This is a genomic window from Pseudomonas sp. GL-R-19 (genome assembly GCF_019956375.1).
Taxonomy (GTDB): Bacteria; Pseudomonadota; Gammaproteobacteria; order Pseudomonadales; family Pseudomonadaceae; genus Aquipseudomonas.
In genome coordinates this window covers 1-57,671 of record NZ_JAHBDJ010000021.1, presented here as the reverse complement: position 1 = coordinate 57,671, position 57,671 = coordinate 1, and the positions used below count along the sequence as shown (strand labels likewise).

Genomic DNA, 57,671 nt, shown 5'->3' with positions numbered 1-57,671 from the left:
TCGGTTTGCAGAATCACATCGAGAAAGCCTTTTTGCAGCTGATCGCAGAGGTTGAGCGAGGTATCGGCCACCAGCTCGATTTCCACCAGCGGGTAGTGATCAGTCATCTGCGCCACCAACGGGCTGAGCCAGGTGTGGATCACCGTATCCATCACGCCGATGCGCACCCGTCCGGCCTTGCTCGATCGGGTCTCGATCGACTGCTTGAGTGCCTGCATGGTGTCCATCATCTGCTCGGCGTAATCGAGCACTTTGAGGCCTTCGGGCGTCAGGCTCACGCCGCGCGAATCCCGCAGAAACAGCTTTACCCCGAGCTCGCCTTCAAGCACCGCAATTCGGCTGGAGATCGAGGCCTGGGTGGTGAAGAGCTTGTCGGCGGTCAGGCGAAAACTCTTGAGTCGGGCGACCCAGACGAAAGTCTCGAGAAACTTCAGGTTCATGGGATAAAGATTTCTTATGTCTAAGGCGGGTTTTTATTAGTTGGACGCAGCAGGGACGCGCGTCCAAGAATCGACGCATCCGGTTCCCCACGATAGGCGTCGTCGGGGCTCAGAACAATACCAATAAAATCAGCGCGGAGATTTGCCATGAGTGCGCCCGACACCCCCTTCATCCCGAAAGTCTCGGCCCGTCCGGGACCTTTCGACTGGTATCGCAACATCAATCAGCAGGAACGCCGCACCTTCTGGAGCTGCAAGATCGGCTATGGCCTGGACGGTATGGACACCCAGATGCTCAGCTTCGTGGTGCCGACCCTGATTGCCATGTGGGGCATCACCACCGGCCAGGCCGGGCTGATTCATACCAGCACCCTGATCGCTTCGGCCATCGGTGGCTGGGTGGCGGGGATTCTCTCCGACCGCATTGGTCGTGTGCGCACCTTGCAACTGACGGTGCTGTGGTTTGCCTTCTTCACCTTCCTCTGCGGCTTTGCCCAGAGCTACGAGCAACTGCTGATTGCACGGACCTTGATGGGCTTCGGTTTCGGCGGTGAGTGGACGGCCGGCGCGGTGCTGATCGGCGAAGTGATCCGTGCTCAGGACCGCGGCAAGGCAGTGGGCATGGTGCAGTCCGGCTGGGCGCTGGGTTGGGGGCTGACGGCGATTCTGTATGCGCTGCTGTTCTCGGTGTTGCCACCGGAAGACGCCTGGCGTGCGCTGTTCATCCTCGGCATCGTGCCGGCGATCTTCGTGATTTTCGTCCGCCGTCTGGTCAAGGACCCGGAAATCTATCGTGAAGCCAAAGCGAAACAGGAGCCGGGCAACCCGTCGAAGTTCTACGAGATCTTCGCCCCCGGCATGCTCTTCACCACGATTCGCGCTTCGTTGCTGACCACCGGTGCGCTGGGCGGTTACTACGCGATCACGTCCTGGCTACCGACTTTTCTGAAGAACGAACGCGGTTTGAGCGTACTCAATACCAGCGGTTATCTGGCAATGGTGATCATCGGTTCCTACGTGGGTTATGTCATCAGCGCCTATTTGACCGACATCCTGGGGCGTAAAAAGAACTTCATCCTGTTCGCCGTGGGCTCGTTCACCATTGTGTTGCTGTACACCCAACTGCCGGTCAGCAACGGCGTGATGCTGTGGCTGGGCTTCCCGCTGGGTTTCTTCGCCTCGGGGATCTTCAGCGGCATGGGCGCATTCCTGACCGAGTTGTTCCCTACACGCATTCGCGGTTCGGGCCAGGGTTTTTGCTACAACATCGGCCGGGCGCTGGCGGCGTTGTTCCCGCTGCTGATCGGCCTGCTCAGCCAGACCGTGCCGCTGAGTGTGGGCATTGGTGCCTTTGCGGCGGTTTCCTACGGAGTGGTGATCCTCGCGGCCCTGAGCCTGCCGGAAACCCGTGGCAAGCAACTCGACGCCCGGTAACTGATAACCTGCGGGCTTGTCTTACAGATATGTCCCGCAGCTAAAAAGATTAATGCCTACAGGAGTGTTCAGCGTGAGCCGCCTGCTATTGAACTGCGACATCGGCGAGAGTTTCGGCAACTGGACCATGGGTCTGGACGCAGAAATCATGCCCTTTATCGATTGCGCCAACATTGCCTGCGGTTTTCACGCCGGCGACCCGAGCGTCATGCGCAAGACCGTCAGCCTGGCCCTCAGCCACGGTGTGCAAGTTGGCGCGCATCCGGCCTATCAGGACCTGGTGGGGTTCGGCCGTCGCTCCATGGCGTATGCCACCCAGGAGCTTCAAGACATTCTGCATTACCAGATCGGCGCCCTCGACGGTATCTGCCAGGCCCAGGGTGGTCGGGTCAGTTACGTCAAACCCCATGGCGCGATGTACAACGACATGATGGCCAACCCGGCGCAGTTGCGCGCCGTGCTGCAAGCGGTGGCGTCCTATGACCGCAACCTGCCGCTGATGTTGATGGCAACCCGCGACAACAGCGCCGCCCAACAACTGGGTGATGAATACGGCGTGACGCTGTGGTTCGAGGCCTTCGCCGACCGCGTCTACGACAGCGCCGGCAGGCTGGTGTCGCGACAACTGCCGGGAGCGGTGCATCACGACCCGCAAACAATTATCGAGCAAGCGCTGACCATTGCCCGTGGTGACAACCTGACCGCCAGCGACGGCAGCGCCCTGTATTTGCGGGCCGACACCCTCTGCGTGCACGGCGACAACGCCAGTTCGGTCGCTGCCGTGCAACGCATCCGTGAAGCCTTGAACCGGCAGAGCGCGTCATGAAACTGCGGGTGGAAGTGGTGGCGCTGGATTGCCTGATGGTGCGCCTGTTCGATGAAATTGCCGAAACCAACATGCCGTGGATGCTGGCGGCCAGTGAAAGTCTGCGGGCGGCGTTCGCCGGGCATCTGATTGATCTGGTGCCGTCCTACACCACCTTGATGGTGCATTACGACTTGACCGCGCTGAATCCCGCCCGGGCCCGGGAGTTGATTGCCCAGGCGCTGATCGATCTGTCGCCCAACGCTCATGCCAGCGGTAAATGTCATGTGTTGCCGGTGTGGTACGACTTGAGCGTCGGACCGGAGCTGAACCTGTTGTCGCAACGCAGCGGGTTGGCGGTGGAGGAGGTGATCCGTCGTCACAGCGAGCGTGAATATCAGGTGTTCGCCCTGGGCTTTGCGCCGGGCTTCGCCTTCATGGGGCTGGTGGAAGAGATACTTGCCACGCCGCGTCTGAACACGCCACGCAAGAAAGTCGCGGCCGGCAGTGTCGGCATCGCCGAACGGCAGACGGCGGCTTACCCGGTGGTGTCGCCGGGCGGCTGGAACCTGATTGGCCGCACGCCGGCCAAACTGTTCGATCGCCACCGTGACGGCTACAGCCTGATGCAACCCGGTGACACCGTACGGTTCGAAGCGATCGGCCATGCCGAGTTCATTAACCTGGGCGGTGACGACACGCCACTGGAGGCCCGGGCATGAGTCGTCTGGCGATTGAAGCGAGTACGCCGCTGTGCCTGTTGCAGGATGCCGGTCGATTCGGCGTGCGGCATCTGGGCGTGACCCAGGGCGGAGCGGCCGATTGGCGTTCGATGTCCTGGGCCAACTGGCTGCTGGGCAACGGGCTGGATGCGACGGTGATTGAAATCACCCTCGGCGGATTCACCGTGGTGGCCGAGGAAGACTGCGTGCTGGCCTTGGCCGGAGCGGATCTGGGCGCGCTGGTGGACGGCGAGGCACTGGCACCGTGGCGCAGTTTCAGGCTGCACAAAGGTCAGCGTTTGCAATTCACTCGGCCGTTGCTCGGCGCCCGGGCCTATCTGGCGGCGCCGGGTGGGTTTGATGCACCGAAAGTGCTGGGCAGCAGCGCGACGGTGGTCCGTGAGGAACTCGGCGGCCTGGACGGTATGGGCCATGCGCTGGGTAAGGGCGCGTCATTGAGCTATTCCGGCAACTCGGTGATGTTGCTGCGCGAAATGACCGCAGACCAGCGGCCGGACTTGAACCTTGATGCCCCGTTGGACCTGGTCCTCGGTGCACAGATCGGTGAGTTCAGCGGGCAGAGCCTGTTCGACGCGTTCAATAGCGTGTGGAGCCTCGACAGCCGGGCCGACCGCATGGGCATTCGCCTGTTGGGTACGGCGCTGCAGTACCAGGGCAAACCGATGATTTCCGAAGGCATTCCGTTGGGGGCCGTGCAGGTACCGCCCGACGGGCAGCCGATCGTGTTACTCAATGATCGGCAGACCATTGGTGGTTACCCGCGTCTGGGAGCGTTGACGCCGTTGACGCTGGCGCGATTGGCGCAGTGTTTGCCAGGGGCGCGGGTGCGGTTGCGGCCGGTGGTGCAGGAGGTTGCGCACCGGGAGCATGTCGAATATTTGCTCCGTTTTACAGTTTGAAGATCAAAAGATCGCAGCCTGCGGCAGCTCCTACACCGATCTCTGTAGGAGCTGCCGCAGGCTGCGATCTTTCAGGGCCGTCACGCGGTCATTTGGACAAAAACCGCATCCCTTCCTCCAACCCGCGAAGGGTCAACGGATACATCTGGTCCTCGATCAAATCGCGCACGATGTTGGTCGAGGAGGTATAGCCCCAGGTGTCCTTCGGGTACGGGTTGATCCAGATGAGCTTCTTGTACTTCTCCTTGAACCGCTGCATCCACACGTAACCGGCTTCTTCGTTCCAATGCTCGACGCTGCCGCCCGGCTGGGTGATTTCGTAGGGCGCCATGGCGGCGTCGCCGATGAAGATCACTTTGTAGTCGGCGCCGTACTTGTGCAGCAGGTCCATGGTCGAGGTGCGCTCGGAGGTGCGGCGCATGTTGTTCTTCCACACCGATTCATAAATGAAGTTGTGGAAGTAGAAGTACTCCAGGTGCTTGAACTCGGTCTTGCAGGCCGAGAACAGCTCCTCGCAAATCTTCACGTGGGCGTCCATCGAGCCGCCGATGTCAAACAGCAGCAACAGCTTGACGGTGTTGCGCCGCTCCGGCCGCATCTGGATGTTCAGCAACCCGGCATCCCTGGCGGTGTGGTCGATGGTGCCATCGATGTCCAGTTCTTCCGCCGCGCCCTGACGGGCGAATTTGCGCAAGCGGCGCAGGGCGACCTTGATGTTGCGCGTACCCAGCTCGACCGAGTCGTCGAGGTTCTTGTATTCGCGCTGGTCCCAGACCTTGGCCGCCTTGCCCTGGCGCTTGCCGGCATCGCCGACCCGAATGCCTTCCGGGTTGAAACCGCCGGAACCGAACGGGCTGGTGCCCCCGGTGCCGATCCACTTGTTGCCGCCGGCGTGGCGTTCCTTCTGTTCTTCGAGGCGTTTCTTGAACTCTTCGATCAGCTTGTCGAGGCCACCGAGGGACTGGATCGCCGCCCGCTCTTCATCGGTCAGCGAGCGTTCGAACTCCTTGCGCAGCCAGTCTTCGGGGATCAATGCCTGAAGATGATCGTCGAGCTTTTCCAGGCCATTGAAGTAGGCACCGAACGCCCGGTCGAATTTGTCGAAATGCTTTTCATCCTTTACCAGGATCGTCCTCGACAGGTAATAGAACTCGTCCATGTCGGCGAAGGTCACGCGCTGTTTCAGCGCGTTGATCAGGTCCAGCAGTTCACGCACCGAGACCGGCACCTTGGCTGCGCGCATTTCATTGAACAGGTTGAGCAACATGGCATCAGCCTCTTAGCGGGTGCCGCGACGGCTCATGAACGCCAGACGCTCCAGCAATTGCACGTCCTGTTCGTTTTTCACCAAAGCACCGGCCAGCGGCGGGATGGCCTTGGTCGGATCGCGCTCGCGCAGCACCGCTTCGCCGATGTTGTCGGCCATCAGCAGCTTCAACCAGTCCACCAGCTCGGAGGTCGAAGGCTTCTTCTTCAGGCCCGGCACTTTGCGCACGTCGAAGAACACGTCCAGCGCTTCGCTGACCAGGTCTTTCTTGATGTCCGGGTAGTGCACGTCGACGATCCGCTGCATGGTCACGCGGTCGGGGAAGGCGATGTAGTGGAAGAAGCAGCGACGCAGGAAGGCGTCCGGCAGCTCTTTCTCGTTGTTGGAGGTAATGATGATGATCGGGCGCTTCTTGGCCTTGATGGTCTCGTCGATCTCGTAAACGTAGAACTCCATCTTGTCGAGTTCTTGCAGCAGGTCGTTGGGGAATTCGATGTCGGCCTTGTCGATTTCATCGATCAGCAGGATGACCCGCTCTTCGGATTCGAAGGCTTCCCAGAGCTTGCCCTTTTTCAGGTAGTTGCGAACGTCGTGGACCTTTTCCGTGCCGAGCTGCGAATCGCGCAGGCGGCTGACCGCGTCGTACTCATAGAGGCCCTGGTGAGCCTTGGTGGTGGATTTGATGTGCCAGGTGATCAGCTTGGCGCCAAAGGATTCGGCCAGTTGCTCGGCGAGCATGGTCTTGCCGGTGCCCGGTTCGCCCTTGACCAGCAACGGCCGTTCCAGGGTGATGGCGGCGTTGATCGCCAGCTTCAGGTCATCGGTGGCGACGTAGGCCTGGGTGCCTTCGAACTTCATCTGCTAATCCTCGAACGGTAACGCCGACCTGTACGAGGCAGGGCGGGGGCGCAATAAAAGAGTCAGCCCCGACTATAACGCGGTGCCCGGTCGACTGTGAACGCAGACGGCTTATTCAGTCTCTGAATGGAGCGTCACATCTTGACTCGGTCTCGGTTGCTGGCCAGTATGGAGATATCGCCATTTTGGCGATAGCATGTCGGTCATGTCTACTAAATACCGATTTCGAGATACGTATCGCATTCAGTTGCGCGAAAAGGATCATCCACCGCCACACGTTCATCTGACGGGTGGCGGGCTGGACGTCATGCTGAGCCTGGAAACTGTCGAAGTGATGGTGGGCAAGGCGCCGCCGCTGATCATCAAGGAGGCGCTGGAGTGGGTCAGGGCTCATCAGGCGTAATTGCTGGAGGATTGGAAACGATGCTACCCATGAAACGACCACGGCTATCGGCAGTGCAAGCGTTGCCGGATTATCGTTTGGCACTGACGTTTATCGATGGGCAGCAACTGATGCTCGATTTGAGCCGCGACCTGCATGCCTATCCAGGCCTGCAACCTTTGCAGGGAGTCGCTTTTGAATATGCAGCGTTGGGTGATGATGGCTGGAGTGTCGAATGGCCTGAACTCGATATCCAGATGGGTGCAGATACCCTCTACCTGGATGCCCTGGCGCAAAATGCAGCCGACGAAAACACCCGGATCTTTATCGATTGGCGTGCTCGCACCGGGTTACCGCTCAATAAGGCCGCTGAAGCGCTGGGGGTCAGTACCCGCAGCATCACCCGATACAGCAGTGGCCGAGAAGCGGTGCCGCGATCGTTAGCCTTGGCCTGCCTGGGTTGGGATTTCCTGCAACAGCAATCGAATTCGTCCCGTGCGGCGCAGGATACTGGCCGGTACATCGTCACGCGCAAAAGTTAGCCTGCATACAGCTTGAGCCGTTCATATCGCGCATTGAACGCAGGGATGAAACCGTTGCGTAAAATCTGCAAAAAAGCCTGGAGCGCGGTTGTGTTCATGTTCGCTGGTGGTTTGGAATCGAGTGATAAATCTCTGGCAATCCAAAGCCACTGGCTGCACTGATAAGCGGGCGTTCAGCCCGACTGGACGCCTGCGGGCAAGAGGCTTACCTTGATGCCCTATTTCAATGCTGTCGTTAAGGACCCAGCCATGAGCCGCATTTTCGTTGACAACGCCCACTCCATCGGCAACACGCCGCTGGTGCAGATCAATCGCATTGCGCCACGTGGTGTGACCATCCTGGCCAAGATCGAAGGGCGCAACCCGGGTTACTCGGTCAAGTGCCGGATCGGCGCGAACATGATCTGGGATGCCGAGAGCAGCGGAAAACTCAAGCCGGGCATGACCATCGTCGAACCCACCTCCGGCAATACCGGCATCGGCCTGGCCTTTGTGGCCGCCGCCCGTGGCTACAAGCTGATGCTGACCATGCCGTCGTCCATGAGTATCGAACGCCGCAAGGTGCTCAAGGCACTGGGTGCCGAACTGGTGTTGACCGAGCCGGCCAAAGGCATGAAGGGCGCCATCGAGAAAGCCGGTGAAATTGTTGCCAGCGACCCGTCGAAGTACTTCATGCCAGCGCAATTCGACAACCCGGCCAACCCGGCCATCCACGAAAAAACCACGGGTCCGGAAATCTGGAACGATACCGACGGCGCGGTCGATGTGCTGGTGGCAGGCGTCGGAACCGGTGGAACCATCACCGGAGTTTCACGATATATCAAGAATACCCAGGGCAAGCCGATACTCTCGGTGGCGGTGGAGCCGGCGGTGTCACCGGTGATCACTCAGGCCCTGGCTGGTGAAGAGATCAAGCCGAGCCCGCACAAGATCCAGGGCATCGGTGCCGGTTTTGTGCCGAAGAACCTCGATTTGTCGATCGTCGATCGAGTGGAGTTGGTCAGTGACGAAGAGTCCAAGGCCATGGCCTTGCGTTTGATGCAGGAAGAGGGAATCTTGTGCGGGATTTCCTGCGGTGCCGCCATGGCGGTGGCCGTTCGGCTGGCCGAGACCCCGGAAATGCAGGGTAAGACCATCGTCGTCATCTTGCCGGATTCCGGTGAACGTTATCTGTCGAGCATGCTGTTCAGTGATCTGTTTACCGAACAGGAGAATCAGCAGTAAGCGCTAAGCATTCGCGGAGCGTGGCTGGTGGTGATGATTGAGGCGTTATCACGGGCTGCGATCTATTGATCGGGTCCGGTTGATGATGGATTTGCATCAGCCAATGTTCAGGCATCTCATGCTAAGAAATGCTTTGTTGCACATTCATTAATAATGAATGTTGAAAAGTGCAGGTTTTTCGCCGGATCGGTAGTGTTTATCATGCCAGCAGCCACGTCGGGCAATGGACGTGGCGCAGTGTCGCTTATCTTCAAAGGAGTTGTTGATGACCTTATCGTTTGCCGCGAAGGCCTCGTTGTTGTTGCTGTTTCTCGGCAGCACCCTCTATGTGCATTTGCGTGGCAAGGCACGTCTGCCGGTGTTGCGCCAGTTCGTTAACCATTCGGCACTGTTCGCACCCTATAACGCCTTGATGTACCTGTTTTCCAGTGTGCCCTCGAAACCGTATCTGGATCGCAGCAAGTTCCCGGAACTGGATGTGCTCAGGGACAACTGGGAAGTGATTCGCGATGAAGCGATGCACTTGTTCGACGAGGGCTATATCCGTGCGGCGGCAAAGAACAACGACGCCGGTTTTGGCTCGTTCTTCAAGAAGGGCTGGAAGCGTTTCTACCTCAAGTGGTATGACAAACCGCTGCCGTCTGCCGAAACCTTGTGTCCGAGAACCGTGGAACTGGTCAGCAGCATTCCCAATGTCAAGGGCGCCATGTTTGCGCTGCTGCCGGGCGGCAGCCACCTCAACCCGCATCGCGATCCGTTTGCCGGTTCCCTGCGTTATCACCTGGGGCTGTCGACACCGAACTCCGACGATTGCCGCATCTTTGTCGACGGTCAGGTTTACGCCTGGCGCGATGGGGAAGACGTGATGTTCGACGAAACCTACGTGCACTGGGTCAAGAATGAAACGCAAAAGACCCGCGTCATCCTGTTCTGCGATATCGAGCGTCCACTGAGCAACCGCCTCATGACCCGCATCAATCGCAGTATCAGCGCATGGCTGGGGCGCGCCACCGCCCCTCAGAATCTGGACGACGAACGTGTGGGCGGGATCAACAAGGTCTACGCCTGGAGCAAGAACTCCAGCGATAAATTCAGTGGTGTGGTCAAACAATGGAAGCGGCGCAATCCCAAGGCCTACCGTGTACTACGCCCGGTACTGGCGGTGATGGTGCTGACGTTGTTGGGGTATTGGTTGTTTGGCTGAAGCCGGATACAGAACAGAAAAACCGCTCGTTGTGAGCGGTTTTTTTATTTCCGGGGAATCCCGGGCAACCTCTCCAACCGCACAATGCTGATTCTGTGCCATCTGTCATTACTGGTCTTTTGACCGAGTCGTTGCAATCCATGTCATACGCTGGTTATAGTCGGCGCACGGTGAGTTTCGGACTCACTTTTTTATCCCTCGAGCAAAGATCAGCCCAATGCCTGCATCCCTCATCAACGCGGTAGTCGATTCAGCGGTCAACGCTGGCGTCGTGCTGTGCGGGAATCAGCAGCCCGGGCAGATCAGTCAATACCCCCCACCTGTCAGTAGCACGCTGGTGTGCGCAGTCGCATCACCGCCAGGCGTTGGCATTTCGGGCTGATCAGCTGCCTTCTGCTGTTCCCATGCCCGTCTGAAAAAGCGCCCGCCTGAAAAACTACTGGATTTCAGCTTCGGCTGAGTTGGCTTTTTGCCTGACTACAGGTGGTATTCATGTTTGTCCTTTCGAAAAAGTCCGCGCTCGCGGCGGCGTCCACGAGCCTGTTCGTTCTGCTGTGGAGCAGCGGGGCGATTTTCTCCAAATGGGGGCTGGCTCACGCGTCGCCCTTCGCCTTCCTGATGTTTCGTTTCGTCATTGCCCTATGCGGCCTGGTGCTGCTGGTGCCGTTGCTCAAGCTGAAGTTGCCCAAGGGCGGCAAACCGATGCTGTATGCGATGGCCACCGGCGTGGTGTTGTTGGGGGCGTATCAGATTTTCTATCTGCTGGCCCTGGACCTTAAAGTCACGCCCGGGGTGATGGCGACCATCATGGGCGTGCAGCCGATCCTCACCGTGGTGCTGATGGAGCGTCAGCGTTCCTGGAGCCGCATGTTCGGACTGGCCCTGGGGCTGACCGGGTTGATCATGGTGGTCTATCAGGGCATCGGTCTGGCCGGGATGTCGCTGGCCGGGATGCTTTTCGGTCTGCTGGCGCTGGCGAGCATGACGTTCGGTTCGATCATGCAGAAATGCATTACCGACAATCCCCTCGGCACGCTGCCGGTGCAGTACCTCGCGGGGCTATTGTTGTGCGCAGTATTCGTACCCTTCCAGCCGTTTCACTTCGAACACGGCAGCGGTTTCATCCTGCCGGTGCTATGGATGGGGCTGGTGGTATCGGTGCTGGCGACGCTGTTGCTGTATCGCTTGATCGCCCGAGGCAATCTGGTGAACGTCACCAGCCTGTTTTACCTGGTGCCGGCGGTAACGGCGGTGATGGACTATCTGATCTTCGGCAATCGCCTGGCGATGTTGAGCCTGTTCGGCATGCTGTTGATCATCGTCGGTCTGGTGTTCGTGTTCCGTAAAACCGCGTAATTGCGTGCAAACCCGATAAGGCCTGGAGCATTGCTCCGGGTCTGTGGATTTTTGGCGTCTGATCAGCCGACTTGCCCGCGAAGGCGTCATCCGCAACGCAACAATTCTACTGGTCAGCCACCAAACCCGTTTTCACAGCAGCCGGCTTCAACACCAACCACAACGCCAGCGCAATCAACAACCCGCCATACAGATGCGCCATCGATAAGGGTTCATCGAGAAACATCGCACCCCATAACACCCCGAATGGCGGGATCATGAAGGTCACGGTCGACGACTTTACCGGGCCGATCGAACTGAGCAACCGGAAGTAGATGATGTAGGCAAACGCGGTACACGCCAGCCCCAACCCCAACAGTGACAACCAGACCTTCCAGCCGCCCCAGCTTTCCGGTGGCTGGCTGATCACGCTGTAGCCGAACAACGGCAATATGAACAGGGTCGCTCCCAGCATGCTGCCCAACGCCGACAGTCGACTGTCGAGCCCACCGGCCTGATCGAGCCAGCGCCGGGCGAGAAACCCGGCGAAGCCATAACAGGTGGTGGCGAGCAGGCAGGCGAGGGCGCCCATCAGCAGTTGCATGTCGAACGCCACGGGACCGGCGCGGGTCAGGACGCCGACGCCAAGCAGTCCGAGGAATACTCCGCCGAGCTTGGCGGCGCTGAGTCTTTCATGGAAGAACAAGCCGCCGATCAGCACACCCATCAACGGCGTGGTGGCGTTGAAAATCGCCGAGTAACCGGCCGGCAGCACTTGCGCCGCGACCGAGTAGAGCGTCGCCGGGATGCCGGAGTTGATCACCCCGAGCAGCATCACGGTCTTGAGTTTGCCTTTGAAATCCCAGCTGATGCGCAGCAGGCCAAGCATCACCAACAGTCCGACCGCGGCAATCGACACACGGAAAAACGCCGTGGGAAGGGTGCCGATCACCGGAGCGATGATGCGCATGAACAGAAAACTCGCACCCCAAATGGCCGCCAGTGACAGTAAACGGAAAATATCGACGGGGTTCACAGCGCGTTCCTTCCTTGATGGAGGGGCGAAAGTGTTGCTGAGCGTGTGGTCGATGGCAACCGAAAACCGGACATTCAATTCGCCCGGAAAATTACGCTTCTCCTGCACCCGGTTCACTGGCTAAGCTCAAGCCTCCCGAATTCCCGCAGAGGTCTCACCATGCCGCAGCAATGGCCAGCCGCCGACATCGCCCGCTTGATCCTCGATGGCTTTGACGATTACCGCGAGCATTTCCGGCAGATCACCGACGGCGCCCGGGCCCGCTTCGAACAGGCCCGGTGGCAAGAGACGCAATCGGCGTCGGCGGCGCGGATCAATCTGTACGAAGAAAAAGTCGGTGAAACCGTGGAGCGACTGCGCACCGCGTTTGACCCAGGCACCCTGGACGTCAGCTGCTGGCCGCTGGTCAAAAGCGCCTACATCAGCCTGATCGACCTGCGCTTCGACGACGAACTGTCCGAGACCTGGTACAACTCGATCTTCTGCGGGCTGTTCAGCCATGACCTGATCAGCGATGGCTGCATGTTCATCCACACCACCCGGCCGAGCCTGCGCCGTGCCCGGGCCGCGCAAACCCGCACCTACAAGCCGCAAGGACAATTGTCGGCCATGCTCGCCAGCATCTTCGCCGACTACCGCTTCAGTGAGGATTACGCAGACCTGCCCGGTGACCTGAAGCGTCTCGAAGCGCAGTTGCGCGAGAACCTGCCGGATTGGGTATGCAAGGACCCGGAGCTGAGCGTCGAGCTGTTTTCCTCGGTGCTGTACCGCAACAAAGGCGCGTACCTGGTGGGGCGCATCTACACCGCCGACGAGCAGTGGCCGCTGGCGATTCCATTGCTGCACCTCGAAGGGCGCGGCATCCAGATCGATGCGCTGATCACCGACGAGGCGGACGTGTCGATCATTTTCTCGTTCACCCGCTCGTATTTCATGGTGGATGTGCCGGTGCCGGCGGAGTTCATTGGCTTCTTGCGGCGTATCCTGCCGGGCAAGCACATTGCCGAGCTGTACACTTCGATTGGCTTCTACAAGCACGGCAAGTCGGAGTTCTACCGGGCGCTGATCAATCACCTGGCCAACACCGACGACCAGTTCATCATGGCACCCGGTGTGCGCGGCATGGTCATGAGCGTGTTCACCCTGCCGGGTTTCAACACCGTGTTCAAAATCATCAAGGACCGTTTCTCGCCGTCGAAAAACGTCGACCGCGCCACGGTGATCGAGAAGTACCGTTTGGTGAAGAGTGTCGACCGCGTCGGACGCATGGCCGATACCCAGGAATTCGCCGACTTCCGTTTCCCGCTGAGCAAGTTCGACCCGGCGTGCCTGGAGGAACTGCTGGAAGTCGCGCCGTCGACGGTGTCGGTGGAAGGTGACACCGTGCTGATCCGCCACTGCTGGACCGAGCGCCGCATGACCCCGCTGAACCTCTACCTGGAAAACGCCAACGAGGCGCAGGTGCGCGAGGCCCTGGAGGACTACGGGCTGGCGATCAAGCAGCTGGCGGCGGCCAACATCTTTCCCGGCGACATGCTGCTGAAGAACTTCGGCGTCACCCGTCATGGTCGTGTGGTGTTCTACGACTATGACGAGATCTGCTTCCTCACCGAGGCCAACTTCCGCCACATCCCGGCACCGCGCACCCCCGAGGACGAAATGGCCTCTGAACCGTGGTACTCGATCGGGCCGCTGGACGTGTTCCCGGAAGAGTTTCCGCCATTCCTGTTTGCCGATTTCGGGCAACGCAAGTTGTTCGATCAGTTGCATGGCGAGTTGTACAACGCCGATTACTGGAAAAGCCTGCAAGAGGCGATTCGGGCGGGGAAGGTGATCGATGTGTTTCCGTATCGGCGCAAGGGCCTCGATAACGAGTAGAGACAGGGCGCTCCTCTAACCCCGTAGGAGCTGCCGAAGGCTGCGATCTTTTGATCTTGATCTTTTCGACGCGCCTGAAAAGCAAGATCAAAAGATCGCAGCCTTCGGCAGCTCCTACAGGGGAGCCAGCCACGAACACCCGCAATCCATGCCAAATCTGCGACAATCGGCACCCTGCGCCACTAGACGACTGAATTGCGTACCCGATGACCGACGAATCGCCCTCCATCGACAAACTGCTGAAAAACCTCGATCACGCCATGCTCGCCGACCGCCACCGGCTGCGGCGGCAGTTGCTTGAGCTGCGCAAGAAACCCGACGAGGCCAGGCTGGGCCAGTGGGTGACGCGGATGCAGGCGTCCTGCGATCAGGTGCTGGCGCGCAAGGCCAGCCTGCCGGTGATTCGTTACGACGACAGCCTGCCGATCGCCGCCAAGCGCGACGAAATCAAGAGGGCGCTGGAAAAGCACCAAGTGCTGATCATCGCCGGTGAGACCGGCTCGGGTAAGACCACCCAGTTGCCGAAGATCTGCCTGGAAATCGGTCGCGGCCAGCATGGCCTGATCGGTCACACCCAGCCGCGGCGGATCGCTGCGCGCAGTGTGGCCAGCCGGGTCGCCGAAGAGCTCGGCACGCCGTTGGGCGCACTGGTCGGCTATCAGGTGCGTTTCGAGGATCAGAGCGATTCCAACACCCTGATCAAACTGATGACCGACGGCATCCTGCTGGCCGAAACCCAGAACGACCGGTATCTGGAACGCTACGACACGATCATCGTCGACGAAGCCCACGAACGCAGCCTCAATATCGACTTTCTGCTCGGCTACTTGAAAACCCTGCTGCCGCGTCGTCCCGATCTGAAAGTCATCATTACTTCGGCGACTATCGACCTCGAACGCTTCTCCAAACACTTCGATGACGCGCCAATTGTCGAAGTCTCCGGCCGTACTTTCCCGGTGGACACCTGGTATCGCCCGCTGACGCTGGAGCAGGACGAAGAGGGTAACCGCGTCGAGGACGACCTGACGGTGGATCAGGCGATCCTCGCCACCCTCGACGAAATTGCCGCCTTTGAGCGCAGCGAACGCCGCAGTCCCGGTGACGTGCTGGTGTTCCTGCCGGGTGAGCGCGAGATTCGCGACGCCGCCGACATGCTGCGCAAGGCGCAGCTCAAGCACACTGAAATCCTGCCGTTGTACGCACGATTGTCGCCGGCCGAGCAGCAGCGGATTTTCCAGTCGCACCCGGGCCGTCGCGTGGTGCTGGCGACCAACGTCGCGGAAACTTCGCTGACCGTGCCGGGCATTCGTTACGTGATCGACAGCGGCACCGCGCGCATCAGCCGTTACAGCTACCGGGCCAAGGTCCAGCGCCTGCCTATTGAAGCCATTTCCCAGGCCAGCGCCAATCAGCGTAAAGGTCGTTGCGGGCGGGTCGAGCCGGGCATTTGCGTGCGTCTGTACAGCGAGGAGGATTTTCTCGGTCGCCCGGAATTTACCGATCCGGAAATCCTGCGGACCAACCTCGCGGCGGTCATTTTGCAGATGCTGCATCTGCGCCTCGGTGAGGTCAGCGCGTTTCCGTTCATCGAGCCGCCGGATGGCAAGGCCATCAGCGACGGTTACAACCTGCTGCAGGAACTCTCGGCGGTGGATCGCAACAGCCAGTTGACGCCGCTCGGCCGGCAATTGGCGCGCTTGCCGGTGGACCCGCGCATGGGCCGCATGTTGCTGGAGGCGGCGAAACTCGGCAGCTTGCAGGAAGTGTTGATCGTTGCCAGTGCCATGTCGATCCAGGACCCGCGCGAGCGCCCGCCGGAGCGTCAGCAAGCGGCGGATCAGGCTCACGCGCAATGGAAAGACGCCGACTCGGACTTCGCCGGGCTGGTCAATCTGTGGCGCGGTTTCGAAGAGCAGCGCCTGGCGCTGACTACCAATCCTTTGCGCAACTGGTGCCGCAAGAACTTCCTGAATTACCTGCGCCTGCGCGAATGGCGCGACTCCCATCGTCAGCTGAGCCTGATCTGCCGCGACATGCAGCTGAGCCTCAACAAAGAGCCGGCGGACTATCCGAAACTGCACAAGGCGGTGCTGGTGGGGTTGCTGAGCCAGATCGGCCAGAAAACGGAAGAAGGCGATTACCTCGGCGCGCGTCAGCGGCGGTTCTGGATTCATCCGTCGTCGGGTATCGGTAAAAAGCGTCCGCAGTGGCTGATGACCGCCGAACTGGTGGAAACCACCAAACTCTATGCGCGCATGGTTGCGAAGATCGATGCCGATTGGATCGAGCCGCTGGCCGGGCACCTGATCAAGAAAAACCACTTCGAACCCCATTGGGAGAAGAAGCGCGGCCAGGTCGTGGCGTTCGAACAGATCACCCTGTTCGGCTTGATCGTGGTTGGGCGTCGGCCGGTGCATTACGGCCCGGTGGACCCGGTGGTATCCCGTGAGTTGTTCATCCGCGAAGCACTGGTGCGTGGTGAAATCCAGTCGAAGGCCAAGTGCCTGACGGCCAACGAGCAGTTGCTGGAGCAACTCGACGAACTGGAAGCCAAGGCCCGTCGCCGCGACATCCTCGCCGACGAAGAAACCCTGTACGCCTTCTATGACGCGCGATTGCCGGCGGAGATCCATCAGACGGCGACCTTCGACAGTTGGTATCGGATCAACAGCCAGAAAGACCCGCAGCTGCTGATCATGCGCGAAGAAGACGTGCTGGCCCGCGAAGCCAGTGAAGTCACCGCCCAGCATTACCCGGATACGCTGCATCTCGGCGATCTGGAGTTGGCCCTCAGTTACCACTTCGAACCCAACCATCCACGGGACGGTGTGACCCTGCGCGTGCCGGCGCCGCTGTTGCCGATGCTGCCACCGGAACGCCTGGAATGGCTGGTGCCCGGTGTCATCGAAGCCAAGTGCATTGCCCTGGTACGCAACCTGCCCAAGGCTCTGCGCAAGAATTTCGTACCCGTGCCGGACTTCGTCAAAGCGGCCTTGCAACGCATGACATTTGCCGAGGGCTCACTGCCTCAGGCCCTGGGGCGCGAGCTGCTGCGCATGACCGGCGCGCGGGTCAGCGACGAAGCCTGGAGTGAGGCGACGCAGCAGGTCGAAAGCCATCTGCGGATGAATCTGGAAATCGTCGACGCCCAGGGCAAGTTCCTCGGTGAAGGTCGCGATCTGGCCGAACTGACGGCGCGTTTCGCCGAGGCCAGCCAGGCGGCATTGGCGGTGCCGCAAACCGCGAAGAGCCAGCAGCCGGTGGAGCCGAAAGTATTCGCCGCCGTGGCCGAGAAAACCCAGCAGAAGATCGCCGGGCTGTCGATGACGGTGTATCCGGCGCTGGTGGAGGAGAGCGGTACGGTCAAGGAAGGGCGTTTTTCGACGCCGGCCGAGGCCGAGTTCCAGCATCGCCGTGCCCTGCAACGCCTGCTGATGCAGCAACTGGCCGAGTCGGCCAAATTCCTGCGCGGCAAATTGCCGGGGCTGACCGAACTGGGCCTGCTGTACCGCGACATGGGGCGCGTCGATGCGCTGGTGGAAGACATTCTGCTGGCCAGCCTCGACAGCTGCATTCTTGAAGGCGAAGACCCGCTGCCACGCGATGGCGCTGGGTTGGCGTCGCTGGCCGAGCGCAAACGTGGCGCCTGGACCGAGCACGCCGAACGTGTGGCGAAGCTGACCCTGGAAATCCTCAAGCTCTGGCACAGCTTGCAAAAGCGCTTCAAGGGCAAGATCGATCTGGCGCAAGCCGTGGCCCTGAACGATATCAAGCAACAGCTCAGCCACTTGGTCTATCCGGGGTTTGTCCGGGAAACACCGATGCAGTGGCTCAAGGAGTTGCCGCGTTACCTCAAGGCGATCGAGCAGCGCTTCGAAAAAATCGGCGCCCAGGTGCAGCGCGACCGGGTCTGGAGTGGTGAATTGTCCGGTCTATGGACGCAATACCAAACCCGCGCCAACAAACACGCCCAGGAAGGCAAGCGCGATCCGCAGCTGGAGTTGTATCGCTGGTGGCTGGAGGAGTACCGGGTTTCGCTGTTTGCGCAACAGTTGGGAACCAAGGTGCCTATTTCCGACAAGCGCCTGAACAAGCAGTGGAGCCAGGTCGAGCCTTGACCTGATCCCTGTAGGAGCGAGCTTGCTCGCGATGAGTTCAAGAACGCCGCGGGGTGTCAGGCACGAAGCGTTATCGTTGACGACCATCGCGAGCGAGCTCGCTCCTACAAGGTATGGCGTTGCTCTTGCAAAAAGGGGCCAAAACCCACGGTTTATGGCAAACTTCGCGCCTATAAACGCCGGCCCCGCGGTTTTGAGCCTTTACGGTCTCGGGCAGGTCGGAATAAAGCGATGCCAGGTTTGCGTCCCCCGGATGGGAATAGATCCTTTGTGTATTGGTACGTCGGTGCCAATGCTTTCTGCCTGAACAGATTAGAGACACGACCATGCATAACGTCGTCATCAGCGGCACCGGCCTGTACACCCCGGCCAACAGCATTTCCAATGAAGAGCTGGTGCAGTCTTTCAATACTTACGTCGCGCAATTCAACGCCGACAACGCCGATGCCATTGCGCGCGGTGAAGTGCAGGCATTGACCGAATCCAGCGTAGCGTTCATCGAAAAAGCTTCCGGCATCAAGAGCCGCTTTGTCATGGACAAGGAAGGCATCCTCGACCCGCAACGCATGGCTCCACGCCTGCCTGAGCGCTCCAACGACGAGTGGTCGGTGCTCTGCCAGATGGCCATCGGCGCGGCCGAACAAGCCTTGCAGCGTGCCGGCAAGACCGCAGCGGACATCGACGGCGTGATCGTCGCCTGCTCCAACCTGCAACGTGCTTACCCGGCCATTGCCATCGAAGTCCAGGAAGCGCTGGGCATCCAGGGTTTCGGTTTCGACATGAACGTGGCGTGTTCCTCGGCGACCTTCGGTATCCAGACCGCCGCCAACAGCGTGCAACTGGGCCAGGCGCGGGCAGTCCTGATGGTCAACCCGGAAGTCTGCACCGGACACCTGAACTTCCGCGACCGTGACAGCCACTTCATCTTCGGCGATGCCGCCACCGCGGTGATCATCGAACGTGCTGACCTTGCGACGTCCAGGTACCAGTTCGACATCGTCAGTACCAAGCTGCTGACCAAGTTCTCCAACAACATCCGCAACAACTTCGGCTTCCTCAACCGCGCGGCGGAAGAGGGCATCGGTGCCAGGGACAAACTGTTCGTGCAGGAAGGCCGCAAGGTGTTCCGTGACGTTTGCCCGATGGTGGCCGAGCTGGTCGCAACGCATCTGGAAGAGAACCAGCTCAACGTCAGCGACGTGAAGCGCTTCTGGCTGCACCAGGCCAACCTGAGCATGAACCACCTGATCGTCAAGAAACTGCTGGGCCGCGACGCTACCGAACAGGAAGCGCCGGTGATTCTCGATACCTACGCCAATACCAGCTCCGCCGGCTCCGTGATTGCGTTCCACAAGAACCAGGACGATCTGGCCGCCGGTTCGCTGGCCGTGCTCAGCTCGTTCGGCGCCGGTTATTCGATAGGTAGCGTGTTGCTGCGCAAATTGTAGGATGTAGGAGCGAGCTTGCTCGCGAAGAACTCAGAGACGCTGCGTTCATCCAGATTGCACGCGTTATCGTTGACGACCTTCGCGAGCAAGCTCGCTCCTACAAGGGAGGGTTGGCAAAAACGAACAGCCCGGCGTTGATGCATCGGAGGATGATGGGGACCGATGCACCAACGCCAGGCTGTAAAAGCGGCCCGGGCTTCCTTGTCCGGGTCGTGTAGCGGGGTGAATCAGAACTTGGCTTCGGCATCCAGTTGCAGGGTGTTGATGTCCGAATCCTTCTTGTTGATGTTGGCGTTGGTCTGGTCCGAGGTCGCCATGAAGTAGGTCGCGCCCAGGGCGAAGTTCTTGTCCAGATCGTAGCTCACTTTCAGCTTGCTGCCGCGCGAACCGGTGAATCCGTTGGCGAAGTCAGAGTCGGTGAAGGCGCCAACCACAGCGTTACGCTGCACGTCGCGGTAGTTGTAGTCCACGTTGAAGCCGTAGAGCCTGGACTTCACACCGGCCAGCCAGCCGGTGTCCTGGTCGTTGCTGGCATCGGTGTTGTTGACGTACTGACCGTAGATCGACAGCGGGACTGGCAGGTTGCTGAAGTCCAGTTGACCAAAGCCTTCGTACAGTTTGAAGGTTTCGCCCGGGCTGTTGCCGTTGACGGCCAGGGCGCATGGCGTGGTAACGGTGCCGGAGGTAGGGCAGGCACTGCTGCTGTCGTTGTCGTAGGAGTAGATACTGCCGCCCAGCGTCATTTTCATGCTGTCGGTGATGGCGAAGCGACCACCCAATTGACCCGCGTACAGACGCAGGTCGTGCTTGAACTGCACGCCTTCGCCGTCGACGTTGTCCTTGAGGGTGTAGTGACCGGCACTACCGAACAGCTCGGTGCTGCCGCTCAGCGGGTACTTGTAGGTGACGGCCAGGCCTTCCGGGTTGATGTCGCTATCCCAGATGATGTCGCCCATGCTCACCCATTGTTGCGGCATCTTGCCGCCAACCAGGTGAAGGTTCTTGATTGCGTCCGGGTGGTAGTCGATGTAACCCTGGTCCAGCCAGATCTGCTTCTTGTCGAAGTAGTTGTTCAGGTCCTGGTTGGTCGAGCGAGCGTCGTCGTTGCTGCCAGTGGCGATACGGATGCCGGTATCGACCTGCGGGTTGATTTCGCTGTAGGCACCCAGGCGGGCACGAATGCGCTGACGGTCCTGGTCCTTGTTGTTTGGCACGCCATCGTTGTGCACGGTTTCTTCACGGAAGCGCACGTCACCCTTGAACTGGGTCTTGGCGGCCCATGCCAGCTTCTGGTCAAAGGTGCTCAGTGCGTCGGTTTTCTTCGCGGTGGCCGCGATTTGTTCGTTAGTCTCTTGCTGAGCCTGACGGGCGATCTGCTGGTCTTTCTGATCCCTGGCCAGCTCGGCTTGCAGTTCGCTGTACTGCGCGTTGGTGATCGAGCCGTTAGCCTTGAGCATATCGAGCAGTTTGGCGTCGACTGCGGCACTGGCCGGAACACTCATGGCCAGCAGCAGGCCACCGCACAAGGCCGCCGCAGTTTTCGTGGAAGCAAGACGCATATCAATCTCCGAAGATGAGAGCGGATGACAGAGCCATCCGGGACACAACCGACCGTTAGGGGCGGAAAACAGTGACCGGGTATAACCCGGCGCTCTAAAAACAGGCGCCAGTATCGCGATGGTTTATGACAGAGCAGTGGCACTGTGATGTCATGTCGATGACGATACAAAGCCGTCGTGAACTATTGAGTTAGAGCGCTGTCGTCGGTTTGCTCGTGTGCAATGCAGAGCGATAGGCGATACTCGCGGGGCTTTCACGCCATGAAGAGTGAGGATGGTGATGCCGTTGCAACGTCTGCAAAAACTGTCAGAAATCGCCCCGCAAACGTGGGACGCACTGGTGCCCGAGACTCAGCCTTTTCTGCGTCACGCCTTTTTGAGCGCACTGGAAGACAGCGGCAGCGTCGGACCCCATACCGGCTGGCAGCCCGAGCATTTATTGCACGTCGAAGGGGATCGACTGATCGCCGCGCTCCCCGGATACCGCAAGTGGCATTCCTATGGCGAGTACGTGTTCGATCATGCCTGGGCCGATGCCTGCGAACGTGCAGGCATCGATTACTATCCCAAGCTGTTGACGGCTGTGCCGTTCAGTCCCGTCAGCGGGCCGCGGCTGTTGGCGGCCACGGTCGAAGACGGTTTCGAGTTATTGAAAAGCCTGCCGGGCTACCTTGAACTCGAAGGGCTCTCCAGCGCCCACATCAACTTCACCGATCCGTTCACCGACGCGGCACTGAGCGAGCAACCGGGCTGGCTGCAGCGCGTTGGCTGTCAATACCACTGGCAGAATCGCGGCTACCGGGATTTCCAAGACTTCCTCGATGCGCTCAGTTCGCGCAAGCGTAAACAGATGCGCAAGGAGCGCGAGCAGGTGGCCGGGCAGGGCTTCGAGTTTGAGTGGCTTGAAGGGCGGGAGCTGAGTCAGGCGCAATGGGATTTCGTCTATGCCTGCTACGCCAATACCTATGCGGTGCGCCGGCAAGCGCCGTATTTGACGCGGGGGTTTTTCAGCCTGTTGGCCGAACGCATGCCGGAGTCGATTCGCGTGGTGCTGGCCAAACAAGGTTCACGGCCAGTGGCGATGGCGTTCAGTCTGGTGGGGGGTGACCGCTTTTATGGCCGTTACTGGGGATGCCTGGCGGAGTTCGATCGCCTGCATTTCGAGACCTGTTTCTATCAAGGCATGGACTATGCCATCGCCAACGGTTTCCAGCGTTTCGATGCCGGAGCCCAGGGCGAGCACAAACTGATTCGTGGATTCGAGCCAGTCATTACCCATTCCTGGCACTACTTGCGGCATCCCGGATTGAAAGCGGCGGTGAAAGACTTTCTGGAGCAGGAGCGCCTGGGAGTGTTGGCCTATGCAGAGGAGGCGAAGTCAGCCTTGCCTTATCGACAAGGCTGATCTTCAGCGTTTCAGTTTTCTTCTTTGCCCAGCCAGCGATACAACACCCCGCCGAGCACTGCGCCGAGCAGCGGTGCGACCCAGAACATCCACAATTGTTGAATCGCCCAGCCACCAACGATCAGCGCCGGGCCGGTGCTGCGTGCCGGGTTGACCGAGGTGTTGGTGACCGGGATCGAGATCAGGTGGATGAGCGTCAGCCCCAGGCCGATGGCAATCGGTGCCAGGCCTGCCGGTGCACGTTTGTCGGTGGCACCGAGGATGATCAGGATGAACATCGCCGTCATCACCAGTTCACAGACAAACCCTGCCGCCATCGAATAGCCGCCAGGCGAGTGTTCGCCATAGCCGTTGGACGCCAGGCCTCCTGCCAGTTCGAAACCGGGTTTACCGCTGGCAATGAAGTACAGCAGGGTAGCTGCAATCACGCCGCCAATGACCTGGGCGACGATGTAGGCCGGCAATTCCTTGGCCGCAAAGCGCCCACCCACCACTAGGCCGAGGGACACCGCAGGATTGAGATGACAGCCGGAAATATGGCCGATGGCGAAAGCCATGGTCAGCACGGTCAGGCCAAATGCGAAGGACACCCCGAGCAGGCCGATCCCGACATCCGGAAAAGCCGCCGCCAGCACCGCACTGCCGCAACCACCCAACACCAGCCAGAACGTACCTGCCAACTCAGTCGCCGAACGTTTTAACAGAGACATAAGAGAGTGTCCTTTCGAGATTATGCTGCCTTTAGCATCCAGCCGATGGACTGCAGAACCACCTCCAGAACGTCGAAGTCAGTACAGCACGGTTTTTTCAGAATTCCAGCAGGCATAAAAAACCGCCAGGCCCCGTTGTTGGCGGGGCCTGAGGTTTTCTAAAATCTTTCAGCTGTAGGAGCGAGCTTGCTCGCGATGGTCGTCAACGATAATGCTGAGAGCCTGACACCGCGCGGCGTTCTTTGATCCATCGCGAGCAAACTCGCTCCTACAGGTAATGTAGCCATCCTGAGGATCAATCGATCCCGACAAACCCACCGGTCTGGTGTTGCCACAGCCGCGCATACAAACCGCCATGGGCCAGCAGTTCGGCATGGCTGCCGGTTTCGGCGATCTTGCCGTTTTCCAGCACCACCAGCCGGTCCATCCGGGCGATGGTCGAGAGCCGGTGAGCGATGGCGATCACGGTTTTGCCCTGCATCAGGGTTTCGAGGCTTTCCTGGATCGCCGCTTCGACTTCCGAATCCAGTGCCGAGGTAGCCTCGTCCATGATCAGGATCGGCGCGTCCTTGAGCAGCACTCGGGCAATGGCGATGCGCTGGCGCTGGCCGCCGGAGAGTTTCACCCCGCGCTCACCGACGTGGGCATCGAAACCGGTGCGGCCTTCGGCGTCCGACAGTGAAGGAATGAAGCCATCAGCCCGGGCCTTGTGCACCGCTTCCCAGAGTTGCGCGTCGGTGGCGTCGGGCTTGCCATACAGCAGGTTGTCGCGGATCGAGCGGTGCAGCAGCGACGTGTCCTGGGTGATCATGCCGATGCGTTCGCGCAGGCTTTCCTGGCTGACGTCGGCGATATTCTGGCCGTCGATCAGGATGCGTCCGCCTTCGACGTCGTACAGGCGCAGCAGCAGGTTCACCAGGGTCGATTTTCCGGCACCGGACGGGCCGATCAGGCCGATTTTTTCACCGGCCTTGATGGTCAGGTTGAGGTCACCGATGATCCCGCTCCGCTTGCCGTAGTGGAAGTCCACCTGTTCGAAGCGCACTTCGCCACGGGCCACCGCCAGGGGTTTGGCCTGGTCGCGGTCGGTAACGGAGACCGGTTGCGAAATGGTCTGCAGACCGTCCTGCACCATGCCGATGTTTTCGAAAATGCCGGTGACCACCCACATGATCCAGCCGGACATGTTGACGATGCGGATCACCAGGCCAGTGGCCAGGGCGATGGCACCCACGCTGATCAACGACTGGGTCCACAGCCACAGGGCCAGGCCGGTGGTGCAGACGATCAGCAAGCCGTTCATGCTGGTGATGGCCACGTCCATGCTGGTGACCACGCGGCCGGCCAGTTGCGCCTTCTCGGTCTGTTCCTTGATCGCTTCGCGGGCGTACTGCTGCTCGAAGTTGGTGTGGGCGAACAGCTTCAGGGTGGTGATGTTGGTGTAGCCGTCGACAATCCGCCCCATGAGTTTGGAGCGCGCATCGGACGCCACCACCGAGCGATCCTTGACCCGTGGCACGAAGTAGCAGAGGGCACCGATGAAGGCGAAGATCCAGGTCAGCAGCGGGATTATCAGGCGCCAGTCGGCTTCGGCGAACAGCACCAGGGAGCTGATGGCGTAGATCAACACATGCCACAACGCATCCACCGCTTGCACGGCGGAATCGCGCAGTGAGTTGCCGGTTTGCATGATGCGTTGGGCGATGCGCCCGGCGAAGTCGTTCTGGAAGAAATTCAGGCTCTGCTTGAGCACGTAGCTGTGGTTCTGCCAGCGGATCATGCTGGTCATGCTGGGACTCAGGGTCTGGTGCACCAGCAGGTCATGCAGGCCCACGAAAATGGGGCGCAGCACCAGCGCAACCACCACCATCCAGCTCAGTTCGAGGGCATGATCCTGGAACAGACTGACGTTCGGCGTGCCTTGGGCCAGGTCGATGATGCGGCTCAGGTAGCTGAACAATGCCACTTCGATCAAGGCACCCATCAGGCCGACGATCAGCAGGGCGGCGAAGCTCGGCCAGACCTGCTTGAGGTAATACGTGTAAAAGGGGAAAACCCGGTCCGGCGGAGACGCCGTCGGGGCTTCACGGAAAACATCGATCAGTTTTTCAAAACGGCGATAAAGCATGTTTTTTTCGCCCGCGAACGGGCTCTCCTTTAAACGGTTTGAGCGTTGCCGGCAAAGCCGGCAACGGCTCGGACATCCTTGTCCAGCTTAGTCTCAGTCGATGCGCTTGGCCGACTTGATGAACACCGGGTCGGCCGGTACGTCCTTCATGCCGCTACGAACGGTGGTTGGCGAATTGACGATGATATCGACCACGTCCATGCCTTTGACCACTTTGCCGAACACCGCGTAGCCGTCGCCCTGGTCAAGGAAGTCGTTGTCCTTGACGTTGATGAAGAACTGGCTGGTGGCCGAGTCAGGCACCGAGGTACGGGCCATGGACAAGGTGCCACGCACGTTGACCAGGCCGTTCTTGTGCTCGTTCTTGATCGGGTCCTTGGTGTCTTTTTGCTGCATGGCCTGGGTGAAGCCGCCGCCCTGGACCATGAAACCCGGAATCACCCGGTGGAAAATCGTGTTGTTGTAGAAGCCGCTGTCGACGTACTCAAGGAAGTTCCTGGTACTGATCGGGGCCTTGACCGGGTCCAGTTCGATTTCGATCTGGCCATTGGTGGTGTCCAGCAGCACATGCGGGGCCTTTTCCGGCGTCGCGGCCATCAGGTTGGCGGCAAACAGGACGGTGCCTGCGGCGAGGGCGATTTTTTTCAGCATGGGTCAGTGATCCTGAGTGGTGGTGTCGACTGTGGTCAGAAATTCCAGCAGCGTCTGGTTGAAGTGTTCCGGCTGGTCCAGCGGCGTGGCGTGGCGGGAATCGGCGATCACCACCAGCCGCGCGTCGGGCAGCAGTTTGACGTAGTTTTCCTTCAGCGCCACCGGTGTGTAGTCACGGTCGGCACTGACGATGAGGGTTGGACAGGTGACCTTCGAAAGTCGTTCCTGAACCCCCCAGCCGACAATGGCATTGAAGCTGGCGAGATAAGCATGTTTATCGTTTTTTGCCCAGCGTTCGGCCATCTTTTGTCGCAAGTCGGCCTGCTCGGGCTTGGGGAACAACTTGCCGCCCAGCGCCTTGCCGATGGTGCCCAGGCTAAGGGCGCGCATCAGGCTCCAGCGCTTGAACCACTGCCAGTAGTCATCGCGGCTGCGCAGTTTGACCTCGGGCGCGCTGTTGACGATGCACAGGCTCTTGAGCAGTTGCGGCTGATCCACGCCCAACTGGAAGCCGATCATGCCGCCCATCGACAGGCCGACATAATGTGCCGGGCCGAGATTGAGGTGCTCGATCAGTGCAATCAGGTCAGCGCTGAATCCGGCAATGCTGTAGCGCTCCCGGGGTTTGTCCGAACGGCCGTGACCGCGCACATCCGGGACAATCACCCGGTAGCGGGTGGCCAGTGCCGGGATCTGTTTTTCCCAGTCCAGCGTGCTGGAACCCAGACCGTGGACCAGCAGCAGCGGCGTGCCGTGGCCATATTCCTCATAGTGCAGGTTGCAACCTTCGTGTTCGAAATAGGCCATGCATACACTCCGTGTCAGGCTTGTTCGGGGGCGGCGAACGGTGCGTCCAGTGGTGCGGTGTCAAACGTACGCAGCAGTTCGATGAGAATCTGCGTAGCTGGCCCGAGCGGTTTGTCCTTGTTCGAATACAGGTAAAAACTCGGGTTGCGGCTACCGCCCTGATCCAACGGTAGCAGCTTGAGCGTACCTTCCTTGAGTTCCCGTTCGATCATGTGTCGGGGCAACCACGCAAACCCCAGACCGCTGCTGACGAAGGTTGCGGCGGTGGCCAGGCTGCCGACGGTCCAGCGCTGTTCGGCACCGAGCCAGCCGACGTCCCGTGGTTGCTGGCGCCCGGAGTCGCGGATCACCACTTGCATCTGGCTTTCCAGGTCCTGGAAGCTCAGTTCGCGGTTGAGGCGGTGCAGGGGATGCTCCGGATGGGCGACCGCCACGAACTCGACGTCGCTCAATTCCGCGCCCAGGTAACCGGGAATGCTGAACCCGGTGATGGCCAGGTCGGCCACGCCTTCGAGCAGGACTTCCTCCACGCCCGACAGCACTTCTTCACGCAGACGCACCCGGCAGCCACGGCTTTGCGGCATGAACGCGGTCAAGGCGCGGACGAGGCGGGCGCTTGGGTAAGCGGCATCGACCACCAGGCGCACTTCGGCTTCCCAGCCCTGCTCCATGTGATGGGCCAGGTCTTCCAGCTGACTGGCCTGTTTCACCAATTGCCGGGAACGGCGCAACAGCACGCCGCCGGCTTCGGTCAGCACGGCTTTGCGCCCGTCGATGCGCAGCAACGGCACGCCGAGCTGATCCTGCATGCGTGCCACGGTGTAGCTGACCGACGATTGCGAGCGATGCAGTGCCTCGGCGGCCTGGGCGAAACCACCGTGATCGACCACGGCTTGCAGCGTTCGCCATTGATCAAGGGTCACGCGGGGCGCTTTCATGTGGAGCTCCTCTTGTCCTAAGCTGGCAGCCCTTACTGGAGGCTGCTGAATGAAAAAATTCTGTTGTGTGCTGCTGGCGCTGCTGCCGCTGACGGCGATGGCTTACCCGATCGACGTGAAGAAAGACCTCAACGGCATGAAGATCGATTACCAGACCTACGACACGGATAGCGACATCGGCTCCATTCAGGTGGCCAACTACGGTGACGTCGATGCGAGCTGCAAGGCCGTTTTCATCAATGGCCCTGAAGCTCCGCGCACCCGCAAGATCGACGTACCGGCCGGCAAGCACAAAAATGCGACCGTCAAATTCACCCGCAGCATCATCAAGCTGCGCATCGAGCTGACCTGCACCCCGAAATGACCTCGATCTTCTGTGGGAGCGAGGCCCCTCGCCACAGGGCTCGCTCCCACAGGGGGCAATGTTTGCTTATAAACGAATTTATTGATGGGTTATAGCAATTATTTGCGCTTTTTCATCGATATGACTCTGTTTAACCTTCACTCCATCGACCTACAGCATTCTCAGATGGAGGCTACATCCCATGTCCCGCGTTCTGATCATCGAAAGCAGTGCCCGTCAGCAAGACTCGGTTTCCCGTCAACTGACCCAGACCTTCATCAGCCAGTGGAAAGCCGCTCACCCGAATGACCAGATCACCATCCGGGACCTGGCCGTCAAACCGGTGCCGCACCTGGACATCAACCTGCTGGGTGGCTGGATGAAACCCGCCGAGCAGCGCAGCGACATCGAACAGGCGTCCCTGGAACGCTCCAACCAGTTGACCGACGAATTGCTCGCCGCCGATGTACTGGTGATGGCCGCACCGATGTACAACTTCGCCATCCCCAGCACCCTGAAAGCCTGGCTCGACCATGTACTGCGGGCCGGCGTGACCTTCAAGTACACCGAAACCGGCCCGCAAGGCCTGCTCAGCGGCAAGCGTGCCTATGTGTTGACGGCCCGCGGCGGCATCTATGCCGGCAGCACCGCCGATCACCAGGAACCCTACCTGCGTCAGGTCATGGGCTTTATCGGCATCCACGACGTGACGTTCATCCACGCCGAAGGCATGAACCTGGGCGGTGACTTCCAGGAGAAAGGCCTGAACCAGGCGAACGCCAAGCTCTCGCAAGTGGCCTGACCGGTTAATCGCCAGATAATCGCTGGATGGTCTAGTGACCTGGCGCAACCCTTCAAGCCTGTACGCGCATCGAACCTCCCTTCGCACTTGTTGCTCCTGAGTGCTCTTGCCCGATTGAACGCTTTAGCGAGATCGGGCTTTTTTTTGCCTGCGATTTTATAGACACCCATGTAACCCTGTGGGAGCGAGCCCCCTCGCCACAGGGCTCGCTCTCACAGGTTTTGTGTTGGTTTAGCGATCGCGATAAAGGGCAAAAACCGCTATCGTCGCCGCCATTCGAAATGAGGCGAGCATGGGCTATCTACTTTTTGTCACGCTGATCCAGGCGTTTTCCTTCAGTTTGATTGGCGAATACCTGGCCGGTCATGTCGACAGCTATTTTGCAGTCTTGGTACGCGTACTGCTGGCGGGGCTGGTGTTCATCCCGCTGACCCGCTGGCGCTCGGTTGAGCCGGCATTCATGCGTGGCATGTTGCTGATCGGCGCGTTGCAGTTTGGCGTGACCTACGTCTGCCTGTACCTGAGCTTTCGTGTACTGACGGTGCCGGAAGTGTTGTTGTTCACTATCCTCACGCCGCTGCACGTGACCCTGATCGAAGATGCACTCAACCGTCGCTTCAATCCCTGGGCCCTGGTCGCGGCGCTGGTGGCGGTGGCGGGGGCGGCGGTGATTCGCTTTGACCGGATCAATCCGGACTTCCTCATGGGTTTCCTGTTGCTGCAACTGGCCAACTTCACCTACGCCGCTGGCCAGGTGCTGTACAAACACCTGGTCGCGCGCCACCCGAGCAACCTGCCGCATTACCGTCGCTTCGGCTACTTCTACCTCGGCGCGCTGGCGGTGGTGTTGCCGGCGTTTCTACTATTCGGCAAACAGAACTTCCTGCCTGAAGCGCCGCTGCAATGGGGCGTGCTGCTGTTCCTCGGCCTGGTCTCGACCGCTTTGGGGCTCTACTGGTGGAACAAGGGTGCATGTATGGTCAGCGGCGGGACTCTGGCGGTGATGAACAACCTGCATGTGCCGGTGGGGTTGCTGATCAATCTGCTGATCTGGAACCAGCATGAAGAACTGGGGCGGTTGTTTCTCGGCGGTTCGGTGATTTTGTTGGCGGTGTGGATCAGTCGGTTGGGTATGCGCAAACCTCTGGCCGCTCTCTGAACCCTGGATAAACCGATATCCCTGTAGGAGCGAGCCTGCTCGCGATTGCGGAGTATCAGCCGACGATGATGTTGCCTGATCCACCGCTATCGCGAGCAGGCTCGCTCCTACAAGGGATTGCGTGATCTCCGAAAATCACTTCGGCGCCAGTTGCCCTACCAGAAACTCGATAAACGCCCGGGTCTTCTGCGGCACCCGCCGCGCCGACGAATACACCGCGTTGATGGTGATCGCCGGAGCCTGCCATTCGCACAGCACCGGCACCAGCCGCCCGGCCGCCAGCGCATCTTCGACGATGAAGTCAGGCAGCAGGGCGATGCCCATGCCGGCTTCGGCAGCCTGGGCGAGCAGGTCGCCATTATTGGCGTGCAATGGACCGGTGACGTTCACACGCTGGGTTTCCTTGCCATTGCACAGTTGCAAGCTGACACCGCTCTGTAGATACCCGTAGTTCAGGCATTGATGGGCGCGCAGATCCTGCGGAGTCTGCGGAACGCCCGCGCGTTCGAGATAAGCCGGGGACGCCACCATGATGCGCGGTGCGGGCGCCAGTTGCCGGGCGATCATCGTCGAGTCGGGCATGCTGGCGATGCGGATGGTCACGTCAAACCCGCCCCGCACGGGATCGACCTGCTGGTCGCTGAGCACCAGTTGCAGCTCGATGTTCGGGTGCTGTTCATGAAACAGCGGAATCAACGGCCCCAGCCGCCGAAGACCGAACGACATCGGCGCATTGACCCGCAATACACCGCGTAACTCGCCGATGCCGTCACGGGCGCGTTGCTCGGCCTCGTCCAGTGCCGCCAACACTTCCCGTGCTGCATCGAAATACTCGGCCCCGGCCTCGGTCAGGTGCAGGCTGCGGGTGGTGCGTTGCAGCAATTGCACGCCAATGGCTTCTTCCAGCGCCTGAATCTGTTTACTGACTTTCGAGCGCGGCACGTCCATGGCCCGGGCGGCTGCGGCGAAGCCGTTCTCGCCGACCGTGACGACGAAGGCGCGCATGCATTCGATGCGATCCATATTGTCCCTATTTTAGAATCAATGATTCTCTATTTTAGGTAATTGTCCCTTTTATCGCCAGCCCCTAAAGTGACATCCAAGCCGACAACAACGCCGCTGAAGGCAGCGTCGACTAACCCCTTACCCATTCGAAGTATCGACATCAAAAGGAACGCGCCATGTCTATTCGTGAACTGCTCAACCCAACCAACTCCGCCCTGATCCTGATCGACCACCAGCCGCAAATGGCATTCGGCGTTCAGTCCATCGATCGTCAGACCCTGAAGAACAACACTGTTGGCCTGGCCAAGGCGGCGAAGATCTTCAACGTACCGACGATCTACACCTCGGTCGAAACCGAAAGCTTCAGCGGCTACATCTGGCCCGAATTGCTGGCCGTGCACCCGGAGCAAAAACCGATCGAGCGCACCTCGATGAACTCCTGGGAAGACAAGGCACTGGTAGACGCGGTGAAAGCCACCGGGCGCAAAAAGCTGATCATCGCCGCGCTGTGGACCGAGGTCTGCCTGACTTTCCCGGCACTGGAAGCCCTGGCTGAAGGCTATGAGGTGTACATCGTCACCGACGCCTCCGGCGGCACCAGCAAGGAAGCCCACGACATGTCGGTGCAACGGATGATTCAGGCCGGCGCGGTACCGGTGACCTGGCAGCAAGTGTTGCTCGAATACCAACGTGACTGGGCGCACAAGGATACTTACGAGGCGGTGATGGAACTGGTGCTGGAACACAGCGGCGCGTACGGCATGGGCGTGGATTACGCCTACACCATGGTGCACAAGGCACCGCAGCGGCAGGTCAAGTAATCCGCAAATTCTGAAATGGATGTAGCCCCTGTAGGAGCGAGCCTGCTCGCGATAGCGGACTGTCAGACGACTCATATGTTGACTGACACGCCCTCATCGCGAGCAGGCTCGCTCCCACATTTGTTTTTGTGGTGTTACATCCTGCGTTTTTCGGCTTCGGGAAGATGGCTCACGCCCAGCACCGCCGGCAATATTCCCGCACGCAAATCCGATCCGCTCGGCTGCTGATAAAGACTCAACCCGAACTCCGGCAGCACCGCCAACAGGTAGTCGAAAATATCCCCCTGGATCCGCTCGTAGTCGGCCCACGCCGTGGTGCGGGTGAAACAGTAGATTTCCAGCGGAATACCCTGGGCCGTTGTCTGCATCTGACGCACCATGCAGGTCATGTTCGGCTGGATCTCCGCGTGACTCTTCAGATAGGCCAGCGCGTAGGCGCGCAAAGTGCCGATATTGGTCATCCGCCGGCGGTTGGCGGACATGGCCGCGACGTTGCCCTGGGCTTCGTTCCAGGCCTTGAGTTCGGCCTGTTTGCGGGTCATGTAGTCGGTGAGCAAGTGCACCTGGGACAGCTTCTGCTCTTCGTCGTCACGCAGAAAGCGTACGCCGCTGGCGTCGATGAACAGGCTGCGTTTGATCCGGCGACCACCGGAAGCCTGCATGCCGCGCCAGTTCTTGAATGACTCGGACATCAGGCGCCAGGTCGGGATCGAGACGATGGTCTTGTCGAAGTTCTGCACCTTGACCGTGTGCAGCGTGATGTCCACCACATCGCCATCGGCACCGACCTGGGGCATCTCGATCCAGTCGCCGACCCGCAGCATGTCGTTGCTGGTCAACTGCACGCTGGCGACGAACGACAGCAGGGTGTCCTTGTAGACCAGCAGAATCACCGCCGACATGGCACCCAGACCCGAGAGCAGCAACAGCGGAGAGCGGTCGATCAGCGTGGCGACGATGATGATCGCGCCAAACACGTACAACACCATTTTCGCCAATTGCACATAGCCTTTGATCGAACGGGTGCGGGCGTGCTCGGTGCGGGCGTAGATGTCCAGCAGGGCATTGAGCAGGGCGCTGACCGACAGCAGCAGAAACAGCAAGGTGAAGGACAGCGCGACGTTGCCGAGGAAATTCAGACTGGTCTTGCTCAGATCCGGCACCAGATTGAGACCGAACTGGATCACCAGCGAAGGCGTGATCTGCGCCAGGCGATGGAACACCTTGTTCTGCAGGAAATCATTGATCCAGTGCAAGGTCGGCTGGCGGCCGAGCATTTTCGTCGCGTGCAGAATGAGGTAGCGCGCCACCCGTCCGAGGAACAGGGCAATCGCCAACAGCAGCAACAGCGACAGGCTGGAGTGCACGAGCGGGTGCTGGTCGAGGGCACCCCAAAGGTCCAGGACGTTGGTCCAGAGCTGTTTGATATCCATGGTCGAAAACGATTCTTCTGTAAGGCGCGAGAGGGGGATTAGAGCATTTAAGACGCGTTGTATTACGTTTCGGGAAAAATCAGGCAACAAAAAACCAACTGTTTAGCGCCATTTGTATAAAGAAACTCGGCCTGAGCGCTCGAAACCGTTACCCTATGCAGCTGTTTTTTTGCATTTCTTCGAGGTAGCACCCGTGTTTTCCCAATTCGCCCTGCACGAACGCCTGCTCAAAGCCGTGGCCGAGCTGAAATTTGTCGAGCCAACGCCTGTGCAAGCCGCGGCCATCCCGCTGGCGCTCCAGGGGCGTGACCTGCGGGTGACGGCGCAAACCGGTAGCGGCAAAACCGCTGCATTCGTTTTGCCCATCCTCAACCGTCTGATCGGCCCGGCGAAAATCCGCGTCAGCATCAAGACCCTGATCCTGCTGCCGACCCGCGAACTGGCCCAGCAGACCCTGAAAGAAGTTGAACGCTTCTCGCAGTTCACCTTCATCAAGTCCGGCCTGATCACCGGCGGCGAAGACTTCAAAGTCCAGGCCGCGATGCTGCGCAAGGTGCCGGACATCCTGATCGGTACGCCGGGCCGGATGATCGAGCAACTGAACGCAGGCAACCTCGACTTGAAAGAAGTTGAAGTACTGGTGCTCGACGAAGCCGACCGCATGCTCGACATGGGCTTCGCCGAAGACGTTCAGCGTCTGGTGGAAGAGTGCACCAACCGTCAGCAGACCATGCTGTTCTCTGCTACCACCGGTGGTTCGGGTCTGCGCGAGATGATCGCCAAGGTCCTGAACAACCCCGAGCACTTGCAGCTCAATGCGGTCAGCCAGCTGAACGACACCACCCGCCAGCAAATCATTACCGCTGACCACAATCAGCACAAAGAACAGATCGTCAACTGGCTGCTGGCCAACGAGACCTACCAGAAGGCCATCGTCTTCACCAACACCCGAGCCATGGCCGACCGCATCTACGGTCGCTTGGTAGCGCAGGAATACAAAGCGTTCGTGCTGCACGGCGAGAAAGACCAGAAGGATCGCAAACTGGCGATCGACCGCCTGAAGCAGGGCGGCGTGAAAATCCTCGTGGCCACCGACGTCGCCGCCCGCGGTCTGGACGTGGACGGTCTGGACCTGGTGATCAACTTCGACATGCCGCGCAGCGGCGACGAATATGTGCACCGCATCGGTCGTACCGGTCGCGCCGGTAACGATGGCCTGGCGATCTCGCTGATCTGCCACGGCGACTGGAACCTGATGTCGAGCATCGAGCGCTACCTCAAGCAGAGCTTCGAGCGTCGTACCATCAAGGAAGTCAAAGGCACCTACGGCGGACCGAAAAAGGTCAAGGCCTCGGGCAAGGCCGTCGGCGTGAAGAAGAAAAAGACCGACGCCAAGGGCGACAAGAAGAAAACCGCCGCCAAGACCCCGACCAAGCGCAAGAGCGCCAACCGGCCGAAGAGCGATTCGCTGGTCAGCAAGGACGGCATGGCCCCGCTCAAGCGCCGCAAGCCGGAAGCACCGGCGGCTGAGTAAGCCGTTGTCGTGACTCAAAAAAAACCGGACTGATGTCCGGTTTTTTTATGTGCGCCCAGCCCGCTCCCACAGGTGCCTGGTGTGAACACATATCTTGTGTACGACACAATACCTGTGGGAGCGTGGCTTGCCCGCGAAGGTCGTGCCTCAGTGCCTGGGGCTAACCCCCATGACAGCAGCTCGACTGCTCCTGTTCCTCATATTTGTCGTGATGCCGCACCCACTCCATGATCTCCTCTTCGTTGCGGCCCTTGGGCGTCAGGTCAAGGTAGTTGTAGGCGCCGACCAGCATGTCCAGGCCCCGGGCATAGGTGGAGTAGGTATGGAAAACTTCCCCGGCGTCATTGCGATAAAACACGCTGAGGCCGGGGAGTTCTTCCTCGGATCCGTCGGTTTTTTCGTAGTTGTACATAGCGGTTCCGGCGGCGGCGTCTTCGGCTCGGGCACTGACGCCAAAGTCGTAATTGAAATCAGAACCTGCTGACGACACCCAGTCGAACTTCCAGCCCATGCGCCGCTTGAACGCCTGGAATTCGGCGAACGGTGCGTGGGAAACCGCCACGACCGCAATGTCGTGGTGGGCCAGGTGCTGGTTGGCGCCGTCGATGTGATCGGAGAGGAACGAGCAGCCAGAGCAACCTTCGTCCCAGCCTTTGCCAAACATGAAGTGGTAGATGACCAATTGACTGCGTCCGCCAAACAGGTCCGCCAGTTTCAGTTCGCCGTTGGGCCCCTGGAAGCGGTAGTCCTTGTCGATTTTCACCCAGGGCAGAGCGCGGCGTTCGGCGCTGAGTCTGTCCCTTTCCTTGGTAAAGGCTTTTTCGTGGGCAAGGTGCTGTTTGCGTGCGACGAGCCATTCTTCCCGCGACACGACGGGATGATTCTGAATGTTCATGATGTTTTCTCCTGCGTGGGGCGGGGAGGTGACTTACACAGCCTAGTCGTTTGGCTTGCGTGGAATTCGACATACCGCCGGTCAGTCGTCAGCAGAAGCCCGGCTGAAGGTTTCACCTCAACCATAGGATCGCCCACAGAGGAATTGTGTGGGGCTTAACTTTGTTTCAGCGTTTTTAAACACTTCAAGTCGCTGAAATCCTTCCTTACCCGCTCGATTTTTTTCAGCAAACGCTCACGCTGGTCCGGCGTGCTTTCAGCCATCAGATCCACGAACAGCGAGCGCGCCTGGGCTTCGGTGTTGGCGAAGGCCTGACGATAGGCGGGTGTCCACAAACTCTCGCGATTGACCAAAAGTGTCTCGATCCGTTGTGGGAATTGTGGACTCTGGCGTTGCGCAACGGCTGCGCTGAACTGCTTCTGCCAATGGATACGGTTGGCAATCCACTGGGAGTTCTGGTTGCCCAAGGCGTTGGACCAGGTGGCGACTCGCTGTTGCTGAGAAATGCTCAAAGGCCCGAGCCAGTCGTTCAGGCGCTTCTCCATGCGCGCGCCGCGCTCCTTGATCTGCTGGTCGAGGGAAGGCTTGAGGTATTCCTCCTGGCGTTTGCGCTGATCCCTGGCAAAGGCTTGGTTCATTTCGGCGACTTGTTTGTCATCCAGCCCTTGCAGCAACTCGATGGCCGACGGGGTGATTTCCCGTGCGATCTCGGCGATCGCCTGTTCGGCTTCACGGGCGCGGGCCTGCAAGGCGGCATCGGTGACCTGGTTGGTGGCGATCATGGTTTGCAGGCGGTCCAGCCAGTCGAGGTAGCCGGGCAATTGGGTGGTGCAGTGCCAGCTCAGGTGTTCCTTCAGGCGTTCGTTCAGCCAGCTCTTTTGCTCGCCGTTCATGTCCAGGTAGTCGCTGAGCGTCCACGGGATGATCACATCGAGATTGCGGTAGGCCAGGCCCACGCGGCTGCACGCGCCGAGGGCGAGGGCAATGGTCAACACAACCGCGATATATTTGAACCAGCGGGACATGGGCGAATCCTTGCGAAAGCCAGCTTTCGGGGGCTGATTCTCATGTGAACCCGGGAGGAGTCCGGCAGTTCAGCCGATCAATAGAACGCGTGTTCGGCCTTGAGCGTCACCAGCCCGTCGCACTGGCTGTTGTGCCCGGCATAGGCCGAGCAACCGCTGCCGCTCAGGCTGGAGTCACTGTAGATCAGGTCGAGGTCGATGCCCATGAACGGGCGGGACAATTTCAGCGACCAATCGGTAAAACTGCCTACATTCCCTCCATCCACCGCCACTGGCGTATTGAATTGGTGGGTGGTGTATTTCAGGCTGATGCCGACACCGAACGGTTGATTGCCGCTCAAGTCAGCGAACAGGGTGTTGTTCTGTTTGTCTGGGTCATTGCTGAAGGCGATACCGAAACGGCTGCCAAGCAAGGTCAGGCCGCCGAACAGTTCCTGGCTGTCAGGGGGCGTGACTTCGGGGTAGCTGTAGCGGATCAGGCCCACTTCGTAGCCGAGGGTTTGGTCGAAGGGTTGTTTAAAGCCCATGTAGGAATCGAGCTCGAGGTTTTTCCCCGGGCTGATGCCCATGCTGGGCGACCATTGGCCCACGTAGAAACCGCTGTCGTGGCTCAGGTCCAGGCCACCGTGGAACGAGCCGACAGCCGAAGGTTTGACCAGGCCCTGGGCCATGCTGCGGGTGGGGGTGGTGCCGAGCTTGAGGTCGAAGGTACCCAGTTCACGCTGAAAGATTTGTGCGTGTGCTACGGAGCATGCCAGCAGGCTGGCGAGTAATGCCGATAGATAGAAAGGTTTGAACATGCGTCACTCCATGAACAGCGAGGACAGGCTGGTGAGCCCGCTGAAACGCTTGATCCAGACGTGTGCAAGGATACCGGCGAATGATCGGCAATGAAGGCCGTTCGTCGATTTCTAAACGATTTGAAAGGGGGGGCGGGGGAGTATCGAGAGTTCCAGTCCAAGCGCTTCGAAGCTCAAAGCGCTTTGGGACCAGGTGACGCGAGGGAATTACTTTTTGCCCAGGGTGATCTGCTTGGACGGGCCGAATGTCTGGCCGCTGACGCCTTTGGCAATTTGCTGGATTTCACCGCCGGACTTGAGGAACGCAGCGATCTGGCTGTTGATCGATTCGCTGGTTTCGACGGCTGGAGCTGGCTTTGCTTTGCTGGTGGATGCTTTTACACGCATGGCGGCCATTAACCTGTAGAAAATTAACTTGGCCAGGCATCGTACAGGAATTACCTGATAATTGCTTGGCAAATATCCCCTCGCCATAATTGTGAGGTCGGGGTAATCAGGCATCGGCCAGTATTCGAAATAGGCGTCTAAGCCGCTGTTTTAACTAAGAACATTGCCTGAAAAAATACCACGTTACGCTGGCCTGGGCATGGCGTAAATCCCCGGATCGGTCTGACGAGCGGCCAGGTGCTCGATGCGAGCCCCGGAAAATCAAGGTCTTCAGAGGAATTTCTCGTACCACCGGGCCGGGTGCCGAACGCGGCGCCTAAAACCGGGTAGAATGCCGCCCACGCAATGAGGGTATTGGACATGGCTTTAGTCGGGCGTTACAACAGTTTGCAAGTGGTTAAACACACTAACTTCGGTTTATATCTGGACGGTGGTGCGGATGGCGAAATCCTTCTGCCTAATCGTTATATTCCAAAAGATACTCCTAGCGAAGATGAAGACTGGCTCAACGTTTTTATTTATCTGGACAGCGATGACAAACTCATCGCAACTACTGAAAAACCGAAAGTTCAAGTCGGTGAATTCGCCAGTTTGAAAGTTGTTGAAGTCAACAGCATCGGCGTATTCCTGGACTGGGGGTTGCCGAAAGACCTGTTGCTGCCGTTCTCCGAAGAGAAGCGTCAGATGACGGCAGGCGAGTATGTGGTGGTGCACGTCTATCTCGACAAGCACACCCGTCGCATCACCGCGACCGCGCGCCTGGATCGCTACCTGGACAAGACCCCGGCCAATTACACCGCGGGTCAGGAAGTGGATCTGCTGGTGGCCGAAGCGACGGACATGGGTTTCAAGGCCATCATCAACAACAAGCATTGGGGCCTGATCCACAAGAACGAAATCTTCAAGTTCATGCGCGCCGGTAAAGAAGAGAAGGGCTTCATCAAGGAAGTTCGCGCCGACGGCAAGATCAGCCTGAGCCTGCAGCCGGTCGGCCAGGAAGCGGCCACCAGCCTGAACTCGAAGATCCTCGCCAGGTTGCGTGAAAACAACGGCAGCCTGGCGGTCAGCGACAAGAGCGATCCAGCGTTGATCAGCAGTCTTTTTGGTGTCAGCAAGGGCAACTTCAAGAAGGCCATTGGTGCGTTGTACAAGAATGGCCAGATTGTCATTCATGCCGATCGCATCGAGCTCAGTTGATTCCACTTGCCATGGATTGTGTCTTCGAGGTGTTCCGGTGAGCGGCACCCGGCGCAGCGCCGACGGGTTTGCCCTGCAAGTGATGCTCGGGTTGTGCCTGGTCTGGGGCGTTCAACAAGTAATGATCAAGTGGGCGGCGGCCGATATCGCGCCGGTGATGCAGGCGGCCGGACGTTCCGGCATGTCGGCGTTGCTGGTCGGGCTGCTGATTTGCTGGAAGGGCGGCTGGAACCAGGTGGGTACGACATGGCGCGGCGGTCTGTTGGCCGGTGCCTTGTTCGGCCTGGAGTTCTTCTTCATTTCCGAAGGCCTGCAACTGACCACGGCGGCGCACATGTCGGTGTTCCTTTACACCGCGCCGATCTTCACCGCATTGGGTGTGCACTGGTTGCTGCCCAGTGAGCGTTTGCGCCCGTTGCAATGGCTGGGGATTGTCCTGGCCTTTGTCGGAATTGCCATCGCCTTTGCCGGCGGGGTGTCCTGGGACAACCTTGATTACCGCATGTTGATGGGCGATGCCCTGGGTGTGCTGGCGGGCGCGGCTTGGGGCGCGACCACGGTAGTGGTGCGCGCCTCGCGCCTGTCGGAAGCGCCGGTGACCCTGACGCTGTTCTATCAGTTGATTGTCGGCTTCTTCGGCTTGTTGTTGATTGCGCTGCTCAGCGGCCAGATCACCCATGTCAGCCTGACCAGCGTGGCGGTCGCCAGTGTGCTGTTCCAGGGCGTGGTCGTGTCGTTCTTCAGTTACCTGATCTGGTTCTGGCTACTGCGCCGTTACCTGGCGGCCAACATCGCGGTGTTTTCGTTCATGACGCCATTGTTCGGCGTCACGTTCGGTGTGGTGCTGCTGGGCGAGGAACTGAGCCTGAACTTCGTCATCGGTGCAGTGCTGGTGTTGACGGGCATCACCTTTGTCAGCGCTGAGCAGTGGCTGCGCCGTCGTTTGCGCAAAGCCCTCGGTCAGCACTGACCGGCGCGAGCAACAGACCGCCGGCGATCAACAGACCGCAGCCGGCGACCACCAGTGCCGGCTGCAAACCGCCACTGAAATGACTGCTCAGCGCCGCCAGCAATGGCCCGCTCAGTTGGCCCACGGCGAAGCAGGCCGTCAGCAGGCCGGCATTGCGCTGGGTAGCGTGGGGCGCCAGTTCCCGGGAGCGTTGCATCACCAGTTGCATGCAAGCCAGGAATGGCGTGCCGCACAGGATCACACCCAACGCCAGACCTGGCCCGTTACCCAGCAGGCAGGCGAACACGCCAGCGGCTTGCAGCCATAACGTCGCCATCAACCAGTGGCGTGTTGCTCCCGGTCTTTGGCGACGCAGACTCACCAGCACCACACCCGTGGCAGCCGCCAGGCCAAAGCACGGCCAGAACAGGTCGGCCTGCCATTGGCCATGGAATTGCGCGTTGGCCATCTGCGACAGAAAGGTCGCCGGGATGATGTAGCCCAATCCGTACAAGCCATAGATCCAGCCCAGACGACCGATGCCTTGGGTGTGCGATGCGTTGACGCTGGGCGCAGCAGTCGTGGTGGCGCCCGGTTGTGGCAGGAATGGCAGGATCCCCAGCAGTATCGCCAGCCCTGTGGCGGCGTACACCAGCCATAAGGTAGCGGAGGTCTGGCCCAGCAGATTCGAGCCCAAGGCCAGTAAACCTGTCAGAAAAATCCCCAAACCTGGTCCGGCGAAGACCAGGGCGCCTAATCGTGGGCGACCGGCCGCTGCCGCGAGCGGCTGGCTCAGGGCAGTGATCATCACCAGCACCCAGGCGCTGGCCACACCGGTGCCGAAGCGCAGCAGCAGGTGCGACCAGAAACCATTGGCCCAGAACGACGCCAGGGTCAGCAGTACGCAGAGCCATAACCCGCCGAGCAAGCGCCGGCGCACTTGCGGTGGACGCCGGGAGAACATGGCGTCCACCGCACCAATGAAATACCCGAGGTAGTTGGCAGCGGCAATCAGCCCGGCGGCGGTCAGGTCGATCTGACCTTCGCTGAGCAGGTGCGGCAGTTGCGGTGTCAGGGCAAAGCGGCCGATGCCCATGGCCATCATCAGGGCAACGAAACTGGCGAATAAGCGAATCAAGGGAGACATGGTCTGGATTCCGTTCAGAGGATCGATGACCGTCAGGCTAGGACTGGTTGACTTTCTTTAAAAATGAATAATAGTGAGCAACTTGTTCTTTTTTGGAGAGTGTCGTGGAGTTCAGCCAATTGCGCATCTTCCAGGCGGTGGCGCAAGAAGGGTCCATAACCCGAGCCGCCGAACGGCTGCATCGAGTGCCGTCGAACCTGTCGACCCGGCTCAAACAGCTGGAGGAGCAACTGGGTGTCGAACTGTTCCTGCGCGAGCGTCAGCGCTTGCAGTTGTCGCCTGCGGGAAAAGTCCTGCTGGACTACACCGCCAAGCTGTTTGCCTTGCGCGACGAAGCCAGCGCGGCAGTGCAGGGCGGGCAACCGGCGGGCGACTTCGTGCTCGGCACCATGTACAGCACAGCGGCGATTCATCTTCCGCGGCTATTGGCGCGCTACCACCGCCTGTATCCGGCCGTGAACCTGCAAGTGCAATCCGGACCCAGCGGTGAATTGCTCGAAGGCCTGCTCACCGGCCGACTCGATGCGGCACTGGTGGATGGCCCCATGGAACTGGCCGGGCTCGACGGGGTGCCCTTGTGCGACGAGCGCCTGGTGCTGATCAGCGAGGCCGATCATCCGCCCGTGCGCAGCGCACTGGATGTGCAAGGTCGTTCGGTGTTCACCTTTCGCCAGGGCTGCTCCTACCGCATGCGCCTGGAGGCCTGGTTCGCCCATGACCACGCGGCCATGGGCCGGGCGATGGAGATCGAGTCCTATCCGGGGATGCTGGCGTGTGTGATTGCCGGTTCCGGTGTGGCGCTGATGTCGCAGGCGATGCTCGCCAGCCTGCCGGGCCGTGAGAGTGTGGCGGTGCATCCGCTGGCCGAGCCGTTCGCCAGCGCTACCACCTGGCTGATGTGGCGCAAGGGCATGGTCGGGGCCAACCTGAATGCCTGGATCGAGCAGCAGCAGGTGGTTTTTCCGCCGGCACCGGTGCAGGCGCAGGAAATTGCCTGAACACAGGCTGATTGTGATGGATTCAGTAACAGATCGTTGCGACTTTGCGCGAGCATTGCGTAGGACTTCGGACTATTATCTGTGCGAAGGGGCTACAGAATTTTGGCCGCTCGGCACTACCCTGAAGGGGGCACCATGAAAGAGAAAATTCAAAACTGGCTGCATGACCTGGGCGTGGCTCTCGGTTTGATCGAGCCGCCTCTGCAACCCGTGCCAGTTCGTACTGACGACGAACAGCGCCGACGCCAGCAGCGTCGCCGGTAACGGCTGATGTTATCTGACTGATGAGGGGCTTGCTGTGGCGAGGGAGCTTGTCGGATCGCCGCACCGTCCCGCTGGGCTGCGAAGCGGCCCCAAGGTGCACGTTTGCAGGTTTTTACGAGTGCTGCGCACTCGAGCGGGAGCAAGCTCCCTCGCCACATAGGTTGCGTCGTTGTTAGGGGCGCACCTGGCGATCAGTCTCAATACCGCCCAATCTCCAGCAAAAACCGGCTCAAATCATTCGCCGTCCTGGCGGTCTTGAGCATCCGGTCTTCCCTGGCGGTCAACGCCGTCACACCCAGTTCATCTTCCAGATGGAAGATCAGCTCTTCGATATCTTCTTTATCCAATCCCAATTGCGCCAGGCTGACGTTGTCGTCGAAGTCATCCCGGCCTTCCAGCAGGCGGCTGATGTAGCGGTGCACGACAGCACGAACGGCAGCTTTTTTCATGAGCGCTCTTCGAGGAGGAGGCGGTTTTATTCTCTGTGCCGGAGCAGTTACTGCCGTTGAGTACAGCAGGCTTTAGCCGTGTGAGCGCTGCCATTCGTCAATCATGTTGCGCAAATATTCCCCGGAAAAACTGCCGAAATGTCCACCATGCACCGTACGGATCGGCAGCGCGTGCAAGCGTTGCAGGCTGCGGGCGTAATCATCGAGGTTGGAATGGTAGGCGTCTTCGACCAGCGGGCCGTCGTAGATGATGTCGCCGCTGAACAAAGTCTCGGTGGCGGCTTCGTACAGGCAGATGCCACCCGGCGAGTGTCCCGGTGTGTGCACGACCTGCAACACCCGATTGCCCAGGTCCAGCACATCTCCATCTTCGATAAACCCTGTGGCCGGTGCCGCTTTGACCCGGTATTCGGCGTAGCATAGCGGGCAATCGGGGTGGGCTTCGAACATGTCGTCGCCGACAAAGGCTTTGCTCAGGTCGTTGTCGCCATCGGGCGCGGCGAGAATGTCCGCCTCGGCCGGATGCACCAGGCGCTCGGTGAATTCGTGATGACCGGCGATGTGATCGAAATGGCAATGGCTGGCCACCGCCACCAGCGGCCGTTCGGTGATCCACGGCAGTTGCTCGCGCAGGCTGACCAGGCCCGAGCCGCTGTCCAGCAGCAGGTCTTTGTCACTACCCTGGATGTGCCAGAGGTTGCAGCGGTAGAAGGGGCGGATGTACGGCTCGTGAATCAGACGGATGCCGTCACTGAGATGTTTCACTTCGAACCACTGGTCGCGAGAAACAATCTTCATAAATGTTTTCTCCAGACGAAAAAAAACGAGTATGGCAACCGACGCCACACTCGTCGAAGAAAAAGTCATTCCATTCTTTTCAGTTTAGGTAGCGCTGGCCACAGTCACCGGGCGACGGGACAGCAGGCTGACCAACACGAAGCTCACCAGGCTGACACCGAGACTGAAGTAGATCGGCGAGTTGGCATCCATTCCGTCCTTGAACATGAATATCAGGGCGGTAATGAAGCCCAATGCCATGGCGGCGATTGCACCGGCCGTGGTGGCGCGTTTCCAGAAGATCGCCCCCATCAGCGGGATCAGCATGCCGCCTACCAGCAGGTTGTAGGCCAGAGTCAGCGCGCTGATGACGTCATTGACCACCAATGCGATGCCCAGCACGACAATGCCGGTCAGCAGGGTAAACAAGCGGTTGGTAGCAATGTTCGACTCTTTGCCTCCGCGCAACTTTGGCAGCAGGTCTTCGGTCAAGGTGGTGGACGCAGCCAGCAAGCCGGCGCTGGCGGTGGACATCATGGCCGCCAGGGCCGCAGCGATCACCAGGCCACGGATGCCGTCCGGCAGCGAGACTTTGACGATAGCGGCGAAGGCATTGTTGACATTGTCCAGGTCCGGGATCAGCACGTGTGCAGCCATACCGATCAGTGCGCAAACCAGGCCATAGATGATGCAGTAGATACCGGCCGAAGTACCGGCGTACTTGGCAACTTTCTCGCTGCGCGCGGTGAATACCCGTTGCCAGATGTCCTGGCCGATCAGGATGCCGAAGAAGTAGATCATGAAGTAGGTGATGATGGTGTCCCAGCCAATGCTGGTGAAGCTGAAGCTCGCAGCCGGTAGTTGGGCAACCAGTTGATCCCAACCACCCACGCGGTACAGGCAGATCGGCAGTAGCAGGAACATCAGGCCGACGGTCTGGATACCGAACTGCACAATATCGGTCAGGGTCAGCGACCACATGCCGCCGATGGTCGAGTAGATGACGACGATACCGCCACCCACCAGTACAGAGACCCAGAATGGCAGGTCGAACAGTACTTGCAGTACGGTGCCAATGGCCAGGATTGAAACCACGCCGATCATCAGGGCGTAGGCCAGCATGATAGTCGCACTGGCGGTGCGGGCCATTGGGTTATAGCGTTTTTCCAGCACCTGGGTGACGGTGAACACCTTCAGTTTCAGCAATGGTTTGGCGAGGAACAGGTTCAGCGCAATGATCCCGCAACCCAGTGCGGCGCAGAGCCAGAAACCGGAGATGCCATGCACGTAACCCAGACGCACGGTGCCCACGGTGGACGCACCGCCCAGGACGGTGGCGGCCATGGTGCCCATGTACAGGCTCGGGCCGAGGTTACGACCGGCGACCAGGTAGTCCTCGTGGGTCTTGGCCTTGCGCATGCCGTAGTAGCCGAGTATCAGCATCGCGGCGGCGTAGATGAGTACGACGAATAAATCCAAAGCCATTATGGCGTTTCTCCGATTGTCTTTTTTATGGTGGAACTAAAACTGCAGTGATGGAAAAGAACCCCATTGTGGCGAGGGAGCTTGCTCCCGCCGGGCTGCGAAGCAGCCCCAAACCCTGCAAAGGCATTTCTTCAGGAGAAACCCATTAGCCTGTTTTGCGACTGCTTCGCAGTCGAGCGGGAGCAAGCTCCCTCGCCACAGAGGTCACCTCATGGCCCTGTCTTCAAAAAATCAGGCGGCTTGACGCATCGCCGGTTTAGCGAGCGAATCCGTGCTCTTGCTGCGTGAATCGTTCGGGCCGAACACTTCGCGCGCTTCCGGGAACAGGCTCAGCAGCGCCAGGTACACCACCGAGGCCAGGCCCAGGGTCACTGGCAGGCTGATGTCGATACCACCGGCCATTTCGCCCAGCGGCCCGACAAACTGCCCCGGCAGGTTCACAAAGCACAGGCCGACGGCCGCGCTCGGGATCCAGGCGCCCAGGCCACGCCAGTTCCAGCCGTGGGTGAACCAGTAACGGCCACCTTTCTCGCCGCGGGTGAACACTTGCAGGTCATCCGGGCAGTAGAAGCCGCGACGCACCAGCAGGCCGATGATCATGATCACCATCCACGGGGTGGTGCAGGTGATGATCAGCACGGCGAAGGTCGACACGCTCTGCACCAGGTTGGCCGCGAAGCGCCCGATGAAGATGAAGGCAATCGACATCACGCCGATCAGCAGCGTGGCCTTGACCCGTGACAGTACACGTGGGAACACGCTGGACATGTCCAGGCCGGTGCCGTACAGCGAAGTGGTGCCGGTGGACATGCCGCCGATCACCGCGATCAGGCACACCGGCAGGAAGAACCAGCCAGGCGATACCGCCAGCAGACCGCCGACATAGTTGTTGGCTGCGATGTAGTCCGACGCCTTGATCGCCACGATGGTCGCGGTGGTCAGGCCGAACAGGAACGGGATGAACGTCGCGATCTGCGAAATCACCACCGCCGCCATGATGCGGCGCTTGGAGGTGTCACGCGGGATGTAGCGCGACCAGTCGCCGAGGAACGCACCGAAGGAAATCGGGTTGCTCATGGCCACCAGCGCAGCACCGATAAAGGCAGCCCAGAAACCGGGTTGGCCCATGTTGACGGTGCCGGCGTAGTTCGCATCGAAGGGACCGGCGAAAGCGAAGACACCCAGCAGGAACAGCAGGCTGGCGCTCCACACCGCGATCTTGTTGACCCACAGCAGAAAACGAAAGCCATAGATGCATACGGTCAGTACCAGAATCGCGAACAGACCATAGGCCAGGCCCAGGGTCAGGTCGGTTTCCGGCAGGCCGATCAGGCGTTTGGCGCCACCGATCAGCGCATCACCCGAACTCCACACCGAGAGCGAGAAGAAGGCGATGGCGGTTAACAGCGACAGGAACGAACCGACGATCCGCCCGTGCACGCCGAAGTGCGCACCGGAAGACACGGCGTTGTTCGTGCCATTGATCGGGCCGAACAGGCCCATTGGCGCGAGGATCAGCGAACCCAGCAATACGCCCAGCACAATCGCCCAGACGCCCGCCTGGAAAGACAGGCCGAACAGCACCGGGAAACTGCCAAGAACGGCGGTGGCGAAGGTGTTGGAACCACCGAAAATCATCCTGAACAAGTCCGTCGGGCTTGCGGTGCGTTCGTTGTCCGGGATCTGTTCGACCCCGTGGGTTTCAATTTGCGTAAGGCTTTGGTCTTTGTTGTTGTTATTCATGATCAGCTCCGATCATAAAGACGCGCTCATCAAACGTGAGCGTCACCTGTGTTGGCTAAGGGGGTGGCAGCCCTTCCGGCATCGCGGACAAATGTTCGTGGCAGGCCAGCCATAGGCCTTGTTGTTCTTGGCCAGACGCTTGTTTCTTGAAAACAATCGTCTCGCGCTCCTGGCTGAAGTGTTGCTCCCCTTGCATGCGCAACTCGGTGGTCACGTCATGGATGAAAATCGCCACGTCACCCTGCAGGCTGACGAAAGCGTTGCTTGAGGTGCACGAAAGCACCTCGAAGCCATCCTCGGCGCGCCAGTTGTCCCACAGCGCCTGATAGGCGTCGCGCGACAGCAGGGGCTGTTCGAGGGTGTAGAAGACGAAGCTGGCATCGGCACTGAACGCGCCGAAGTAGGCTTCGCGATCGTTACGGGCAAAAGCGGACACCAGATCGGCGGCGGCTTTCAGAACCTGATCACGTTCGTTCATGACCGATCCTCAGCGGTGGACTACGCCAGGCAGTACGCAGAGCATTTCGTACAGCAGGTTGGCGGCCAGCAGCGAGGTGTTACCGGTGGTGTCATAAGCGGGCGAGACTTCTACCAGATCGCAACCGACCAGGTCGAGGCCCTGGCAGCCACGAACGATCTCGATCGCCTGAATGGTCGTCAGACCACCGATTTCCGGAGTGCCGGTGCCCGGTGCCCAGGCTGGGTCGATGCCGTCGATGTCAAAGCTGAGGTAGACAGGACCGCCGCCGACTTTCTCGCGGACTTCAGCCATCAAGGGCTCCAGCGATTTGTGCCAGCACTCTTCGGCCTGAACCACACGGAAGCCCTGTTTGCGGCTCCAGTTGAAGTCGTCAGCGGTGTAGCCCTGGGCGCGCAGGCCAATCTGCACGACACGGTCCGGATCCAGCAAGCCTTCTTCAACGGCGCGACGGAAGGTGGTGCCGTGGGCGATTTTCTCGCCGAACATGTGGTCGTTCACATCGGCGTGAGCGTCGATGTGCACCAGACCGACCTTGCCGTGCTTCTTATGGATGGCACGCAGGATCGGCAGGGTGATGGTGTGGTCGCCGCCCAGGGTCAGGGGGATCACGTTGTGTTCGAGGATGTCGTCGTAGGCTTCTTCGATGATGCGTACGGCGTCCAGCAGGTTGAAGGTGTTGATCGCCACATCGCCGATGTCGGCAACCGACAGCGAGTCGAACGGCGCAGCACCGGTGGCCATGTTGTAAGGACGGATCATCACCGATTCGGTGCGGATATCGCGAGGCCCGAAGCGGGTGCCAGGGCGCAGAGAGGTGCCGATGTCCAGTGGCACACCTACGAAGGCAGCGTCCAGGCCGGCAGCGGTGTTCAAATGGGGGAGTCGCATCATGGTGGCGATGCCGCCGAAGCGCGGCATTTCGTTGCCGCCCAGTGGCTGGTGAAGAATCTTGTCCACGGGTAGGACCTCATCGTCGTTGTTTTAATTATTCAGGTAAGCCGTACACGGGAGTACGGGCGAACCTTGTGGCGCCGATTCTGCGAAATGTAGTGGCCGGGAAGAATCGCTATGGGCAAATACTTAGTTCAGATTTTTCTAAACTAATGTGCGCGAGGTCGATAGACTTCACTGCAACACGAAAGCTGCAGATAAACCTGTAGGAGCTGCCGCAGGCTGCGATCTTTTGATTTTCAGCGGTCTTCAGCGATCTCAGACCGCACAGAGTCAAGATCAAAAGATCGCAGCCTGCGGCAGCTCCTACCTGGCTGTAGCCAGAGCCAGCTGAAATTCGAGCGGTGTTTGGAGAGCCCCAATGGCCAACGCTTTACCTGACCTGAAACTATTGCGCATCTTCGTCAGCGTGGTGCGCCATCAGGGCTTCGCCAATGCCCAGCAGGAGCTCAATCTCTCGACGTCGGCCATCAGCACCTACATGAGCCAGCTCGAAGCGGCTCTTGGCCTGGTGCTGTGCCATCGTGGTCGTGGCGGTTTCAGCCTGACCAGCAAGGGCGAGCTGTTCCATCAGGAAACCCTGCGCCTGTTGGGCGAGCTCGAAGGCTTCGAGCAGTACGCTGCCGCCCTCAAGGGTGAGTTGCGCGGTACCTTGAATCTCGGGGTAATCGATTCCACTGTCAGCGACAAGGCCCTGCCGTTCGCCGAAGCCATCGGCGCCTACAGCCAGGAACACCCGGCCGTGCACTTGCACCTGTCGGTGATGAGCCCTTACGAATTGCAACTCGGCGTGCAGGACAACCGTCTCGACCTGGCCATCGGCGCATTTTCCACGCGCATGAGCGGTCTGGTGTACATGCCGCTGTACCGTGAACAACACTGGTTGTATTGCAGCTCGCGGCATCCACTGTTCAACGAGCGGCGTATTCCCGAGCAAGTCATCACCCAGCAGCGCATGGTCGGCCGTGGCTACTGGAGCCAGGCTGAACTGGCGCGTCACGGCTTCAAACACAGCGCCGCGACCGTGGAAAGTATGGAAGCCCAGTTGATTCTGGTGCTGTCCGGCGCCTACATCGGTTACCTGCCGGAGCACTACGCCCAGGCCTGGGCCGACAAGGGGGACTTACGGGTGTTGCTGCCGGCGACCTTCGGTTATCAAGCGCCGTTCTCGATGATCGTGCGTCGGGGGCGTAGCCGCGAGCCGCTGATCCAGACGTTCCGCGACTTGCTTAAAGCCCAACTGAATCAGGCCTGAGAAGATGTCCAGAATCCAGTGCCCGCGCTGCCTGCGCCCGCAAAGCCACTGCCTGTGCCCATTGATCCCAAGCCTCGACAGCCGCACCCGGGTGTTGCTGTTGCAGCATCCGAGCGAAGTGAGCCATGCGCTGAATACGGCGCGGCTGGCGGCGTTGGGCTTGAACAATGCCGAGTTGATCGTGGGGGAAGTGTTCGAGGACTTGCCGACGTTGTTGAGTCAGCCGGGGTATCGGGCGCGGTTGTTGTTTCCCGGTGACGATGCGCAGCCGATGCAAGCCTGTGCCGCGACAGACGAACCGCTGTTGCTGGTGGTCCCGGACGGCACCTGGCGCAAAGCGCGCAAGATGTTGCACCTCAACCCGTTGCTGGCGGCGTTGCCGAGGGTGACGCTGGCCGAAGGCGGAGTGTCCCGTTATCGGCTGCGCAAGGCGCCGGGGCCGGGAGCGTTATCGACGGTGGAGGCGATTGTGCAAGCGCTGGAAACCCTCGAGGCGCCGACTTCGTTTGCGCCGTTGTTGAAGCCGTTCGAGGCGTTGATCGAGGGGCAGATCGCGGCGATGGGGGAGGAGGTTTACCAGCGTAATCACGGTGGTTAAAGATCAAAAGATCGCCCGAGCGCGAACCAAGCCTTCGGCAGCTCCTACAGGTAATACGCGATCCCCTGTAGGAGCTGCCGAAGGCTGCGATCATTTGATCTTACCTTTCCCGCATCGCCTCGGTCCGCGCCTTCAACACCGGTTTAAGCAAGTAATCCAGCACCGTTTTCTCCCCGGTAATGATGTCCACCGTTGCCACCATCCCCGGGATGATCAGCAGCGGTTTCACATCCCCGCCCAGATGGTTTTTATCGGTACGCACCTGAATCAGATAGAAGCTGTTGCCCTTGTCGTCGGTGATGGTGTCGGCGCCGATCAATTCCAGCTTGGCGCTCAGGCCGCCGTAAATGGTGTAGTCATAGGCACTGAACTTGACCATGGCTTTCTGGCCCGGATGCAGGAATGCAACGTCCTGCGGGCGGACCTTGGCTTCGATCAGCAGGTTGTCTTCCAGCGGCACGATTTCCACCATGTCACTGCCGGGCTGGACCACGCCGCCGATGGTGTTGACCTTCAACACCTTGATGATGCCGTGAACCGGGGAGACCACGGTGGTACGGGTCACGCGGTCGTCGATGGCGATGCTCGATGCCGTGATTTTCGACAGGTCGGTGCGTTTCTCGTTCAGTTCTTTGGCAGCTTCCGAGCGGAAGGTCTGTTCCGACTCATCGATCTTGCTTTTGATCTCGTTGATCGCCGATTCCGCCCGGGGAATCGCCAGGGTGGTGGCGTTCAACGAGCCACGTATTTCCACCGCGCTGCGCTTGAGGCGCAGGATTTCCACCGGTGACACCGCACCCGTGCCTACCAGCGGCGTGGACATGTTCATTTCCTGTTGCAGCAGCGCCAGGCTTGAACTGAATTGACCCTGCTTCGAGCGGAACTCCGCCAACTCCTGGGTTTTTTGCCGAAGTTGCTCGGTCAGGGTGCGCTGCTCGCTGGCCAGTCGGCGTTGCCGCTGCTCGTACAGCGAGCGCTCGTCTTCTGCCACTTGCGGAGCCTTGGCGATCACTTCTTCTGACAGCTTGAACGGCCGGCCTTCGGCTTCGGCCGAAAGCCGTTCGACCTGCGCGGTCAATGCATAGCGATCGGCTTCGCTTTCGCCCTTGTTCGACAGGTAGCGGGTGTCATCCAGGCGCAGCAAGGTGTCGCCCTTGTTCACCATTTGTCCTTCACGGACGAAAATTTCAGTGACGATGCCGCCCTCCAGGTTCTGGATCACCTGGACTTTGCTCGACGGAATCGCCTTGCCTTCGCCCATGGTCACTTCCTGCAACACGGCGAATCTGGCCCAGACCAGTGCGCTGATCACCAGCGCGGCGGCCAGCCACACGGTGATGCGCGACCAGCGCGGTGAGTCTTGCAACGAGGCGCCGGCGGTTTCCGGCATGAACTCGGTTTCGGCACTTTTGTTGAAACTGTCAAAGTAGCCACGGGATCCTTGATCGGCAGACATGGACGACTCCTAGACGGCCGCAGAGCCGACACGGCCCTTGCGCAGTGCATCGATGACCGCTTCTTTCGGGCCGTCGGCGACGATCCGTCCGTTGTCCAGCACCACCAACCGGTCCACCAGGCTCAGCATTGAGGTGCGGTGGGTCACCAGCAGGAGAGTTTTGCCCTGGACCCAGCCGTGAAGTTTTTGCCGCAGGACGTCTTCGCTGCTGTTGTCCATGGCGCTGGTGGGCTCGTCGAGCAGCATGATGGGCGGGTCGAGCAACATGGACCGGGCCATCAATACGGCTTGGCGCTGGCCGCCGGACAGCAGTTGCCCACGTTCGCCCACGGGCCGGTCGAAGCCTTGCGGGTGTTGCCGGGCCAGCTCGGTGACGCCGGTCATTTCCGCCACTTCGAGCATGCGTGAGTCGCTGATATAGCGCGCGCCGAGGGTCAGGTTGTCGCGCAGGCTGCCGGCCAGCAGCGGCAGGTCGTGGGCGACGTAACCGATTTGATGGCGCAGGTCGGCGACGTCCAGTTGTCGCAGGTCCAGGCCATCGAGCAGCAACTGGCCTTCATCCGGTTCATAGAAGCCCATCACCAGTCGCGCCAGGGTGCTTTTACCTGAGCCGCTGCGACCGATGATGCCGATACGCTCGCCGGGTTTCACACTGAAGCTGACATTGGCCAGGGCAGGAGAGCTCTGGCCGTTGTAGTGGAACGTCACCCCTACAACATCCAGCGCGCCTTGCAGTTGGGTGCGCTCCAGCGGCCGTTGTTTGGCGTCGCGTTCCTGGGGCAGGCCCATTAGCGCGTCGGTGCTTTTCATGGTCAGTTGCGCTTGCTGGTAGCGGGTGATCAGGCCGGCGATCTGCCCCAGCGGCGCCAGCACCCGACTGCCGAGCATGTAGCTGGCCACCAGGGCACCGACGCTGAGGTTGCCGGCGATGATGCTGTAGACCCCGGCGACGATGGTCGCCATGCCGGACAGTTGCTGGATGAACAGCGTGCCATTGGTAGCCAGGGCCGAGAGGTTGCGCGCGTGGCTGTCGAGGCGGGTGAGGGCGCCGTGGGTGCTTTCCCATTTGTGCTGGCGTTCGCTTTCGGCGCTGCAGGCCTTGAGGGTTTCCAGGCCGCTGAGGGTTTCGATCAACAGGGCCTGGCGTTCGGCGCCGAGGCTGAGGCTTTTCTGTACGGTGTCGCGCAGACGTACCTGGATCACCATGGCGAAAATGATTGTGATCGGAAACGCCAGGATCGGGATCACCACCAGCCAGCCACCGAGCAGGCCGATCACCAGCAGCATCAGCAGGCAGAAGGGCAGGTCGATCAGGCTGGTGAGGGTCACGGCGGTGAGAAACTCCCGCAGGCCCTGGAAGTCATGAATGCTTTGGGCGAAGCCACCGATGGTCGCCGGTCGCGCTTTCATCGCCATGCCGGTGATGCGCTCGAACAGGGTGGCCGACAGGATCACGTCGGTTTTCTTGCCGGCGGAATCCAGCAAGTGCGCGCGCACGACTCGCAGTACCAGCTCGAACGCGGTGCCGATCAGCAGACCGATCGTCAGCACCCACAAGGTCGAAGTGGCCTGGTTCGGCACTACGCGGTCGTAGGTCTGCATCACGAACAGCGGCACCATCAATCCCAGCAGGTTGATCAGGAAGCTCGCCAGGATCGCATCGCTGTACAACCATTTCGACAGCTTCAGCGTATCGCGAAACCAGGCCTGCACCCGTGGCACCAACGGCGAGCGCAGGTCTTCGAGTTCGTGGCGTGGCCGGGCAAACAATGCCTGGCCACTGTAGTGTTCGGCCAGTTCCTCAAGGCTGAGCCATTGTTCGCCGCCGTCGGCTTCGCTGGGAAGGATCAGCACCTTGCCGTCCTCGCCATACCGGCGCAGGACCGCCGTGCGGCCGTTGTCGAGCAATAGCAGTACGGGCAGATTGAGCGGGGAGATGTCTTTGAGGTCACGGCGCAGCAAGCGCGCCTGTAAACCGGCCCGGGCCGCTGCACGGGGCAGCAGGTCCAGGCTCAGGCGTTGGTGTGCCATGGGGAGCCCGGCACTCAGGCTGGCGCGACTGACCGTCGCGCCGTGGAGTTTGCAGAGGATCAGCAGACCGTCCAGAAGCGGGTCATCGAAGCTCAGGCGTGGATCGACACCGGTGTTGCCGGGTTCCATGCTGGTCATTGAATGCTCCCGTTGCTCTGCGGCAATCGACAGGTATCTGCATATCTCACTGTAGGAGCTGCCGCAGGCTGCGATCTTTTGATCTTGACTGCTCAAAAGCAAAGTCAAAAGATCGCAGCCTGCGGCAGCTCCTACACGGGTATTTCGGTTATTTCATTTCAGGCAGACGAGCTTCGTTTTTCACTTCGGTCTGGGCGATCGCGTCGGCGGGCAGTACGACCCGTTGTTTGCTCAACAACTGGCCCATGTTCGCCAGGACTCGGTACATCGAAAACTCTTCGGTGTAGCGCACTTCGGTGTAGCGACGGTTGGCATTGTAGAGTTCGTTTTCACTGTCCAGCAGGTCCAGCAGAGTCCGTTGACCGAGGCCGAATTGATCCTGGTAGGCGATGCGTACGCGTTTGCTGGTGTCGGCGTATTCACGGGCGGTCGGGGTTTGTTTCTTGGCATTGACCATGGCGTTCCAGGCCAGGTGAATGTTCTCGTTGAGCTGGCGCAGGGCATTGTTACGGATGTCCATGGCCTGGTTGATCTTGTGCGAGTCGGAGGCCAGGCGCGCCTTGTCACTGCCGCCGCGGAACAGGTTGTAGTTCATGATCACGCCGACCCGCCATTCATTGTCGTGGCCTTCGTCACCCTGCACGTTGTTGTTCGCGCCCACGGCAGCCTCGGCGTCGAGGCGTGGGTAGAACGGCGACTTGGCGACTTCGTACTGGCTTTCGGCCGATTGCACGTCGGCTTGGGCGGATTTCAGGTAAGGGTTGTTTTCCACCATGCTCTGCTGGGCTTCGGGCAGGGAGGTGGGGACTTCGCCGCGAATCGACGGCGGGGTTTCGAGTTCATCGGGCATGCGCCCCACAACGGCGTAGAAGTTCGACTCGGCGTCAGCCAGATCGACTTCGGCGGTGTCGAGGTTGTTTTCTGCCAGTGCCCGGCGAGCCGCGGACTGGTCGGCATCGGCGTTGCTGCCCACGCCGCGCTGGGTGCGCAGGCCGATCTGGTCGTTGACCCGCAAGTGCGCTTGCAGGTTGTTCTTGGCCAGTGTCACCAGTTCGCGGCGCTTGAGTACTTCGAGGTAAACCTCGGTGGTGCGCAGGGCCAGATCCTGAGCCGTCCCCTGAGCGTAATAGGCTCGCGAGTTGACCACATCCTGGGTGCGTCCGACCTCATTGGCAGTGTTGAACCCGTCAAAGAGCATTTGTCGCAGGCGCAATTCCGACTGGGTGTAGTTGAGGGTTTCGGTGTTGTGCCCGCTGGGGGTGAGCGCCCGGGTATTGGTGTTATCGCTATACGCGCGCCCGTAGGCAGCGTTCAAATCAACCGAAGGATAAAAGCCCCCTTTGGCGACCTTCACGTCCTCATCAGCCGACAGACGGCTGTCCACCCGTGATGCCAGCTCCGGGTGGGTCGCGATGGTGCTCTGGATCGCTTCAGTCAGCGTCATGGCCTGAACCTGGGACGAGCAGGCCATGGCCAAGAGAACCGCGCTGCAGAGGGGGGTTAATAGGCGCATGTTGCATCTCCCTGATTCCTGATGGTGCTTATCAGTCGCCAATTATTTGACGACATTTATAGTTAAGGTTGTTTCACATCTTTAACAAAAGAGCTAAGAACATTCTGGAGCGTAGCTAAGAAATTTTTTTCATAACCGCTATGCAAAAAAAAACTTATGCGCCCTGCAAAATCCAGCACATTGTTCAATGCGAAAGCCCTTGTTTTATGAGCTATTGGGCGCTCTACGGGTTTTAAGGAAAGTTCCAATCCACTTATCGACATAGAGCGGAGAAGTGCTGGAGGGGAGGGAGGCGAGCGATCTGGTGGCGACGGTTTTTTGTCACTTGGATGATTCAAGATCGTTACGCATCGCTCACAGGCAACGTTGTTGCGCACAGGGATCCGATGCCGTTGATTGCAGAGGGTTTTCCCCAAAATCGTAAACAGCGCCGTGAGCGACTGGCTGGGCGAGATCGTTGCCGGGGCCTCGGCTTACTCATGTAAACCGGTACCTGGAACACGATCCGCCAGACAACCTGCTTGAGCCGTGAGCACGTTCTTCGCACAAACAAGCTGCCGACAGCGGTTGGCAGCGGAGGAAGTGCACATGGCTACGCTCATCGGTATCGTCAGTAAGGTCATCGGTCAGGTGTTCGCGGTTGCGAGCGATGGCACCCGGCGTGCTTTGGTCGAAGGGGACCGGTTGTTCGCCGGCGACCAACTGAGCACCGGCGTCGAGGGCGCGGTGGCGGTGCATCTGCAAAATGGCCAGGAACTGACCCTCGGGCGCGGCAGCAGCATGCAGATGACCTCGCAGCTGCTCGCCAATCAGATTCCCCATGTGGACTCGTCCGAGGCGGTGACGCCGAGCGAAGCGCAACTGACGGATGTCGCACAGCTGCAAAAAGCCATTGCGGTCGGCGACGACCCGACCCAGACCGCTGAAGCCACCGCTGCCGGGCCTGCCACGACTACCGGTGTACCGGGTGGCATCCCGGGCAGTGGCCATAGTTTCGTCCTGCTCGAAGAAGTGGGCGGGCGAGTCGATCCGATCATCGGCTTCCCCACTGCCGGTTTCAATGGCATTCCCGAACTTCCCGAAGAGCGCCTGAACGCTAATCCGGACAACAACGTTGTAGCGGACGATGCTCCTGTGGTGCCGCCGGTGGTTCCGCAAGTGCCGAACAATCCGGTCACCTTCGACGGCCTGTCGGAGCAGAACGGTGAGCGGACCGTTAATGAAGCCAACCTGGCCGACGGTTCGGCGAGGAACGAAGGCTCGCTGACGCGAAGCGGCACCTTCACCATCAATGCGCCAGACGGGCTGAGCAGCCTCAGCATCGGCGGGATCAACTTGATCAGCGGCGGCGTGGCGGCCGGCTTCCCGCAGTCGATCACCTCCCCGCTGGGCGGCACACTGACCGTCACCAGTTACAACCCGGCCACGGGCGTGGTCAGTTACAGCTACACCCTCAACCGTGCCGAAACCCACGCAAGCGGTGAGGGCGCCAATAGCCTTGCCGAACACGTCACCGTGGTGGCCAGCGACAGCAATGGCGACAGCATTACCGGTACGCTGGATATCAGCATCATCGACGACGTGCCCAAAGCAGTCGATGACAACAATGGCACCGCCTCGGAAACCCTGCTGACCCTCAACGGCAACGTACTGAGCAACGACGTGCAAGGCGCCGACCGCGTGACGCTCGGCGAAAACACCGGCCCGATCACCCCGGGCACCTTCACCGGCACTTACGGCACCCTGGTGCTCAATGCCAATGGCACTTACACCTACACGCTGAACACCAGCGATGCCGACTTCAAAGCCCTGCACGGTGGTGGCGACGGCACCGAAACCTTCACCTATACGCTGACAGACGCCGATGGCGACAGCAGCACCGCGAACCTGGTGCTGCAGATCCACAACAACGATGACCCGGACACGATTGGCGGTTTGAGTGCTCAGGGTGCTGAACTCACCGTCTTCGAGAAAAACCTCAGCGACGGCAGTGCACCGGATGCCACGGCGCTGACTCAGAACGGCACCTTCACCGTGGTCGCGCTGGACGGTGTCACGACCCTGACCGTCGGCGGCATCGCCGTGGTCAGCGGTGGCGTGGCTGCCGGCTTCCCACAATCGATTATCACCCCGTTGGGCAGCACGCTGACCATCACCGGGTTCAACGCGGCGACCGGGGTGATCAGCTACAGCTACACCCTCAACGATAACGAAGCGCATCCGA

General features: G+C 59.9%; 51 protein-coding genes (1 of these 51 running past the window's edge). 25 read left to right on the top strand and 26 right to left on the bottom strand.

Going from position 1 to position 57,671, the window contains the following annotated elements:
* Positions 1-440 carry the start of a LysR family transcriptional regulator gene (locus KGA83_RS12525; protein WP_108218531.1) on the bottom strand. It extends 490 nt beyond the left edge of the window, so the window shows 440 of its 930 coding nt (coding positions 1-440); the start codon lies at positions 438-440; its stop codon lies off the left edge, out of view.
* Positions 441-587: 147 nt separating this feature from the next.
* Here KGA83_RS12525 and KGA83_RS12520 point away from each other — a divergent pair, with 147 nt between their 5' ends.
* The 4 genes from KGA83_RS12520 (at position 588) to KGA83_RS12505 (ending at position 4,321) form a co-directional block, all read left to right on the top strand.
* A complete protein-coding gene (locus KGA83_RS12520; protein WP_108218532.1) occupies positions 588-1,874 on the top strand; it encodes an MFS transporter in 1,287 nt (428 codons plus the stop codon).
* A 73-nt stretch (positions 1,875-1,947) separates the two neighbouring features.
* Positions 1,948-2,700, top strand: coding sequence for a 5-oxoprolinase subunit PxpA (locus KGA83_RS12515; RefSeq protein ID WP_108218533.1), 753 nt, complete (start codon positions 1,948-1,950; stop codon positions 2,698-2,700).
* Positions 2,697-3,401, top strand: a complete 705-nt coding sequence (locus KGA83_RS12510; RefSeq protein WP_108218534.1) for a 5-oxoprolinase subunit B family protein — start codon at positions 2,697-2,699, stop codon at positions 3,399-3,401. The genes KGA83_RS12515 and KGA83_RS12510 overlap by 4 nt, the downstream gene beginning before the upstream one ends.
* Positions 3,398-4,321 carry a biotin-dependent carboxyltransferase family protein gene (locus KGA83_RS12505; protein WP_108218535.1) on the top strand — a complete coding sequence of 308 codons (924 nt, stop codon included), beginning with the start codon at positions 3,398-3,400 and terminating at the stop codon, positions 4,319-4,321. Before KGA83_RS12510 ends, KGA83_RS12505 begins: the two co-directional genes overlap by 4 nt.
* 88 nt (positions 4,322-4,409) lie before the next feature.
* Here KGA83_RS12505 and KGA83_RS12500 read toward each other — a convergent pair whose 3' ends face one another.
* Positions 4,410-5,588: a vWA domain-containing protein gene (locus KGA83_RS12500; protein ID WP_115948115.1), complete on the bottom strand. Its 1,179-nt coding sequence runs from the start codon at positions 5,586-5,588 to the stop codon at positions 4,410-4,412.
* A gap of 12 nt (positions 5,589-5,600) precedes the next feature.
* The gene (locus KGA83_RS12495; RefSeq protein WP_108218537.1) at positions 5,601-6,446 is read right to left on the bottom strand and encodes an AAA family ATPase; all 846 of its coding nucleotides are present in this window, start codon (positions 6,444-6,446) and stop codon (positions 5,601-5,603) included.
* A 205-nt stretch (positions 6,447-6,651) separates the two neighbouring features.
* On the opposite strand from KGA83_RS12495, the gene KGA83_RS12490 reads away from it, so the two are divergent.
* The 5 genes from KGA83_RS12490 (at position 6,652) to KGA83_RS12470 (ending at position 11,154) form a co-directional block, all read left to right on the top strand.
* Complete coding sequence (locus KGA83_RS12490) at positions 6,652-6,849, top strand: DUF4160 domain-containing protein (protein ID WP_108218700.1); 198 nt, start codon at positions 6,652-6,654, stop codon at positions 6,847-6,849.
* Positions 6,850-6,869: 20 nt separating this feature from the next.
* Complete coding sequence (locus KGA83_RS12485; RefSeq protein WP_115948116.1) at positions 6,870-7,370, top strand: DUF2442 domain-containing protein; 501 nt, start codon at positions 6,870-6,872, stop codon at positions 7,368-7,370.
* Between the two features lie 249 nt (positions 7,371-7,619).
* Entirely contained in the window at positions 7,620-8,594 is a 975-nt protein-coding gene (gene cysK / locus KGA83_RS12480; RefSeq protein WP_108218539.1) for a cysteine synthase A, read from the top strand.
* A gap of 265 nt (positions 8,595-8,859) precedes the next feature.
* A complete protein-coding gene (locus tag KGA83_RS12475) occupies positions 8,860-9,798 on the top strand; it encodes an aspartyl/asparaginyl beta-hydroxylase domain-containing protein (protein ID WP_108218540.1) in 939 nt (312 codons plus the stop codon).
* 492 nt (positions 9,799-10,290) lie between these two features.
* A complete protein-coding gene (locus tag KGA83_RS12470) occupies positions 10,291-11,154 on the top strand; it encodes a DMT family transporter (RefSeq protein ID WP_108218541.1) in 864 nt (287 codons plus the stop codon).
* 106 nt (positions 11,155-11,260) lie between these two features.
* Here the strand turns inward: KGA83_RS12470 and KGA83_RS12465 are convergent, their stop codons facing one another.
* Positions 11,261-12,169: a DMT family transporter gene (locus KGA83_RS12465; protein ID WP_223529835.1), complete on the bottom strand. Its 909-nt coding sequence runs from the start codon at positions 12,167-12,169 to the stop codon at positions 11,261-11,263.
* Between the two features lie 159 nt (positions 12,170-12,328).
* Between KGA83_RS12465 and aceK the strand changes: the two genes are divergently transcribed.
* From aceK to KGA83_RS12450, 3 genes are all read left to right on the top strand, one after another.
* Positions 12,329-14,047: a bifunctional isocitrate dehydrogenase kinase/phosphatase gene (aceK, locus tag KGA83_RS12460; protein ID WP_108218543.1), complete on the top strand. Its 1,719-nt coding sequence runs from the start codon at positions 12,329-12,331 to the stop codon at positions 14,045-14,047.
* 206 nt (positions 14,048-14,253) lie between these two features.
* Complete coding sequence (gene hrpA / locus KGA83_RS12455; RefSeq protein ID WP_223529833.1) at positions 14,254-18,165, top strand: ATP-dependent RNA helicase HrpA; 3,912 nt, start codon at positions 14,254-14,256, stop codon at positions 18,163-18,165.
* A gap of 326 nt (positions 18,166-18,491) precedes the next feature.
* Entirely contained in the window at positions 18,492-19,613 is a 1,122-nt protein-coding gene (locus KGA83_RS12450) for a beta-ketoacyl-ACP synthase III (RefSeq protein ID WP_108218546.1), read from the top strand.
* 227 nt (positions 19,614-19,840) lie between these two features.
* Here the strand turns inward: KGA83_RS12450 and KGA83_RS12445 are convergent, their stop codons facing one another.
* Entirely contained in the window at positions 19,841-21,172 is a 1,332-nt protein-coding gene (locus tag KGA83_RS12445; RefSeq protein WP_108218547.1) for a putative porin, read from the bottom strand.
* Between the two features lie 280 nt (positions 21,173-21,452).
* Between KGA83_RS12445 and KGA83_RS12440 the strand changes: the two genes are divergently transcribed.
* Positions 21,453-22,577: a GNAT family N-acetyltransferase gene (locus KGA83_RS12440; protein WP_115948143.1), complete on the top strand. Its 1,125-nt coding sequence runs from the start codon at positions 21,453-21,455 to the stop codon at positions 22,575-22,577.
* An 11-nt stretch (positions 22,578-22,588) separates the two neighbouring features.
* Here KGA83_RS12440 and aqpZ read toward each other — a convergent pair whose 3' ends face one another.
* The 5 genes from aqpZ to KGA83_RS12415 all read right to left on the bottom strand — a co-directional run bounded on the left by aqpZ (position 22,589) and on the right by KGA83_RS12415 (position 27,811).
* Positions 22,589-23,287, bottom strand: coding sequence for an aquaporin Z (gene aqpZ, locus KGA83_RS12435; protein ID WP_108218548.1), 699 nt, complete (start codon positions 23,285-23,287; stop codon positions 22,589-22,591).
* A 295-nt stretch (positions 23,288-23,582) separates the two neighbouring features.
* Positions 23,583-25,415: an ABC transporter ATP-binding protein gene (locus KGA83_RS12430; protein ID WP_108218549.1), complete on the bottom strand. Its 1,833-nt coding sequence runs from the start codon at positions 25,413-25,415 to the stop codon at positions 23,583-23,585.
* A 93-nt stretch (positions 25,416-25,508) separates the two neighbouring features.
* Entirely contained in the window at positions 25,509-26,066 is a 558-nt protein-coding gene (locus KGA83_RS12425; RefSeq protein WP_223529831.1) for a peptidylprolyl isomerase, read from the bottom strand.
* A 3-nt stretch (positions 26,067-26,069) separates the two neighbouring features.
* Complete coding sequence (locus KGA83_RS12420) at positions 26,070-26,873, bottom strand: alpha/beta fold hydrolase (protein ID WP_108218551.1); 804 nt, start codon at positions 26,871-26,873, stop codon at positions 26,070-26,072.
* Positions 26,874-26,887: 14 nt separating this feature from the next.
* Positions 26,888-27,811, bottom strand: a complete 924-nt coding sequence (locus KGA83_RS12415; protein ID WP_008018223.1) for a LysR family transcriptional regulator — start codon at positions 27,809-27,811, stop codon at positions 26,888-26,890.
* Between the two features lie 49 nt (positions 27,812-27,860).
* On the opposite strand from KGA83_RS12415, the gene KGA83_RS12410 reads away from it, so the two are divergent.
* The 3 genes from KGA83_RS12410 to KGA83_RS12400 all read left to right on the top strand — a co-directional run bounded on the left by KGA83_RS12410 (position 27,861) and on the right by KGA83_RS12400 (position 30,115).
* On the top strand, positions 27,861-28,175 hold the full coding sequence (locus KGA83_RS12410; protein ID WP_108218552.1) for a 3-phosphoglycerate kinase: 315 nt from the start codon (positions 27,861-27,863) through the stop codon (positions 28,173-28,175).
* 181 nt (positions 28,176-28,356) lie between these two features.
* Entirely contained in the window at positions 28,357-28,956 is a 600-nt protein-coding gene (locus KGA83_RS12405) for an FMN-dependent NADH-azoreductase (RefSeq protein ID WP_108218553.1), read from the top strand.
* Between the two features lie 292 nt (positions 28,957-29,248).
* Positions 29,249-30,115 carry a carboxylate/amino acid/amine transporter gene (locus tag KGA83_RS12400; RefSeq protein ID WP_223529829.1) on the top strand — a complete coding sequence of 289 codons (867 nt, stop codon included), beginning with the start codon at positions 29,249-29,251 and terminating at the stop codon, positions 30,113-30,115.
* A gap of 135 nt (positions 30,116-30,250) precedes the next feature.
* On the opposite strand, the gene KGA83_RS12395 is transcribed toward KGA83_RS12400, so the two are convergent.
* Entirely contained in the window at positions 30,251-31,138 is an 888-nt protein-coding gene (locus KGA83_RS12395) for a LysR family transcriptional regulator (protein ID WP_108218555.1), read from the bottom strand.
* A 158-nt stretch (positions 31,139-31,296) separates the two neighbouring features.
* Here KGA83_RS12395 and KGA83_RS12390 point away from each other — a divergent pair, with 158 nt between their 5' ends.
* Positions 31,297-31,941, top strand: coding sequence for a hydrolase (locus KGA83_RS12390; protein WP_108218556.1), 645 nt, complete (start codon positions 31,297-31,299; stop codon positions 31,939-31,941).
* Between the two features lie 134 nt (positions 31,942-32,075).
* On the opposite strand, the gene KGA83_RS12385 is transcribed toward KGA83_RS12390, so the two are convergent.
* The gene (locus tag KGA83_RS12385) at positions 32,076-33,374 is read right to left on the bottom strand and encodes a mechanosensitive ion channel family protein (RefSeq protein ID WP_108218557.1); all 1,299 of its coding nucleotides are present in this window, start codon (positions 33,372-33,374) and stop codon (positions 32,076-32,078) included.
* Between the two features lie 193 nt (positions 33,375-33,567).
* Between KGA83_RS12385 and KGA83_RS12380 the strand changes: the two genes are divergently transcribed.
* Entirely contained in the window at positions 33,568-34,908 is a 1,341-nt protein-coding gene (locus tag KGA83_RS12380; RefSeq protein WP_108218558.1) for a DEAD/DEAH box helicase, read from the top strand.
* Positions 34,909-35,068: 160 nt separating this feature from the next.
* Here the strand turns inward: KGA83_RS12380 and KGA83_RS12375 are convergent, their stop codons facing one another.
* The 4 genes from KGA83_RS12375 to KGA83_RS12360 all read right to left on the bottom strand — a co-directional run bounded on the left by KGA83_RS12375 (position 35,069) and on the right by KGA83_RS12360 (position 38,024).
* Positions 35,069-35,803: a DUF899 domain-containing protein gene (locus KGA83_RS12375; protein ID WP_108218559.1), complete on the bottom strand. Its 735-nt coding sequence runs from the start codon at positions 35,801-35,803 to the stop codon at positions 35,069-35,071.
* Positions 35,804-35,958: 155 nt separating this feature from the next.
* On the bottom strand, positions 35,959-36,828 hold the full coding sequence (locus KGA83_RS12370; RefSeq protein WP_108218560.1) for a DUF6279 family lipoprotein: 870 nt from the start codon (positions 36,826-36,828) through the stop codon (positions 35,959-35,961).
* A gap of 77 nt (positions 36,829-36,905) precedes the next feature.
* Positions 36,906-37,628: a TorF family putative porin gene (locus tag KGA83_RS12365; protein WP_223529827.1), complete on the bottom strand. Its 723-nt coding sequence runs from the start codon at positions 37,626-37,628 to the stop codon at positions 36,906-36,908.
* Between the two features lie 207 nt (positions 37,629-37,835).
* Positions 37,836-38,024, bottom strand: coding sequence for a hypothetical protein (locus tag KGA83_RS12360; RefSeq protein ID WP_015096330.1), 189 nt, complete (start codon positions 38,022-38,024; stop codon positions 37,836-37,838).
* Positions 38,025-38,375: 351 nt separating this feature from the next.
* Between KGA83_RS12360 and KGA83_RS12355 the strand changes: the two genes are divergently transcribed.
* Both KGA83_RS12355 and KGA83_RS12350 read left to right on the top strand, forming a co-directional pair.
* A complete protein-coding gene (locus tag KGA83_RS12355; protein WP_108218562.1) occupies positions 38,376-39,212 on the top strand; it encodes a S1 RNA-binding domain-containing protein in 837 nt (278 codons plus the stop codon).
* Positions 39,213-39,249: 37 nt separating this feature from the next.
* Complete coding sequence (locus tag KGA83_RS12350; RefSeq protein WP_223529826.1) at positions 39,250-40,182, top strand: DMT family transporter; 933 nt, start codon at positions 39,250-39,252, stop codon at positions 40,180-40,182.
* Here KGA83_RS12350 and KGA83_RS12345 read toward each other — a convergent pair.
* Positions 40,127-41,308: an MFS transporter gene (locus tag KGA83_RS12345; RefSeq protein WP_223529824.1), complete on the bottom strand. Its 1,182-nt coding sequence runs from the start codon at positions 41,306-41,308 to the stop codon at positions 40,127-40,129. The two genes, KGA83_RS12350 and KGA83_RS12345, sit on opposite strands and share 56 nt — an antisense overlap.
* Positions 41,309-41,412: 104 nt before the next feature.
* On the opposite strand from KGA83_RS12345, the gene ptrR reads away from it, so the two are divergent.
* Together ptrR and KGA83_RS29830 are read left to right on the top strand one after the other, a co-directional pair.
* Positions 41,413-42,306 carry a putrescine utilization regulator PtrR gene (ptrR, locus tag KGA83_RS12340; RefSeq protein WP_108218565.1) on the top strand — a complete coding sequence of 298 codons (894 nt, stop codon included), beginning with the start codon at positions 41,413-41,415 and terminating at the stop codon, positions 42,304-42,306.
* Positions 42,307-42,441: 135 nt separating this feature from the next.
* Complete coding sequence (locus KGA83_RS29830) at positions 42,442-42,570, top strand: PA1414 family protein (protein WP_007972508.1); 129 nt, start codon at positions 42,442-42,444, stop codon at positions 42,568-42,570.
* Between the two features lie 197 nt (positions 42,571-42,767).
* On the opposite strand, the gene KGA83_RS12335 is transcribed toward KGA83_RS29830, so the two are convergent.
* The 6 genes from KGA83_RS12335 to speB all read right to left on the bottom strand — a co-directional run bounded on the left by KGA83_RS12335 (position 42,768) and on the right by speB (position 48,462).
* Entirely contained in the window at positions 42,768-43,019 is a 252-nt protein-coding gene (locus KGA83_RS12335) for a phosphopantetheine-containing protein (RefSeq protein WP_108218566.1), read from the bottom strand.
* A 72-nt stretch (positions 43,020-43,091) separates the two neighbouring features.
* A complete protein-coding gene (locus KGA83_RS12330) occupies positions 43,092-43,817 on the bottom strand; it encodes an MBL fold metallo-hydrolase (RefSeq protein WP_108218567.1) in 726 nt (241 codons plus the stop codon).
* A gap of 84 nt (positions 43,818-43,901) precedes the next feature.
* Positions 43,902-45,281: a sodium:solute symporter gene (locus KGA83_RS12325; RefSeq protein WP_108218568.1), complete on the bottom strand. Its 1,380-nt coding sequence runs from the start codon at positions 45,279-45,281 to the stop codon at positions 43,902-43,904.
* 231 nt (positions 45,282-45,512) lie between these two features.
* On the bottom strand, positions 45,513-47,024 hold the full coding sequence (locus KGA83_RS12320; RefSeq protein WP_223529822.1) for a purine-cytosine permease family protein: 1,512 nt from the start codon (positions 47,022-47,024) through the stop codon (positions 45,513-45,515).
* A 55-nt stretch (positions 47,025-47,079) separates the two neighbouring features.
* Positions 47,080-47,502 carry a YybH family protein gene (locus KGA83_RS12315; RefSeq protein ID WP_223529820.1) on the bottom strand — a complete coding sequence of 141 codons (423 nt, stop codon included), beginning with the start codon at positions 47,500-47,502 and terminating at the stop codon, positions 47,080-47,082.
* A gap of 9 nt (positions 47,503-47,511) precedes the next feature.
* Entirely contained in the window at positions 47,512-48,462 is a 951-nt protein-coding gene (speB, locus tag KGA83_RS12310; protein ID WP_108218570.1) for an agmatinase, read from the bottom strand.
* Between the two features lie 355 nt (positions 48,463-48,817).
* On the opposite strand from speB, the gene KGA83_RS12305 reads away from it, so the two are divergent.
* Entirely contained in the window at positions 48,818-49,711 is an 894-nt protein-coding gene (locus tag KGA83_RS12305) for a LysR family transcriptional regulator (RefSeq protein WP_218432376.1), read from the top strand.
* A 4-nt stretch (positions 49,712-49,715) separates the two neighbouring features.
* Positions 49,716-50,309: a tRNA-uridine aminocarboxypropyltransferase gene (locus KGA83_RS12300; protein ID WP_108218572.1), complete on the top strand. Its 594-nt coding sequence runs from the start codon at positions 49,716-49,718 to the stop codon at positions 50,307-50,309.
* 100 nt (positions 50,310-50,409) lie between these two features.
* Here KGA83_RS12300 and KGA83_RS12295 read toward each other — a convergent pair whose 3' ends face one another.
* The 3 genes from KGA83_RS12295 to KGA83_RS12285 form a co-directional block, all read right to left on the bottom strand.
* Entirely contained in the window at positions 50,410-51,765 is a 1,356-nt protein-coding gene (locus KGA83_RS12295) for an HlyD family type I secretion periplasmic adaptor subunit (protein ID WP_223529818.1), read from the bottom strand.
* 9 nt (positions 51,766-51,774) lie between these two features.
* Positions 51,775-53,934, bottom strand: a complete 2,160-nt coding sequence (locus KGA83_RS12290; protein ID WP_223529816.1) for a type I secretion system permease/ATPase — start codon at positions 53,932-53,934, stop codon at positions 51,775-51,777.
* A 148-nt stretch (positions 53,935-54,082) separates the two neighbouring features.
* Entirely contained in the window at positions 54,083-55,447 is a 1,365-nt protein-coding gene (locus tag KGA83_RS12285; RefSeq protein ID WP_108218575.1) for a TolC family outer membrane protein, read from the bottom strand.
* Positions 55,448-56,035: 588 nt separating this feature from the next.
* Between KGA83_RS12285 and KGA83_RS12280 the strand changes: the two genes are divergently transcribed.
* The coding region (locus KGA83_RS12280; RefSeq protein ID WP_223529814.1) for a retention module-containing protein at positions 56,036-57,671 on the top strand (1,636 nt) is incomplete at its 3' end.

Excerpts from the sequence above, each read along its gene's own strand:
- KGA83_RS12370 (WP_108218560.1), bottom strand. The coding sequence starts at position 36,828 with ATGTCCCGCTGGTTCAAATATATCGCGGTTGTGTTGACCATTGCCCTC.
- KGA83_RS12300 (WP_108218572.1), top strand. The coding sequence starts at position 49,716 with ATGTCCAGAATCCAGTGCCCGCGCTGCCTGCGCCCGCAAAGCCACTGC.
- KGA83_RS29830 (WP_007972508.1), top strand. The coding sequence starts at position 42,442 with ATGAAAGAGAAAATTCAAAACTGGCTGCATGACCTGGGCGTGGCTCTC.
- KGA83_RS12360 (WP_015096330.1), bottom strand. The coding sequence starts at position 38,024 with ATGGCCGCCATGCGTGTAAAAGCATCCACCAGCAAAGCAAAGCCAGCT.
- KGA83_RS12285 (WP_108218575.1), bottom strand. The coding sequence starts at position 55,447 with ATGCGCCTATTAACCCCCCTCTGCAGCGCGGTTCTCTTGGCCATGGCC.
- KGA83_RS12520 (WP_108218532.1), top strand. The coding sequence starts at position 588 with ATGAGTGCGCCCGACACCCCCTTCATCCCGAAAGTCTCGGCCCGTCCG.
- cysK (WP_108218539.1), top strand. The coding sequence starts at position 7,620 with ATGAGCCGCATTTTCGTTGACAACGCCCACTCCATCGGCAACACGCCG.
- KGA83_RS12500 (WP_115948115.1), bottom strand. The coding sequence starts at position 5,588 with ATGTTGCTCAACCTGTTCAATGAAATGCGCGCAGCCAAGGTGCCGGTC.
- KGA83_RS12320 (WP_223529822.1), bottom strand. The coding sequence starts at position 47,024 with ATGAATAACAACAACAAAGACCAAAGCCTTACGCAAATTGAAACCCAC.
- KGA83_RS12440 (WP_115948143.1), top strand. The coding sequence starts at position 21,453 with ATGCCGTTGCAACGTCTGCAAAAACTGTCAGAAATCGCCCCGCAAACG.
- KGA83_RS12475 (WP_108218540.1), top strand. The coding sequence starts at position 8,860 with ATGACCTTATCGTTTGCCGCGAAGGCCTCGTTGTTGTTGCTGTTTCTC.
- KGA83_RS12295 (WP_223529818.1), bottom strand. The coding sequence starts at position 51,765 with ATGTCTGCCGATCAAGGATCCCGTGGCTACTTTGACAGTTTCAACAAA.
- KGA83_RS12420 (WP_108218551.1), bottom strand. The coding sequence starts at position 26,873 with ATGGCCTATTTCGAACACGAAGGTTGCAACCTGCACTATGAGGAATAT.
- hrpA (WP_223529833.1), top strand. The coding sequence starts at position 14,254 with ATGACCGACGAATCGCCCTCCATCGACAAACTGCTGAAAAACCTCGAT.
- KGA83_RS12325 (WP_108218568.1), bottom strand. The coding sequence starts at position 45,281 with ATGGCTTTGGATTTATTCGTCGTACTCATCTACGCCGCCGCGATGCTG.
- KGA83_RS12470 (WP_108218541.1), top strand. The coding sequence starts at position 10,291 with ATGTTTGTCCTTTCGAAAAAGTCCGCGCTCGCGGCGGCGTCCACGAGC.
- KGA83_RS12330 (WP_108218567.1), bottom strand. The coding sequence starts at position 43,817 with ATGAAGATTGTTTCTCGCGACCAGTGGTTCGAAGTGAAACATCTCAGT.
- KGA83_RS12355 (WP_108218562.1), top strand. The coding sequence starts at position 38,376 with ATGGCTTTAGTCGGGCGTTACAACAGTTTGCAAGTGGTTAAACACACT.
- KGA83_RS12315 (WP_223529820.1), bottom strand. The coding sequence starts at position 47,502 with ATGAACGAACGTGATCAGGTTCTGAAAGCCGCCGCCGATCTGGTGTCC.
- KGA83_RS12505 (WP_108218535.1), top strand. The coding sequence starts at position 3,398 with ATGAGTCGTCTGGCGATTGAAGCGAGTACGCCGCTGTGCCTGTTGCAG.
- KGA83_RS12305 (WP_218432376.1), top strand. The coding sequence starts at position 48,818 with ATGGCCAACGCTTTACCTGACCTGAAACTATTGCGCATCTTCGTCAGC.
- KGA83_RS12365 (WP_223529827.1), bottom strand. The coding sequence starts at position 37,628 with ATGTTCAAACCTTTCTATCTATCGGCATTACTCGCCAGCCTGCTGGCA.
- KGA83_RS12395 (WP_108218555.1), bottom strand. The coding sequence starts at position 31,138 with ATGGATCGCATCGAATGCATGCGCGCCTTCGTCGTCACGGTCGGCGAG.
- KGA83_RS12450 (WP_108218546.1), top strand. The coding sequence starts at position 18,492 with ATGCATAACGTCGTCATCAGCGGCACCGGCCTGTACACCCCGGCCAAC.
- aceK (WP_108218543.1), top strand. The coding sequence starts at position 12,329 with ATGCCGCAGCAATGGCCAGCCGCCGACATCGCCCGCTTGATCCTCGAT.
- KGA83_RS12410 (WP_108218552.1), top strand. The coding sequence starts at position 27,861 with ATGAAAAAATTCTGTTGTGTGCTGCTGGCGCTGCTGCCGCTGACGGCG.
- KGA83_RS12400 (WP_223529829.1), top strand. The coding sequence starts at position 29,249 with ATGGGCTATCTACTTTTTGTCACGCTGATCCAGGCGTTTTCCTTCAGT.
- KGA83_RS12345 (WP_223529824.1), bottom strand. The coding sequence starts at position 41,308 with ATGTCTCCCTTGATTCGCTTATTCGCCAGTTTCGTTGCCCTGATGATG.
- aqpZ (WP_108218548.1), bottom strand. The coding sequence starts at position 23,287 with ATGTCTCTGTTAAAACGTTCGGCGACTGAGTTGGCAGGTACGTTCTGG.
- KGA83_RS12430 (WP_108218549.1), bottom strand. The coding sequence starts at position 25,415 with ATGCTTTATCGCCGTTTTGAAAAACTGATCGATGTTTTCCGTGAAGCC.
- KGA83_RS12425 (WP_223529831.1), bottom strand. The coding sequence starts at position 26,066 with ATGCTGAAAAAAATCGCCCTCGCCGCAGGCACCGTCCTGTTTGCCGCC.
- KGA83_RS12495 (WP_108218537.1), bottom strand. The coding sequence starts at position 6,446 with ATGAAGTTCGAAGGCACCCAGGCCTACGTCGCCACCGATGACCTGAAG.
- KGA83_RS12385 (WP_108218557.1), bottom strand. The coding sequence starts at position 33,374 with ATGGATATCAAACAGCTCTGGACCAACGTCCTGGACCTTTGGGGTGCC.
- KGA83_RS12415 (WP_008018223.1), bottom strand. The coding sequence starts at position 27,811 with ATGAAAGCGCCCCGCGTGACCCTTGATCAATGGCGAACGCTGCAAGCC.
- KGA83_RS12510 (WP_108218534.1), top strand. The coding sequence starts at position 2,697 with ATGAAACTGCGGGTGGAAGTGGTGGCGCTGGATTGCCTGATGGTGCGC.
- KGA83_RS12335 (WP_108218566.1), bottom strand. The coding sequence starts at position 43,019 with ATGAAAAAAGCTGCCGTTCGTGCTGTCGTGCACCGCTACATCAGCCGC.
- KGA83_RS12445 (WP_108218547.1), bottom strand. The coding sequence starts at position 21,172 with ATGCGTCTTGCTTCCACGAAAACTGCGGCGGCCTTGTGCGGTGGCCTG.
- KGA83_RS12290 (WP_223529816.1), bottom strand. The coding sequence starts at position 53,934 with ATGACCAGCATGGAACCCGGCAACACCGGTGTCGATCCACGCCTGAGC.
- KGA83_RS12405 (WP_108218553.1), top strand. The coding sequence starts at position 28,357 with ATGTCCCGCGTTCTGATCATCGAAAGCAGTGCCCGTCAGCAAGACTCG.
- KGA83_RS12485 (WP_115948116.1), top strand. The coding sequence starts at position 6,870 with ATGCTACCCATGAAACGACCACGGCTATCGGCAGTGCAAGCGTTGCCG.
- KGA83_RS12375 (WP_108218559.1), bottom strand. The coding sequence starts at position 35,803 with ATGAACATTCAGAATCATCCCGTCGTGTCGCGGGAAGAATGGCTCGTC.
- KGA83_RS12490 (WP_108218700.1), top strand. The coding sequence starts at position 6,652 with ATGTCTACTAAATACCGATTTCGAGATACGTATCGCATTCAGTTGCGC.
- KGA83_RS12390 (WP_108218556.1), top strand. The coding sequence starts at position 31,297 with ATGTCTATTCGTGAACTGCTCAACCCAACCAACTCCGCCCTGATCCTG.